This window comes from Streptomyces sp. NPDC001970, from assembly GCF_053594115.1.
Genome location: NZ_JBSFDW010000021.1, coordinates 113,257 through 156,307 on the forward strand (window position 1 = coordinate 113,257; position 43,051 = coordinate 156,307).

A 43,051-nucleotide genomic window follows, 5' to 3' on the forward strand; every position below is an offset into this window, starting at 1 on the left:
CCGGGGATCGCGGCGAGGAGGCGGTCGCGGACGTTGTCGTACTCGATCCCCACCGAGACCGCACCGACGATCCGGCCCCGGTCGTCGCGGAGCGGGACCTTGCCGCGGGCGGAGCGGCCGAGTGTGCCGTTGTCGATCTCCATGACGTGCCTGCCCGCGAGCGGCCGGCTGGGGTCGGTGGAGACGACCCTTCCGATCTGCCCGGGGTCGGTGTGCGACCAGCGCACGCCGTTGGTGTCCATGACCACGACGTACTCGGCGCCAGCGGTCCGGCGGATGCGCTCCGCCTCCCGCTGCACCGGGCCGCGGACGGACGGCTGCGAGCCGAGGAGGTCCTCGGCGACCCGTGGCGAGGCGGTCGTCTCGGCGATCGCCAGGGCACGCCGCATCGCCTGGTCGTCGAGCTGGTCGCTCAGCGGGGCCAGGAAAAGGCCGGTGGCCAGCACGGTGACGCCGGTGGCGATGGCCAGCTGCATCAGCAGGACCTGTGCGAAGACCCGCCGCGGCCAGCCGAACCACCGCCGTCTCGCGGGTGCGCCTGCGGGGCCGGTCGGTGCGGGGCTCATACATATGCACGGTAAAGGGCCGGGACACGCTTGGGGAAATCCCTTCGCATCACTCTCCGCAATTCACGCAAGCGGCTTGCGTGAATTGCAAGCGGGATGTCGTGTCTCGTATGAGGCCGTAGAAAGCCGCTGGTACGCGATGTGCCGGCCTCGCGGCCGCTGCGCTCACGCTTCACACGGGCCACGGAAGGTGGCCCGGAGCTGTGGACACCTTGGCATATCTCTGCAACTCTCCAACCTCAGACCGCAAATAGCTCAGTTTCTCCATGCATAAATGCATGTCGACCCAGGGATCGGGGACCGATGAGAAACCCATGCTCGAGATGGCGGGCACTGACCGCCATGATCGCCGCCAGTCTGATACTGCTCGGCCTGCCGCTGACGGGAGCCTCCGCGGCCGGGGGGCCCAATGTCGCCGCCGGGCGCCCCACGGCTGCCAGCAGCGCACACAGCGAGTACGGAGCCGCCCACATCACCGACGGAAACCCGGCCACCTACTGGCAGAGCGCCGGGACCGCCCTGCCGCAGTGGGTCCAGGCCGACCTGGGCACGGCCACCCGTATCGACCAGGTCGTGCTCCGCCTCCCCGCAGCGTGGGAGAGCCGCAGCCAGACCCTGTCGGTGCAGGGCAGCGCCGACGGCACCGCCTTCGCCACCCTCAAGACCTCGGCGGCGTTCACCTTCGCGCCGGGCGACGGGAACGCGGTGACCGTCACCTTCCCCGCCACCGAGACCCGGTACGTACGCATCCACATCACCGCCAACACCGGCTGGCAGGCCGCTCAGCTGTCCGAGCTCGAGGTGTACGCGGCCGGCACGTCCTCCGGGAATCTCGCCCTCGGCAAGACCCTCACCGCGGGCAGCCACGTCCAGACGTACGTCGCGGCCAACGCCAACGACGGCAACAAGGCGACCTACTGGGAGAGCGAGAACAACGCGCTGCCCCAGTGGATCAGGGCAGACCTCGGCGCCTCCGTCCGCATCGACCGTGCGGTGCTCAGGCTCCCCGACGGCTGGGGGACCAGGACCCAGACGCTGAAGCTCCAGAGCAGCGCGAACGGCACGGACTTCACCGACCTCACGGCCGCCCAGGGATACGAGTTCGGCGCGGCCGGCGGCCACTCGGTGACGATCTCCTTCGGCGCCGTCACCACCCGCTATCTGCGGGTCCTCTTCACCGCCAACACCGTGCAGCCCGCGGGGCAACTGTCCGAGCTGGAGCTCTACGGCCCGGCCGGCGGCGACACCGAGGCACCGGCCGCGCCCGGGAACCTCGCCTACACCGAACCCGCCACCGGTCAGATCAGGCTCACCTGGGACGCCGCCACCGACAACGTCGCTGTCACCGGCTACGACATCTACGCCGACAACGAACTGCGCACCAGCGTCGCCGGCAACGTGACCACGTACACGGACACCCAGCCGGCGAGCGCGACCGTCTCGTACTACGTACGCGCCAAGGACGCGGCCGGGAACCAGTCGACGAACAGCAACTCCGTGACCCGGACCGGTGACACCGGCGACACCCAGGCGCCCACCACGCCCGCGAACCTGACCTTCACCGAGCCGGCCGCCGGCCAGATCAGGCTGGCCTGGGGCGCCTCCACGGACAACGTCGGCGTCACCGGCTACGACATCTACGCCAACAACTCCCTGCGCGCGAGCGTGGCCGGCACGGTGACCACGTACACCGACAGCCAGCCCACGACCGCCACGGTGACCTACTACGTGCGCGCGAAGGACGCGGCCGGGAACCGGTCGGGCGACAGCAACTCCGTGACCCGCAACGGCAGCGGCGGCACCGGCTCCAACCTCGCCGTGGGGAAGCCGGTCACGGCCTCGGGTCACGTGCACACGTTCGTCGCCGAGAACGCCAACGACAACAGCGCCGGCACCTACTGGGAGGGCGCGCCCGGCAGCTATCCGAACACCCTCACCGTCAAGCTCGGCGCCAACGCCGACCTCAGCACCGTCAAGCTGCTGCTCAACCCCGACAGCGCCTGGGGCACCCGGACCCAGAACATCCAGGTCCTCGGCCGGGAGCAGAACGAGACCGGCTACAGCAGTCTGGTGCAGGCGAAGGACTACACCTTCGACCCGGCGAGCGGGAACACGGTGGCCATCGACGTCTCCGCGCGCGTCGCCGACGTCCAGCTGAAGGTCACCTCCAACACCGGAGCCCCCGCCGGACAGATCGCGGAGTTCCAGGTGATCGGCGTCCCGGCGCCGAACCCCGACCTCCAGGTCACCGCGCTGACCGCCGCACCCGCCGCACCGGTCGAGTCGGACCCGGTCACCCTGACCGCGACCGTGCGCAACGCCGGCCCGGCGCCCTCCGGGGCCACGGCCGTGGCCTTCCGGCTCGGTGGATCCAAGGTCGCCACGGCGTCGGTCGCCGCTCTCGCCGCCGGTGCGTCCACCACGGTAAGCGCCGGGATCGGGGCGCGAGACGCGGGCAGCTACCCGCTGAGCGCGGTGGTCGACGAGGCGAACACGGTCATCGAGCAGAACGAGACCAACAACTCCTTCGCCGCAGCTGCTCCGCTGGTCGTCAAGCCGGTCGACAGCTCCGACCTGGTCGCCGCCGCGGTGAACTGGTCCCCGAGCGCCCCGGCCGGCGGTGACACCGTCAGCTTCTCCGTCGCGGTCAGGAACCAGGGCACGGTGGCGTCCGCGGGCGGCAGCCACGGCATCACGCTGACCGTGACCAACGCGGCGGGCGCGACCGTGAAGACCCTGACAGGCGCCCACACGGGAACCATCGCCCCGGGAGCCACCGCGTCCCCGGTGAACCTCGGTACCTGGGCGGCCGCCGACGGCAAGTACACCGTCAAGGTCGTGATCGCGGACGACGCCAACGAACTGCCGGTGAAGCGCGCGAACAACACCAGCACCAAGCCGCTCTTCGTCGGGCGCGGGGCGAACATGCCCTACGACATGTACGAGGCGGAGGACGGTGTCGCGGGCGGCGGCGCCCGGGTCATCGGACCGAACCGGACCATCGGCGATCTCGCGGGCGAGGCGTCGGGACGCAGGGCCGTCACCCTCGACAACACCGGCAACTACGTCGAGTTCACGACCAGGGCCGCCACCAACACCCTGGTCACCCGCTTCTCCATCCCCGACGCGCCCGGCGGCGGGGGGATCACCTCCACCCTCAACATCTACGTCGACGGGACCTTCCGCAAGAGCATCGACCTCACCTCCAAGTACATGTGGCAGTACGGCGCCGAGGCGAGCCCGGGCAACTCGCCGGGCGCGGGGGCACCTCGCCACATCTACGACGAGGCGAACGTGATGCTGGGCGAGACCGTCCCCGCCGGCAGCAGGATCAGGCTGCAGAAGGACGCCGCGAACCCGCACATGTACGCGATCGACTTCATCAACCTGGAGCAGGTCACGGCTGCGCCGAACCCGGACCCGGCGGCGTACACCGTCCCGGCCGGAACCAGCCACCAGGACGTGCAGAACGCCCTGGACAAGGTACGGATGGACACGACGGGCACGCTCGTCGGCGTGTACCTGCCACCGGGCACGTACCAGACGTCCAACAAGTTCCAGGTGTACGGAAAGCCGGTCGAGGTCGTCGGTGCGGGCCCGTGGTTCAGCCGCTTCGCGACCCCGGCCGACCAGGAGAACACGGACGCCGGATTCGACGTCCAGGCGACCGCGAACGGCTCGTCGTTCTCCGGATTCGCCTTCTTCGGCAACTACACGGCACGCAACGACGGCCCGGGGAAGGTCTTCAACTGGAGCAAGGTCTCGGACATGACCGTCGACAACGTCTGGGTCGAGCACATGATGTGCCTCTACTGGGGCACGGACACGGACCGCATCACCATCAAGAACTCGCGGATCCGCGACATGTACGCCGACGGCCTCAACTTCACCAACGGCAGCAGCGACAACCTGGTCAGCAACGTCGAGGCCCGTACGACCGGGGACGACGCCTTCGCGCTCTTCCCGGCCGTGGACATCGTCAACGCGAACCAGACCGGCAACGTGTACGAGAACATCACCTCGCTGCTGACCTGGCGGGCGGCCGGTATCGCCGTCTACGGCGGCAGCGACAACACCGTGCGCAACGCCTACGTCGCGGACACGCTCACGTACTCCGGGCTCACCATCGCCACGCTGCAGTTCGGCTCCATCCCGGCGCTGGGCTTCGGCACCACCCCGTCGAGGTTCGAGAACATCACCCTGGAGCGGACCGGCGGCCACTTCTGGGGCAACCAGACCTTCCCGGCGCTGTGGATGTACTCGGCGGAGTACGACTTCCAGGGCATCCGGATCACCGGCCTGGACATCACCGATCCGACCTATTCCGGGATCATGTTCCAGACGAAGTACAACGGCAGCCAGCCGCTGAAGCCGATCAGGGACAGCATCCTGACCGACGTGTCCGTCAGCGGGGCGAGAAAGAGCGGTGACGCCTTCGACGCCAAGTCCGGCTTCGGGCTCTGGGTGAACGAGATGCCGGAGGCCGGCCAGGGACCCGCGGTCGGCGAGGTCACCTTCAGCGGGCTGAGCTTCGGCGACAACGCCCAGGACATCAGGAACACCACCTCCACCTTCAAGATCAACATCACCCCCTAGGGGGACGTCGTCGAGACTGGCGCAAGCCACTTGCGTGGCTTGCGCTAGTCTTGCGTCCATGACGCGACGACTTGCTCAGGTGGCAAAGAAGGTTGGAGTCAGCGAGGCCACGGTCAGCCGGGTCCTCAACGGCAAGCCGGGCGTCTCCGACGCCACCCGCCAGGCCGTGCTGACCGCCCTGGACGTGCTCGGCTACGAGCGGCCGACCCAGCTGCGCGGCGAGCGCGCCCGGCTCGTCGGACTGGTCCTGCCGGAGCTGCAGAACCCGATCTTCCCCGCGTTCGCCGAGGTCATCGGCGGCGCCCTGGCCCAGCAGGGCCTGACCCCGGTGCTCTGCACCCAGACCAAGGGCGGGGTCTCCGAGGCGGACTACGTCGACCTGCTGCTCCAGCAGCAGGTGTCCGGCGTCGTCTTCGCCGGCGGGCTCTTCGCGCAGGCGGACGCGCCCCACGACCACTACCGCAGGCTCGCCGAGCGCAAGATCCCGGTCGTCCTCATCAACGCGTCCATCGCGAACCTCGACTTCCCCTGCATCGCCTGCGACGACGCCGTCGCCGTCGAGCAGGCCTGGCGCCATCTCGTCTCGCTCGGGCACGAGCGGATCGGCCTGGTCCTCGGCCCGCCCGACCATGTGCCCTCGCGGCGCAAGCGTGCCGCGGCACAGGCCGCGGCCAGGGCCGCCGGGCGGGAGCTGCCCGACGAGTTCCTGGAGTGCTCCATGTTCTCCCTGGAGGGCGGGCAGGCGGCGGCCACGCGCCTGCTGGACCGCGGGGTCACCGGCATCATCTGTGCGAGCGACCCGCTCGCGCTGGGCGCCGTACGGGCCGCGCGCCGGCGCGGGCTCGCCGTCCCCGGTGAGGTCTCGGTCGTCGGATACGACGACTCCGCGTTCATGAACTGCACCGAACCGCCGCTGACCACCGTGCGCCAGCCGATCGAGGCGATGGGCCGGGCGGCGGTCGAGCTGCTCTGTGCGCAGATCCAGGGCGGTGCCGTGCCGCCCGACGAGCTGCTGTTCGAGCCGGAGCTGGTCGTGCGCGGCTCCACGGCACAGGCGCCTCGCTGATCTGCGCACCGCTGTCAACCCGCTGTCAAACATTTACGAAATCAGCGCGACATATTGCGGCCCACTGTTGCCGGTGGTTGAGTGTGCCACGCCCCCGCACGGCGCCCTGTCCCGCAGGGCGTCCGCCGAGGGGCTTCCACGCTCATGCCCGAAGGGGACCACCGATGAGAAGTGCTCGGTCGAGCAGTGCCCGGTTCCGTCACACGCGTCGTACTCGCCGCACCTCCGCGGCCGCCCTCCTCACCGCCCTCGCGCTGACCGCGCTCGCCGCCTGCGGCACCAGCAGCAGCGACAACGGCGGCGGGGACTCCGATGGCGGCGGCTCCTCCGATCCGTCGGCGCCCCTGGACCCCAAGGCCAAGGTGACGCTGACCATCGACTGCATGCCGCCGGCCGCCAAGGCCGCCGAGCTCAAGGAGTGGAACGAGGACGTCAGGACGTTCAACAAGACGTACCCGAACGTGAAGATCGAGGGGAAGTCCACCCCCGGGCAGTGCCTCGAGCCGCCCCGCTTCACCGCGATGCTCAAGGCGAAGTCCCAGCCCGACGTGTTCTACACCTACTTCACCGATCTGGAGCAGGTCCTCGACAACGACGGCGCGGCGGACATCACCGCCTACGTCACCGACAAGTCCGTCCCGGCCCGCGGCGACATCGACCCGAACGTGATGAGCTCGCTGACCAAGGACGGCAAGCTCTACGGCCTCCCGACCAGCAACTACACCATGGGGCTGCTGATCAACCGGAAGCTGTTCCAGCAGGCCGGCCTCGACCCCGACTCCCCGCCGCGCACCTGGGCCGAGGTCCGCACCGCCGCCAAGGCCATCGCCGGACTCGGCAAGGGCATCGCGGGCTTCGGCGAGTACAGCGCGGGCAACACCGGCGGCTGGCACTTCACCGCCACCACCTACGGCCTCGGCGGGGACGTCGTCGACGCGAGCGGCAGCAAGGCCGCGTTCAACAACGAGCTGGGCAGGCAGATCGTCCAGAACCTCCACGCCATGCGCTGGGAGGACGACAGCATGGGCCAGACCCAGCTGCTCAAGTGGGGCGACCTGCAGAAGCAGATCGCGACCGACAAGCTCGGGATGTTCCTCGCCGCGCCCGACGACATCACGTACATGGTCCAGCAGCTCGGCGCGAAGTACGAGAACTTCGGCATGGGACCGATTCCCGGCGAGAAGGCCACCCTCTTCGGCGGCAACAACTACATGGTCAAGAAGGGGAGTTCCCCGGACAAGATCAAAGCCGCGATCGCCTGGCTGAACTTCAAGAACCTCACCGTCGGCAAGGGCCAGTTCGACTGGTCCCGCACCAAGACGGACGGCCTGCCCGTCGGCCTCCCGCAGCCGAACTTCTGGCTGAACGCCAGCAAGACCGAGGACGACGCCCAGCGCACCCAGCACGCCACCATGCCGGTCGCCAACTTCAAGTCCTTCATGGACAACCCGGTCCAGGGCAAGGCCGAGCCGCCCAAGGCCCAGGAGATCTACAAGGTCCTCGACAACGTGATGTCCGGGGTCCTCACCAACAAGGACGCCGACGTCGACAAGCTCCTGTCGACGGCGGAGCAGCAGGTGAACCAGATCCTGGCGAACCAGTAGCCCATGTCCGCCCCCACACTCCCCGCCGGCGACCAGCGGGAGGCGCGCGTCCGCGGCGCCTCCCGCCCCGGCACGGCCCCGCCCCGCGACGCCCTCGTCCGGGCCCTGGGCCGCAACCTCTCCGCGCACGCCTTCCTGATCGGCGCCGTCCTCTGCTTCTCCTTCTTCTCCTGGTACCCGATGGTCAGGGGGTTCCTCCTGGCCTTCCAGAAGACGGAGGACGGGCGCACGACCTGGGTCGGCTGGGACAACCTCCGTACGGTCTTCGCCGACCCCGCCATCTGGCAGGCCTGGCGCGGCACGCTCCTCTTCACCGGCCTCGCCCTGGTCCTCGGCTTCGCCGTCCCCTTCGTGATCGCGATCGTGCTCAACGAATTCCGGCACGCCCAGGCCTACTTGCGGCTGCTGGTGTACCTGCCGGTCATGCTGCCGCCGGTCGCGTCCGTGCTGCTCTTCAAGTACCTGTACGACCCCGGGTACGGGCTGTTCAACACCATCCTGGACGCCCTGCACCTGCCGCAGCAGCAGTGGCTCCAGGACCCCGACACCGCGATGCTCTCCGTCGTCATCGCCGCCACCTGGATGAACATGGGCGGCGCGACCCTGATCTACCTCGCCGCGCTCCAGTCGATCCCGGGGGAGCTCTACGAGGCGGCGGAACTGGACGGCGCAGGTGTCCTGCGCAAGATCTGGCACGTCACCATCCCGCAGACCCGGCTGATCCTCTCTCTCCTGCTGCTGATGCAGATCGTCGCGACGGTCCAGGTCTTCACGGAGCCGTTCCTGCTGACGAACGGCGCCGGACCGGAGGGGGCCACGACGACCGTCGTCTATCTCATCTACCAGTACGCCTTCAACTTCAACAACTTCGGGGCCGCGGCAGCGCTCGGCCTGCTCCTGCTCGTACTGCTGGCCGGCTTCTCGGCGGCGTACGTACGCCTCAGCCGCACCGCCGACGACGCATGAACGGGGGAGCGCGACGCACATGACGGCCACCAGAACACTCATCTCGCCCGCGCAGCTGGCCAGGCCGCGCGCCCGGTACGTCTACTGGGCCGTCCTCGTCCTGGTCCTGCTCCTCTTCACGATCGTCTTCCTCGGACCGCTGTACTGGATGGTCACCGGCGGACTGAAGACCACTCAGGAGGCCGTGCAGTCGCCGCCGACCCTGATCCCCGGCTCGCTGCACCCGGAGACGTACAGCAGGGCCTGGGAGGTGATGGACCTCGCCCGGCTGCTGTTCAACACGGCGTACTACGCCTTCGGGGCGTTGGCCTTCCAGCTCGTGCTCGACGTCGCCGCCGCCTACTCGCTGTCCAAACTCCGCCCCGTGTTCGGCAAGGCGATCCTCGGGATGATGCTGGTCACCCTGATGATCCCGGCGACCGTCCTCGTCGTCCCGCAGTATCTGACGGTCCTGGACGTGCCGATCGTGGAACGCAACCTGCTCAACTCGCCCTGGGCGATCTGGCTGCCGTCCGTCACCAACGCCTTCAACATCTTCCTGCTGAAGCGCTTCTTCGACTCGATCCCGCAGGAGCTGCTCGACGCCGCCTCGATCGACGGGGCGTCGCGGCTGCGCACCCTGTGGTCGGTGGTGCTGCCCATCTCCCGGCCCATCCTGGGCGTCGTCTCCATCTTCGCTGTGGTCGGCGTCTGGAAGGACTTCCTCTGGCCGATGCTCACCCTGCCCGACCCGACGAAGCAGACGCTCAACGTGGGGATCTACTCCCTGGCCAGCGGAGTGCCGGAGAACGTCCTCATCGCGGCCCTGACCATCGCCTCCGTTCCCACGCTGCTGATCTTCCTGATCTTCCAGCGCAACATCATGAGCGGTCTCACGGCGGGCGGACTCAAAGGCTGACCAGGGCCGAAGCCCACTCTCACGCCCCGGCTTCAAGCCCCGCATCCACGAAAGGACTCCTGTGCCGGCATCGGACGCGGACTCGGACTGGTGGCGCTCCGCCGCCATCTATCAGGTGTACGTACGCAGCTTCGCCGACGGGGACGGAGACGGCACGGGCGACCTCGCCGGCGTACGGGCGAAGCTGCCGTACCTCGCCGAACTGGGCGTCGACGCGCTCTGGTTCACCCCCTGGTACCTCTCCCCGCTCGCGGACGGCGGCTACGACGTCGCCGACTACCGCACCATCGACCCGGCCTTCGGCACCCTCGCCGAGGCCGAGAAGCTCATCGCCGAGGCACGCCAGCTGGGTATCGGAACGATCGTCGACATCGTCCCCAACCACGTCTCCGACCAGCACGTCTGGTTCCGGGCCGCATGCGCGGCACGACCCGGCAGTCCCGAGCGCGGCCTCTTCCACTTCCGCCGGGGCCGGGGGGCGGACGGGGAACAGCCGCCCAACGACTGGGAGTCCGAGTTCGGCGGCCCCGCCTGGACCCGGCTGCCCGACGGCGAGTGGTACCTGCACCTCTTCGCGCCCGAGCAGCCCGATCTGAACTGGGCGCATCCGGCGGTGCGGCGCGAGCACGAGGAGATCCTGCGCTTCTGGTTCGAGCGCGGCGTCGCGGGCGTACGCATCGACTCGGCGGCGCTGCTCGCCAAGGACCCGTACCTGCCCGACTTCGTGGCGGACACCGACCGGCACCCGTACATCGACCGGGACGAGCTGCACGACGTCTACCGCTCCTGGCGTGCGATCGCCGACGAGTACGGCGGGATCTTCGTCGGTGAGGTCTGGCTGCCGGACTCCGAGCGCTTCGCCCGCTATCTGCGCCCCGACGAGCTGCACACCGCGTTCAACCTGAGCTTCCTCGCCTGCCCCTGGGACGCGCAGCAGCTGCGCCGCACGATCGACGAGACCCTCGCCGAGCACGCACCCGTCGGCGCCCCGGCGACCTGGGTCCTGTGCAACCACGACGTGACGCGCACGGTCACGCGGTACGGACGCGATGACAGCGGCTTCGACTTCGCGACCAAGGCCTTCGGCACGCCTACGGACCTCGCGCTCGGCACCCGGCGCGCCCGGGCGGCGGCCCTGCTGTCGCTGGCGCTGCCCGGGTCCGTCTACGTCTACCAGGGCGAGGAGCTCGGCCTCCCGGAGGCGGAGATTCCACGGGACCGCATCCAGGACCCGATGCACTTCCGCTCCGGCGGCACCGACCCGGGGCGCGACGGCTGCCGGGTGCCGCTGCCGTGGACCGGCGAACCTCCGGCCGTCGAGCCCTGGCTGCCGCAGCCGCGTGACTGGTTCTCGTACGCCGCCGACCGCCAGGCCGCCGACCCCGGCTCGATGCTCAGCCTCTACCGCGGGGCCCTGCGGCTGCGGCGCACCGAACCGGGCTTCGGGGACGGGCCGATGACCTGGCTGCCGCAGTCCGGGCCCGGAGTACTGGCCTTCGCCCGGCCGGGCGGCCTGGTGTGCGTGGTGAACCTGGGAGAGCGGCCGGCCGGTCTGCCGGCGCACGAGGCCGTGCTGCTCACCAGTGGGCCCCTGGACGAGTCCGGGCGGCTGCCGCGGGACACCGCGGCCTGGCTGAGGTCGCCGCATATCCTGGGGCGGGACATGTCGTCGTAGCCCGGTGAGGTACCGCGTTGAGCACGCAGCAGATCCCCGTCCTCGTCCTCGCGGGCTTCCTGGGATCGGGCAAGACGACCCTGCTCAACCATCTGCTGCGGGCGAGCCGGGGGACCAGGATCGGCGCGATCGTCAACGACTTCGGGTCGATCGAGATCGACGCCATGACCGTGGCCGGGCAGCTCGGCGACTCCACGGTGTCCCTCGGCAACGGCTGTCTGTGCTGCGCCGTCGACGCGACCGAACTGGACGTCTTCCTGGAGAAGCTCACCGGGCCCGCCGCCCGGCTCGATGTGATCGTCATCGAGGCGAGCGGCCTCGCCGAGCCGCAGGAGCTCATCCGTATGATCCTGGCCAGCGGGAACGAGCGCATCGTGTACGGCGGTCTCGTCGAGGTCGTCGACGCGGCCGAGTTCGATGCGACCCTGGAGCGGCACCCCGAGCTCGACCGGCATCTCCGCATCGCCGACCTGATCGTGCTGAACAAGGCGGACCGGGTCGACGACGCGGCCGGGCAACTGCTGTGCGGCCGGATCGCGGGCCTCGCCGACGGGGCCGCCGTGATCCCTGCGACGTACGGGCGCGTCGATCCCGAGCTGCTCTTCGAGTGCCGCCCGCGGGGCGAGCGTGTGGGCCAGCTGTCGTTCGAGGACCTCTACGAGGACGAGCACGGGTACGGCGACCACCGGCACGGCGAGCACGACGGCCATCTGCACGCCGCCTACGAGACCGTCTCGTTCACCTCCGCCGAGCCGCTCCACCCGCGCAGACTGCTGGACTTCCTCGACTCCCGGCCGGAAGGCCTCTACCGCATCAAGGGATTTGTCGACTTCGGCGAGGCCGACTCCCGCAACCGGTACAGCGTCCACTCCGTCGGCCGGTTCCTGCGCTTCTACCCGGAGCCCTGGCCGGCCGGCGTGGAGCGGCAGACCCAACTGGTCCTCATCGGTGCCGGCATCGACACCGGAGCCCTGCTCGAAGACCTCGGCACCGCCAGGGTCACCGGCACGCAGGACGCGCCCGAGGAGCACACCATGTGGGGCGTACTGCGGTATGTGCCGGCGTCTGAGCAGCCCGCCGAGCAGGAACCGGACGACTTCATGCCGTGACCCGTGGCCGCGCGGTACCGCACTGCGCACGAGGCGGAGCCGGCGATCGTTCACGCGGGTGCGCCGAGCACGCCGGCGTACCACTCGCGGCAGGGGTTCTCGGCGACACGGAGCCCGAGGGCAGCTCCTGGCGGAACCTCCCCCGGAACCGGCGAAGCGCGCCCGCCGTCCGGCGGGCGCGCTTGCGTGGTCGACGGACGTGTCGCGGCTAGGAGGCAGGACCCGCCAGCGACGCGACCGGCTTCGTCAGCGGCGTGCCCGAGCCGTCACGCCTCGGGTCGAGCTCCGGCAGCTCCGACGGCGTGCCGTTCATCTGCGCCGCACGTGCCGGGGCCGCGCCCGCCCAGGCCAGAATCAGCGTGTCCTCGCCCTTGAGGAAGCGCTGGCAGCGCACGCCACCGGTCGCCCGGCCCTTGCGCGGGTACTGGTCGAACGGTGTCAGCTTCGCCGTCGTCACCGAGTCGTCCAGCGTGCCGGTGGAGCCCGCGACGGTGAAGACCACCGCATCCGCCGCCGGGTCCACCGCGGTGAACGAGATCACCTCGGCGCCCTCGGTGAGCTTGATGCCCGCCATACCACCCGCCGGCCGGCCCTGCGGCCTGACCTGCGAGGCCTGGAAGCGCAGCAACTGGGCGTCGGAGGTGATGAAGACCAGGTCCTCGTCGCCCGTGCGCAGCTCGGTGCCGCCCACGATCCGGTCGCCCTCCTTGAGGGCGATGACCTCCAGCTCGTCCTTGTTCGCCGGGTAGTCCGGCACGACCCGCTTCACCACGCCCTGGAGCGTGCCCAGCGCGAGGCCGGGCGAGGCCTCGTCGAGCGTCGTCAGACAGATCACCGTCTCGTCCGTCTCCAGGGACAGGAACTCGGAGACCTGCGCCCCGCCCGACAGATTCGGCGCCGTGGCCGTCTCCGGCAGCTGCGGGAGGTCGATCACCGTGAGCCGCAGCAGCCGCCCGGCCGAGGTCACGACCCCCACGTCGCCGCGCGCCGTCGCAGGCACGGCGGACACGATCACATCGTGCTTCGCGCGCCTGCCGCCGTCCTCCGGCAGCGGCTCACCGGTGACCGTCCGCGCCAGCAGCCCCGTCGAGGACAGCAGCACCCGGCACGGGTCGTCCGCGACCTGCAGCGACTCGGCGGCAACGGGCGTGCCCGCGGACTCCAGCAGCACCGTGCGCCGCTCGGTGCCGAACTTCTTGGCCACCGCGGCCAGTTCGGACGAGACGAGCTTGCGCAGCTCCGCGTCCGACTCCAGGATCCGGGTGAGCTCCGCGATCTCCGCGGTCAGCCTGTCGCGCTCGCTCTCCAGCTCGATCCGGTCGAACCTGGTGAGCCGGCGCAGCGGGGTGTCCAGGATGTACTGCGTCTGGATCTCGCTGAGCGAGAAGTGCGCGATGAGGCGCTCCTTCGCCTGCGCCGAGTTGTCGCTGGAGCGGATGAGGCGGATGACCTCGTCGATGTCGAGGAGCGCCACGAGCAGGCCCTCGACGAGATGCAGCCGGTCGCTCTTCTTGCGGCGCCGGAACTCGCTGCGGCGGCGGACGACGTCGAAGCGGTGGTCGAGGTAGACCTCGAGCAGCTCCTTGAGGCCCAGCGTCAGCGGCTGGCCGTCGACCAGCGCCACATTGTTGATGCCGAAGGACTCCTCCATCGGCGTCAGCTTGTACAGCTGCTCCAGGACGGCCTCGGGGATGAAGCCGTTCTTGATCTCGATGACCAGGCGCAGTCCGTGCTCACGGTCCGTAAGGTCCTTGACGTCAGCGATGCCCTGGAGCTTCTTCTGGCCGACGAGGTCCTTGATCTTCGCGATCACCTTCTCCGGGCCGACGGTGAAGGGCAGCTCGGTGACGACGAGGCCCTTGCGGCGCGCCGTCACGTCGTCCACGGTCACCGTGGCGCGGATCTTGAAGGTGCCGCGGCCCGTCTCGTACGCGTCCTTGATCCCGGACAGACCCACGATCCGGCCACCGGTCGGCAGGTCGGGACCCGGCACATACCGCATCAGGGTCTCGAGATCGGCGCCCGGGTGCCGGATCAGATGGCGGGCGGCGGCGATGACCTCGCCCAGATTGTGCGGCGGCATGTTCGTCGCCATGCCGACCGCGATGCCGGACGCGCCGTTGACCAGCAGATTCGGGAAGGCCGCCGGCAGGGCGACCGGCTCCTGCTCCTGCCCGTCGTAGTTCGGCGCGAAGTCGACGGTGTCCTCGTCGATCGACTCGGTCATCAGGCTCGTCGCGTCGGCCATCCGGCACTCGGTGTAACGCATCGCGGCCGGGGGGTCGTCATTGCCCAGCGAGCCGAAGTTGCCGTGGCCGTCGACCAGCGGCAGACGCATCGAGAAGGGCTGCGCCATACGCACCAGCGCGTCGTAGATCGACGCGTCGCCGTGCGGGTGGAGCTTGCCCATGACCTCGCCGATGACGCGGGCGCACTTCACGTAGCCGCGGTCGGGGCGCAGGCCCATCTCGTTCATCTGATACACGATCCGGCGGTGCACGGGCTTCATTCCGTCCCGGGCGTCCGGCAGGGCCCGGGAGTAGATCACCGAGTACGCGTACTCGAGGAAGGAGCCCTGCATCTCGTCGACGACGTCGATGTCGAGGATCCTCTCCTCGAAGTCGTCGGGCGGCGGCGTCTTCGTGCTGCGGCGGGCCATCGCTGCTGCGGCTCCTTCACCAACATGAACCATGAACGTGATCTGACGCCGACCATTGTGGACCGTCCCACCGACAACGCGGACCTCGACCCGGAACACCGGGTGGAAGCTGCGGGAACTTCGCCAGGTCCCGACGCGCTTGCATACAGTGGCAGGACATCCAGCAACGCGATCGAAGGGACCACATGCCCATGGGTCACACGGCCACAGCCCAGGCCGGCTCCGGCGGCCTGACAGCAACCGAGCACCGCCTGGCCAACGGTCTGCGCGTGGTGCTCTCCGAGGACCACCTGACCCCGGTCGCCGCGGTCTGCCTCTGGTACGACGTCGGCTCGCGCCACGAGGTCAAGGGGCGTACGGGTCTGGCTCACCTTTTCGAGCACCTGATGTTCCAGGGCTCCGCGCAGGTGCCGGGCAACGGACACTTCGAGCTGGTCCAGGGAGCCGGCGGCTCGCTCAACGGCACCACCAGCTTCGAGCGCACCAACTACTTCGAGACCATGCCCACCCACCAGCTGGAGCTCGCGCTCTGGCTGGAGGCCGACCGCATGGGCTCGCTGCTCGCCGCGCTCGACGAGGAGTCCATGGAGAACCAGCGGGACGTCGTCAAGAACGAGCGCCGCCAGCGCTACGACAACGTTCCGTACGGCACGGCCTTCGAGAAGCTGACCGCCCTCGCCTACCCGGACGGACACCCCTACCACCACACCCCGATCGGCTCGATGGCCGACCTGGACGCCGCGACGCTGGAGGACGCTCGGAGCTTCTTCCGGACGTACTACGCGCCGAACAACGCGGTGCTCTCGGTCGTCGGCGACATCGACCCGGAGCAGACCCTCGCCTGGATCGAGAAGTATTTCGGCTCCATCCCGATGCACGACGGCAAGCAGCCGCCGCGCGACGGCGCCCTGCCCGACATCATCGGCGAGCAGCTGCGCGAGGTCGTGGAGGAGGAGGTTCCGGCCCGCGCCCTGATGGCCGCCTACCGCCTGCCGCAGGACGGCACGCGCGAGTGCGACGCGGCCGACCTGGCGCTCACCGTCCTCGGCGGCGGCGAGTCGTCCCGGCTGCACAACCGTCTGGTGCGACACGACCGCACGGCCGTCGCCGCGGGCTTCGGCCTGCTGCGGCTCGCCGGGGCGCCCTCGCTCGGCTGGCTGGACGTGAAGACGTCCGGCGGGGTCGAGGTGCCCGACATCGAGGCCGCCGTCGACGACGAGCTGGAGCGGTTCGCCGCCGAGGGCCCGACGCCCGAGGAGATGGAGCGCGCCCAGGCACAGCTGGAGCGCGAGTGGCTGGACCGGCTCGGTACGGTCGCGGGCCGCGCCGACGAACTCTGCCGGTACGCCGTGCTGTTCGGCGACCCCCAGCTGGCGCTCAGCGCCGTCTCGCGGGTCCTCGACATCACTGCCGAGGAGGTCAGGGCCGTCGCCCAGGCCCGGCTGCGCCCGGACAACCGGGCGGTTCTGGTGTACGAGCCCCTCCAGGCCGCCGAGGGAACCGAGGACAACGACGACGAGGAGGGGGCGGACCAGTGACCGACGCTGCCGTGACCATGGAATTCCACCCGCAGCCGCAGGCGGGCGAGGCCAGGCCGTGGGCCTTCCCCGCCCCCGAGCGCGGTGTGCTCGACAACGGGCTGACCGTCCTGCGCTGCCACCGCCCCGGCCAGCAGGTCGTGGCCGTCGAGATCTTCCTCGTCGCCCCGCTGGACGCCGAGCCCGAGGGCCTCGACGGTGTTGCCACGATCATGGCCAGGGCGCTCTCCGAGGGCACCGACAAGCACACGGCGGAGGAGTTCGCCGCGGAGCTGGAGCGCTGCGGCGCCACCCTGGACTCGCACGCGGACCACCCCGGCGTCCGCGTCTCCCTCGAGGTGCCGGTCTCCCGCCTCCTCAAGGCGCTCGGCCTGCTCGCCGAGGCCCTGCGCGCGCCGCTCTTCGCCGACAGCGAGGTCGAGCGGCTCGTGCGGAACCGGCTGGACGAGATCCCGCACGAGACCGCCAACCCGGCCCGCCGCGCCGCCAAGGAGCTGTCCAAGCAGCTCTTCCCGGCGTCCTCCCGGATGTCCCGGCCCCGCCAGGGCAGCGAGGAGACCGTGGAGCGCATCGACTCCGCGGCCGTGCGGGCCTTCTACGAGGCCCATGTCCGGCCCGCGTCCGCCACCGCCGTGATCGTCGGCGACCTCACCGGTGTCGATGTGGACGCCGTGCTCGCCGACACCCTCGGCGCCTGGACCGGTGGCGCGGCCGAGAGCCGTCCCATGCCGCCGATCACCGCCGACGACAGGGGACGCGTCGTCATCGTCGACCGCCCCGGCGCGGTGCAGACGCAGCTGCTCATCGGCCGCATCGGCCCGGACCGCCACGACCGCGTCTGGCCGGCCCAGGTCCTCGGCACGTACTGCCTGGGCGGCACCCTCACCTCCCGTCTCGACCGCGTCCTGCGCGAGGAGAAGGGGTACACGTACGGCGTGCGGGCCTTCGCCCAGGTCCTGCGCTCCTCCGCCGACGGCACGGGCGCGGCCACGCTCGCCATCAGCGGCTCCGTCGACACCCCGCACACCGGCCCGGCGCTGGACGACCTCTGGAAGGTGCTGCGCACCCTCGCCGCGGAGGGCCTCACCGACGCCGAGCGCGACGTCGCCGTGCAGAACCTGGTGGGTGTGGCTCCGCTCAAGTACGAGACCGCTGCGTCGGTCGCGGGCACGCTCGCCGACCAGGTCGAGCAGCATCTGCCGGACGACTACCAGGCGCAGCTGTACACGCGCCTGGCCGGGACCGGCACCGTCGAGGCGACGGCCGCGGTCGTCAACGCCTTCCCGGTGGACCGGCTCGTCACCGTCCTCGTGGGCGACGCGGCCGAGATCGAGGAGCCGGTCAGGGCGCTGGGCATCGGTGAAGTGACTGTTGTCACGGGCTGATTGACCGCCGGTCGGCTCCGGCGCACCCGGAGGGCCCCGTTGGCATCGTGTCAACGGGGCCCTCCCGTATGTCCGTTTTATTGGAGAGGCTGCCTGTCTGGCCTGTGGCATGCACAACAAATCTCCGTGTCCGTTTGGTGATTGAAAGATGTCCGGCTTAGCGTCTTCTGCGCTGTCCGCCGGTTGCACCAGCCGCACCAGCGGCATCGGACAGCCATCGCCGAGTCCCCGTCGGGCGCGAGCCTGGGGAGCCGGGGACCCACATGTCCCCTGGGGTGAATCGGACGCCTTCGCACTCGTGCGGAGGGGCCCGTAGGAGACCTTCCTGCTCCGAACCCGTCAGCTAACCCGGTAGGCGAGAAGGAAGGAAAGGATCAGCCACTACATGGCGTTCACCCGTGCCACCGGGAAGCATCGTGGTCCGAGCCGGCTGACGCGCAAGCGCGCGGGCATCGCCGGAGCCGCGGCCCTCGCCACCACCGGCGTCATCGGAAGCCTCGCCTCCCCGGCGCTCGCCGCCGACACGGAAAGCCCGTCGTTCGAGGACACCGGCCTCACCCAGGCCGTCGCCGCCGACACCACCCTCGCCGAGCAGATCGACGCCCAGGCCGCGGCCCAGCAGTACGAGGCCGACCTGGCCGCCGCCCGCGCGAAGGCCGAGGCCGAGGCGAAGCGCAAGGCCGAGGCCCGCGTCAAGGCGGCCCGCGAGGCCAAGGAGCGCGCCGCCCGCGAGGCGGAGCGCAAGCGTCTGATGTCCTACACGCTCCCGGTCGCCGGCTCCTACGTCAGCACGGTCTACCAGGCGGGCGGCTCGGTCTGGTCCTCCGGCAGCCACACCGGCGTCGACTTCCACGCCCCGTCCGGCACTCCTGTCGTCGCCGTCGGCATGGGCACGGTCGTGGAGGCCGGCTGGGGCGGTGCCTACGGCAACAACGTCGTGATCAAGATGAAGGACGGCACGTACACCCAGTACGGTCACCTGTCGTCCATCGGCGTCTCGGTCGGCCAGACCGTCACCCCGGGCCAGCGGATCGGCCTGTCCGGGGCCACCGGCAACTCGTCCGGCCCGCACCTTCACTTCGAGGCCCGCACGAGCCCCGACTACGGCTCGGACATCGACCCGGTCGCGTATCTGCGCGGCCACGGCGTGAGCCTCTGACGTCCACTTCCGCATCCGTGGGCCCCGGCCCGGTCATGGAGACCGGCCGGGGCTTTCGGCGTATTCAGGCCAAAAGATATCCACGGATTCCGGCAGGCCATCGGAAATTCCGGCCGGCTGCAATAGAGTCACCGAACAGACATCGTTCGACTGGGTTTCGCGCGGATTAAAGGCGGAGGTTCGGTATGCGCATTCCTGCGCGCTCGGTATGCACGGCGATCCGCGACGACATCGTCTCCGGTGTCTTCGAGCGCGGCGGCCGGCTCACCGAGGAGCAGCTGGCACGCCGCTACGGCGTCTCACGCGTCCCGGTGCGCGAAGCGCTGCGGACCCTGGAGTCCGAGGGGTTCGTCGTCACCCGCAGACATGCGGGAGCGTGCGTCGCCGAGCCCACCGAGCAGGAGGCCGCCGACCTGCTGGAGATCCGGATGCTGCTGGAGCCGCTGGGCGCCGCGCGGGCCGCGCAGCGGCGCACGGAAGCCCACCTCAAAGTGCTGCGCGGCCTGGTCAGGCTCGGCCAGGAGCGGGCGCGCCGGGGCCAGGGGGAGGATTTGCGCTCGCTCGGCGGCTGGTTCCACGAGACCCTCGCGCAGGCCTCCGGCAGCCCCGGACTCATCGCGCTCCTCACCCAGCTCCGGCACAAGATCGCCTGGATGTACGCCGTCGAGCAGCCTGCTCAGCCGGTGGAGTCCTGGTCCGAGCACGGTGCGATCGTGGACGCGGTGTCGCGCGGCGACGCGGAGCGGGCGCGGGCGCTCACCGCGATGCACGCCGAGCGGATGGCGGGGGCGCACAGGTTGCGCATCACGACGCGCGGGACGGTGAGGGCTTCGCAACATGCCGTAAACACGGCGAGCGTCCGCAATTAACAAAAGCGCCGTATACAAAGAGGGGCTATTTGAAAGCGGCAGAGCCGCAGACCGGAATTCCCGGTTGCTGCGGCTCCGCCGTTTCCATTTATTTGTCATTACCTGCCGGGGTGCGGGTGCGAGGTCCGTACCCGGGGCGGGGCAGGGGTCAGACCGTCTCGGGGAGCTCCTCGAGACCCTCGGCGACCAGCTTCGCCAGACGGTCGAGGGCGGCGTCCGCGCCGTCCGCGTCCGAGGCGAGGACGATCTCCTGGCCGCCCTCCGCGCCGAGGCCGAGCACCGCGAGCATCGAGGCGGCGTTGACGGGGGTGCCGTCGGCCTTGGCGATCGTCACCGGGACGCCGGAGGCCGTGGCGGCACGGACGAAGATGGAAGCGGGGCGGGCGTGGAGGCCCTCGGCCCAGCCGACATTGACGCGGCGCTCAGCCATGGTGATGCCCTTCAAGTCCTCAGCGGTTGTCTAGACCAGTCTCTCATGTGTGGTGCAGTGCTCGGCAACGGCCGTCGGCCGGCGTCCGGGACACTCGCGGGTGCCCTCAGACTGCACCCGCCTTCCGGGCTTCGCGACCGGTGCCCGAGCCGTAGTCTTTCCCCATGCAGACCCCGTCGGATCACGCGTACCCCGACCACTGGGAAGCCGACGTGGTGCTGCGTGACGGTGGCACCGCGCGCATCAGGCCCATCACCACCGAGGACGCCGAGCGGCTCGTCAGCTTCTACGAGCAGGTCTCGGACGAGTCCAAGTACTACCGCTTCTTCGCGCCGTACCCCCGGCTCTCCGCGAAGGACGTGCACCGATTCACGCACCACGACTACGTGGACCGGGTCGGCCTCGCCGCGACGGTGGGCGGCGAGTTCATCGCGACCGTCCGCTTCGACCGGATCGACGCCAACGGGATGCCGGCGTCCAAGCCCGCCGACGAGGCGGAGGTCGCCTTCCTGGTGCAGGACGCACACCAGGGGAGGGGCGTCGCCTCCGCGCTCCTCGAGCACATCGCAGCGGTCGCGCGGGAGCGGGGGATCAGGCGGTTCGCGGCGGAGGTGCTGCCCGCGAACAACAAGATGATCAAGGTCTTCACGGACGCCGGATACACACAGAAGCGCAGCTTCGAGGAAGGCTCCGTCCATCTGACGCTGGACCTGGAGCCGACCGCCGAGTCGCTCGCCGTGCAGCGCGCCCGTGAACAGCGCGCCGAGGCGCGGTCCGTGCAGCGGCTGCTCGCGCCCAGGGCGGTGGCGGTGATCGGGACGGGTCGGGCGCCGGGCGGGGTGGGCCGTACCGTCCTGCGCAATCTCCTCGAATCCGGCTACACCGGGCGTACGTACGCGGTGAACCGGAACCTCGCACCGGACGTGCACGAGCTGGACGGCGTCCCCGCGTACCGCTCGGTCGCGGAGATCGTCGCGGAGACCCGGGAGCCCGTCGATCTCGCCGTCGTCGCCGTACCGGCCGAAAGGGTGCCGGAGGCCGTCGCCGACTGCGGCGAGCACGGGGTGCAGGGTCTGGTCGTGCTGGCCGCGGGGTACGCCGAGAGCGGGGCGGAGGGGCGGGAGCGGCAGCGCGAACTGGTGCGCCAGGCACGTTCGTACGGGATGCGGATCATCGGGCCGAACGCCTTCGGGATCCTCAACACGTCGGAGGCGGTACGGCTCAACGCGTCGCTCGCGCCCGAGTCGCCGGCGCGCGGCCGGATCGGACTGTTCACCCAGTCGGGCGCGATCGGCATAGCGCTGCTGTCGGGGCTGCACCGAAGGGGCGCCGGGCTGTCCTCCTTCATCTCGGCGGGGAACCGGGCGGACGTGTCCGGGAACGACTTCCTGCAGTACTGGTACGAGGACCAGGACACCGACGTCGTCCTGCTGTACCTCGAATCGATCGGCAACCCGCGGAAGTTCACGCGCCTCGCGCGGCGCACCGCGGCGGTCAAGCCCGTCGTGGTCGTCAAGGGCGCCCGGCACAGCGGGAGCGCGCCGCCCGGACACGCGGTGCCGACGACGCGGGTGCCGCACGCGACCGTGTCCGAGCTGCTCGCGCAGGCGGGCGTCATCCGCGTCGACACGGTCACGGAGCTCGTCGACGCGGGCCTGCTGCTCGCGGGACAGCCGCTGCCGGCGGGGCCGCGCGTCGCCATCCTCGGCAACTCCGAGTCCCTAGGCCTCCTCACCTACGACGCCTGCCTGACGGAGGGGCTGCGCCCGCTCCCGCCGCGCGACCTGACGACGGCGGCGACGCCGGACGACTTCCGGGCGGCGCTGGGGGAGGCCCTGCGGGACGACGCGTGCGACGCGGTCGTCGTCAACGCGATCCCCTGGGTGGGCGACGGCGGGGTCACCGAGTCCGGCGACGGTGAGGTCCTCGCGACGGCCCTCCGCGCGGCAGCGGCCACGGGACCGGCCAAGCCGGTCCTCGTCGTCCACGTCGAACTCGGCGGCCTGGCGGACGCCCTCGCCGCGGCGGCCGGCTCCGGCCCGCCGCGCCGCGCCTCCGCGGCCGACCCGGTTGTGCCGACTCGGGATCAGGGATCAGGCCCTCGGCCTCCCGTCGACGGCGCGCCCTCGCCATCGCCCTCAGGCGGGCTGCGCCCGGCCCACGGCCCGAACTCGGCGGCCCCGGGCGGCCCCGGAGGCCGCGGTGCTGCCGCCGGCCATGCGGCGTCCGGCCTTCCGGGCAGTGCCGCGTCTCCGGGCTCCGGCGGGGTGCACAGCGGTGACCGTGGTGCCGAGGCCGGGGGAGGAGGCCGGCCGGCCGCGCACGGTCCGGCGCAGGCCGGGGCCGGGGGGCCGGACGTCCCGTCGGGGCGTCCCGTGTCCGCGACGCGGATCCCCGCGTTCCCCGCCGCCGAGCGGGCCGTGCGGGCGCTCGGCGAGGTCGTGCGGTACGCGCAGTGGCGGCGGGAGGCCGCCGAGCCCGGGAAGGTGCCGGAGTACGAGGACATCGACGAGGGCGGGGCCGCCGCGCTGGTGGGCCGGCTGCTCGGCGACATGCCGCCGGAGCACGGGGTCACCCTGCGCGAGCAGGACGCGCAGGAGCTGCTCGGGCGGTATGGGATCCCCGTGCTGCCCACCCTGCCCGCTCCCTCCCCCGACGCCGCCGCCCACGCCGCCGAGGGCCTCGGGTACCCCGTGGCCCTCAAGACCACCGCCCCGCACCTGCGCCACCGCGCCGACCTCGGCGGCGTACGTCTCGACCTCGCCGACGAGCAGCAAGTGCGCCAGGCGTACGCCGAGTTGACCGACATCTTCGGCAAGCCCGAAGAGGTCAGGCCCGTCGTCCAGGCCATGGTCCCCCGCGGCGTGGACACCGTCGTGCGCGCCGCCATCGACCCCGCCGTCGGCGCCGTGCTGTCCTTCGGACTCGCCGGCCCCGCCACGGAGCTGCTCGGCGACATGGCCCACCGCCTCGTCCCGGCCACCGACCGCGACGCGGCCGAGCTCATCCGGTCCATCCGGACCGCCCCGCTGCTCTTCGGCTGGCGCGGCGCCGCCCCCGTCGACACCGCCGCCCTCCAGGAGCTGCTCCTCCGCGTGTCCCGACTGGTCGACGACCACCCGGAAGTGGTCGACATCGGCCTCGAACCGGTCGTCGTCGCCGAGCACGGCCTCTCCGTGCTCGGCGCCACCGTCCGGCTCGCCCCTGCCCCGCCCCGCACCGACCTGGGACCCCGCACGCTCCCCAGTTACTGAGCGCACTCCCGGGTCCCGCAGCCCCGTAGGATGGAGCGCATGGCGAAGACCGGTACGACGACCCAGGGGCTGCGCACGGCGATCGAGCGCAGCGGCTACTACCCGGCTCTCGTGGCCGAAGCGGTGGAGGCCGCTGTCGGTGGTGAGCAGATCGCGTCGTACCTGGTCCATCAGGAGACCACGTTCGACGCGAACGAGGTCCGCCGCCATGTCACCGTCCTCGTCCTGACCGCCGCCCGCTTCATCGTCAGCCACACCGACGAGCAGGCCGCAGACAGCAGCTCCCCGACGCCGTACGCCACGACCTCGACCGAGTCCGTCAAGCTCGGCCGGATCTCCTCCGTCGTCGTCAGCCGCGTCGTCGCCAACCCCGAGTCGTACACCCCGGGCACCCTCCCCCGCGAGGTCGTCCTCACCATCGGCTGGGGCGCCGTCTCCCGTATCGACCTGGAGCCCGCCGCCTGCGGCGACCCCAACTGCGACGCGGACCACGGCTACACGGGGAACTCCACCGCGGACGACCTCAGCCTGCGCGTCAGCGAGGCCGGCGACGGCCCCGAGGCGGTCCGGCAGACGCTCGCTTTCGCGCAGGCGCTGTCCGAGGCCACGGCCGCCACGGCCGCCATCCGCTGATGGCCCAGCCCCAGCTGGCCTCCGCCTGGCCCGAGGAACCCGTCCCGCTCGCACTCGGCACCGCGCCCGTCCCGGCGTACGGCACCGCCTCGCTCGCCGATCTGCTGCCGACGCTCGCCGCGGGCCAGGGCGTGCCCGGACTGGGCTCCTCGATCACGCAGCTCGAGCCCGCCGACCGGAACTGCGTCTTCCTCATCGACGGCCTCGGCTGGGAGCAGCTCAAGGCCCACCCCGAGGACGCCCCCTTTTTGAACTCGCTGCTCGCCTCCTCCTGCGGCGGCACCGGCGTACCGATCACCGCCGGCTTCCCCGCCACCACCGCGACCTCGCTCGCCTCCTTCGGCACCGGCCTGCCGCCCGGCGCGCACGGCCTCCCGGGCTACACCGCCCGCAACCCGGACACCGGCGAGCTGATGAACCAGCTGCGCTGGAAGCCGTGGACCTCGCCGCGCGTCTGGCAGCCCTACCCGACGGTCTTCCAGCTGGCCGACGAGGCCGGGGTGCACACCGCGCAGGTTTCCTCGCCGACCTTCCGGGACACTCCGCTCACCAAGATCGCACTCAGTGGCGGAACGTTTCACGGCCGGCTCTCGGGCGAGGAACGGATGGACTTCGCCGCCCGGCAGCTCGCCGCCGCCGACCGGTCCCTCGTCTACACGTACTACAGCGAGGTCGACGGCAAGGGCCACCGTTTCGGCGTCGACTCCGACGCCTGGCGCGGCCAGCTGATGTACGCCGACCGCCTCGCCCAGCGCCTCGCCGAACAGCTTCCGCCCCGCACCGCGCTGTACGTCACCGCGGACCACGGCATGATCGACATCCCCTTCGACGAGGAGTCGCGGATCGACTTCGACGAGGACTGGGAGCTGCGCGCCGGTGTCGCCCTCCTCGGCGGCGAGGGCCGGGCCCGGCATGTGTACGCCGTCCCGGGCGCCGAGAGCGATGTGCTCGCCGTCTGGCGCGAGGTGCTCGGCGACCGGTTCTGGGTGGCGAGCAGGGACGAGGCGATCGCGGCGGGCTGGTTCGGCCCGCAGGTCGACGAGCGCGTGTACCGGCGCATCGGCGACGTCGTCGCCGCTGCGAGCGACGATGTCGTGATCACCGCATCCGTCAACGAGCCGAACGAGTCCGCGATGGTCGGCATGCACGGCTCCATGACCCCGGCCGAGCAGTTCGTCCCGCTCGTCGAAGTCCGCTCGTAGGCCCTGCCGCACCTCACCCTCGCCCCTCGACCACACAACGGAAAGGCCGTCACATCCTCATGTCCGAGCTGGTGTTCTTCTCCGGAACGATGGACTGCGGAAAGAGCACCTTGGCGCTCCAGATCGAGCACAACCGTTCGGCCCGTGGCCTGCAAGGTGTGATCTTCACCCGTGACGACCGGGCGGGCGAGGGCAAGCTCTCGTCGAGGCTGGGGCTCGTCACCGAAGCCGTCGAGATCACGGAGGGTATGGATGTGTACGCGTACCTCGTCGACCACATGACCCGCGGGGGCAAGGCGGACTACCTGATCGTGGACGAGGCGCAGTTCCTGGCCCCCGGGCAGATAGACCAGCTCGCCCGGATCGTGGACGACCTGGGGCTGGACGTCTTCGCCTTCGGCATCACCACCGACTTCCGCACGAAGCTCTTCCCCGGCTCGCAACGGCTGATCGAGTTGGCGGATCGCATCGAGACCCTGCAGGTCGAGGCCATGTGCTGGTGCGGCGCCCGCGCCACCCACAACGCCCGGACGGTGGGCGGTGAGATGGTCGTGGAGGGTGAACAGGTCGTTGTCGGCGACGTGAACCGGCCGGCGGAGGAGGTCGGCTACGAGGTGCTGTGCCGACGCCACCACCGACGCCGTATGACGAGCGCGTCGGCCCGCGCGGGCGTGCTGTCCCCGGACGTCCTGCCGGTGACGCCCGCCTGAGCGCTCCTGACGCACCCGGATCGGCCGCGGTCATCCGGTCACGGCCGGTGGTCGGACCGCCGTCGCTGCTCCCGCCCCGCGCTACCGGCGTGGGGTGCTCCGCACGATCGTGAAGACCGCGCCCTCCGGATCCGCCACCGTCGCAATCCGCCCGCTCGTGCCCTCGCGCGGCTCGTGCAGCACGTGCCCGCCGAGGTCCACCACCAGTGCGGCCGTCTCGTCGGCGTCCTCGACCTCGAAGTACGTCATCCAGTGCGAGCCCCTGTCGCGGGGCAGGGTGTTGCCGACCCCGTGCAGGGACGCCACCGGGCGGCCCTCCAGGTGCAAGGTCAGATAGTCGAAGTCGGCGGAGACCACCGGCTCCACGTCGTAACCGAAGACGGACTGGTAGAACTTGCTGACCGACGAGGTCTCCCGCGTCACCAGCTCGTGCCAGACCGGGGTGCCGTGCGTGCCGAACAGGGCGATGCCGGCGTGCGCCGCCGCCTGCCACACCCCGAAGACCGCGCCCTCCGGGTCCGCGGCGATCGCCAGCCGGCCCGCGTCCGCCGCGTCCAGCGGCCCGACGCCGACCGTGCCGCCGCACATCCTGATCTGTTCGGCGGTCTCGTCCGCGTCGTCGGTGGCCATGTACGTCGTCCAGGCGATCGGCAGATGACGGTCGGGCGGGAGCTGACCGATGCCCGCGACCTCCTTGCCGTCGATCAGCGCGCGGACGTAGGGGCCGAGCTGCTGCGGGCCGGGGACGAAGTCCCAGCCGAACAGCGCCCGGTAGAAGTCCTGTGTCGCGGCAAGTCCGTGCACCATCAGGCTCACCCAGCAGGGCGTGCCGAGTCTGCGCCGAGTCGCCTCGGTCATCGTCACTCTCTCCTCGGACGATCGTCGTGGCCGTGCGGCGGGGGGACCGGATGCGGGCCGTCGTACGTCGGCGACCCTGTGCCCGTGCAGATGCTTGCACCTACGGACGTGCCCCGCGCCCCGGCCGCGCCGCAATTCCGGGGATCCCACATGGAGAGGATGCCCGTTTCGGCTTCGCCCATCCGTTCCGCCGTCGTTTCGGGCACGCCGTGCCCTGCGCGAGGATGGCTCCTATGACCCCCATCATCACCGCAACAGAACTCGCGAGCGAGTCGGCCGCGCCGCGGCCGCCGGTGCTCCTCGACGTCCGCTGGCAGCTGGGCGGCCCGCCGGGACGCCCCGCGTACGAGGCCGGGCATCTGCCCGGTGCCGTGTACGTCGACCTCGACAGCGAACTGGCAGGTCCGCCGGGAGCGGGCGGCCGGCATCCGCTGCCCGACGTGGCGGCCTTCGGCGCGGTGATGCGGCGCGCGGGAGTGTCGGGCTCCACGCCGGTCGTGGTGTACGACGGCGGCCAGGGCTGGGCGGCGGCGCGGGCGTGGTGGCTGCTGCGGTGGACGGGCCACGAGGACGTACGGGTCCTGGACGGAGGCCTCGCGGCCTGGGACGGCCCGCTGACCACGGAGATCCCCGCTCCGGAGCCGGGCGACTTCGCTCCGGCACCGGGTGCCCTGCCCCTGCTCGACGCGGACGGCGCGGCGGCCCTGGCCCGCTCCGGGGTGCTGCTGGACGCCCGGGCAGCCGAGCGCTACCGCGGCGATGTCGAGCCCATCGACCGGGTCGGCGGCCACATCCCGGGCGCGGTCTCGGCGCCGACGACGGAGAACGTCACCCCGGGAGCCACCACGTTCCTCCCTGCGGGTGACCTGATCGCCCGCTACAAGCGCCTGGGCGCGTCGGAGGCCCCCGAGGTCGGTGTCTACTGCGGCTCGGGTGTCTCCGGTGCCCACGAGGTCCTGGCACTGGAGATCGCGGGCATCCGGGCCGCGCTGTACGCAGGCTCCTGGTCGGAATGGTCCGCCGACCCCACCCGCCCGGTCGCCACGGGCCCGGACCCTGACCCGCGGTAGGTCGGGCGGGGTCACCCCGTGCCGGGTCTGACCCGCGGTAGGTCGGGCGGGGTCACCCTGTGCCGGGTCTGACCCGCGGTAGGTCGGGCGGGGTCACCCTGTGCCGGGTCTGACCCGCGGTAGGTCGGGCGGGGTCACCCCGTGCCGGGTCTGACCCGCGGTAGGTCGGGCGGGGTCACCCCGTGCCGGGTCTGGCGCCGGGGGGTCTGTCGGGGTCACCCCGTGCCCGGTCTGGCGCCGGGGGGTCTGTCGGGGTTGACCCGTGCCGGGTCGGTTGCCGTCCGGGGCCGCCCCGGGGCTCGTGTTCCGGACTGCGGTCCTCACCGCGCTTCGCGCGGGTTGCGGGTGCTTCGACGTCCGGAGCACCAACCCTGCGCGTCCCCGGGGAGGGCCTGCGCGTCCCCGGGGAAGGGCAGCGGCTGGTCGCTCGCCCCGGCGGTCGGTGGACAGTCGTTCCTCCCCGAGCTGCGCTCGGTTCGCCTGCCCGAAGGGCTGTCCGGGAGGGTGGGCACGAACGACCCGCCGTCCCGCACCCGGGTGTCAATCCGGGGCGGTGCGGCGGCTAGTCCTGCTTCTTCCGGCGCGTGCCGAACACGATCTCGTCCCAGCTCGGCACCGCCGCCCGGCGGCCCGGGCGGACGCCGTCCGCCTCGGCCTGGCGGTCGGTCGTGCCGGTGAGCCGGTCGCGGTGGCCGCTGACGGACCGGGGCATGAGCACGTCCGCGTACGCGGAGCCCGCACCGGCCGAGGCCGCGGGCGCCGGCGGTTCCTCGGCGTCGGGCTCCTGGGCCGCGGGGTCGGTCGCGGACGGGTCGACCGTGGCGGGGCGGTCCGGGACCACCATGTCGCCGCGGAAGCTCGGAACCGCTTCGAGGAGGCTGGTCAGGGAGTCGCGCTCGCGCTCGCCCTCGTCCGGCTCGGGCGCCGGGATCGGCGTCGGCCGCTCCAGGGCGCGGTCGAGCCCACGGTCGAGCGGCCGGTCCCGCGGCAGCCGGGCGATGCGCGGCACGAACGGGAAGCTCGGCTCCTGTGCGATCGCGATGGCGTCGTCGGTCTCACCGATCAGCGCACGTGCCTCGTCGTCGACGGCCTGGACGAGCCGCCGCGGCGGGTCGTAGGTCCAGCTCGCCGAGTGCGGCTCACCCGCGACCCGGTAGACCAGCAGCACCTCCCAGGTGCCGTCGTCGCGGCGCCAGGAGTCCCACTGCGCGGTGTCCTTCTCGGCGCCGCGCAGCAGCAGCCGCTCCTGCACCGCCTCGCCGAGCTGCGGTCCCGCGTTCTCCCCGGGGCGCCGCACGGGAGTCTTGCGCGCCCGCTCCGCCATGAACGCGCGCTCAGCGAGCACGGGGCCCTCGAAGCGCCGCACCCGGTCGACCGGGATACCGGCGAGCTGGGCGACCTCCTCGGCGGAGGCGCCTGCTCGTATACGCGCCTGGATGTCGCGGGGGCGGAGGTGGCTCTCCACCTCGATCTCGATCTGGCCGAGGCGGGCACGGTCGTTGCGCACCGCAGCGCGCAGTCGCTCGTCAATCGGAAGCGTGTACTCCGTGTTGTCCGCAGCCTTCAGCACCAGTCGTGTGCCGTCGTTGGAGACGGCCACGACACGCAGTTCGGGCATGGGGACCTCCCGGGTGGTGCCTGCCGACGTCACGTGCGTCGCTGCTTCCGCTAGTCGAGTGTGGCCTGCCCGGGTGCAGCCTGCCACAACCTTGCCGAGTTGCCCGGCGTGTCGGGCAAGGGCCCTGGATCGCCGTTATGGCACGGTTACCTATTTGCAACGCAGCGTGACGAGGTTCGTCACTCTGTGCAGCAGGCGCCCGTGCGGTGCCGCGGCGCCGCCGGTTCGAGTGCCGCTTTCGGCCCCCTCCCGTAAGCCCGGACGCCCGCGAGGGAGACCGGTCCCAGGGCTCGCCACAGTACTCCATTCGGGCCACGGGGGTGGACCGGCGCGCCGCCGAACTTGTCTCGGGCGGCGGGAGTTGGGTCCGTGTACCCCGAATCCAGGGTGGCAGGCTTCACAGAATCGCCTGAACCGGAACTAATCGCTTCGCCTATATGTCCCTTCCTGGTGCACGGTGGGACAGATGGGTGACAGAGGCTGGAGAGGGACCGGAAGAGGCACGGAGACGAGCGGACGACGGCACAACAGAAGGAGCAACGGCTCGATCTGAGCGTCCCCCAGGTCGCGGGTAGCGCACTCGCAGCGGTCGCGGCCGCGTGTGCTCGCCTCCCAGCTCGGCGCGTACGGAACCATCGTCGTCGCCGGCGTGGTCAGCGTCGCCGCGACGTGCGGGAGCCCGGTCCTCCAGCACCTGTTCCGGCGTACCGGCGAACAGCTCCGCGACGCCGCCACGTCCCGCGCACCGATGCATGAGCCTCACGAGGCATCTCCCGTAGGGGAGTTCGGCGAGGCGACGACGTACGGCACCCGTGTACGGGCCGGAAACGGTCCGTGCCGGCGGCAGTTGTCGTCTTCGCGGTGGCGATGCTCGGCATCTCCGCGTACGAACTCGCCTCGGGCAAGGACCTGAGCGGCGGCACGGGCACGACGGTCGGCTCGGTCGTGCGCGGCGGTGGTGAGCGCGGCGGCGAGAACTCCGCGCCGAGGCCGACCCCCTCGGACGGGACGCCGGACGCCCCGCAGCAGAGCCGGAACACGAACCGGGGCCAGGAGCAGGAGCAGGAGCGGAACGGTGGGCAGGGCTCGGCGCCGGACAGTGACTCCCGCGATGCGAGCCCCCGGCGCAACCCGGGAGCGCGAGGGCACGGAGACGGGCGGCGGCCAGGGCGACGGGAAAGCGGGTGGGAGCCCGCCCCCGGCGCCTCGACCCCGTCCGCCGGGGACCCGCAGTCCGCGACGCCCAGCACCCCGCCGACCCCTTCCGTCTCCGCGGAAACGGGCGCGTCCTAGGCGCCCAGCACCCGCCGCAGATAGTCGTTCCCGAACACCCGATCGGGATCCAGTCGGTCCCGCAGTGCCGTGAACTCGCCGAAGCGCGGATACACGCCCTCGAAGTACTCCGCGTCGCGCGTGTGGATCTTGCCCCAGTGCGGCCGGCCGCCGTGCGCGGTCATGATCCGCTCGACCGCGGTGAAGTAGGAGCGGTACGGAGTGCCCTTGTACATGTGCACCGCGATGTACGCGCTCTCGCGGCCCGCGGCCGTCGACAGCGTGATGTCGTCCGCCGGGGCGGTCCGCACCTCGACCGGGAAGCTGATCCGCAGCGGTGAGCGGTCGATCATGGCCTTCACCTCGCGCAGGGCCTCGACCGCCACTGCCCTCGGAAGGGCGTATTCCATCTCGACGAAGCGCACCCGGCGGGGACTTGTGAAGACCTTGTAGGGAATGTCCGTGTACGTACGGGCGGACAGGGCCCGGCTTGCCAGCCTCGCGATGGACGGGATGGTCGCGGGCACCGCCCGGCCGAGCGAATTGACCACCTGGAACAGCCCGTTGGAGAGCAGCTCGTCCTCGATCCAGCCGCTGACGGCGCCGGGCGGGGCGGCGGGGCCTGCGCTGCGGTTGTTGCGCTTGGTGTTGCAGTTGCCCGTGTGAGGGAACCAGTAGAACTCGAAGTGTTCGTTCTCCGCGTGCAGCTCGTCGAACTCGGCCGTCACCCGGTCGAAGGACATCGGCTCCTCGCGGGCCGTGAGCAGGAAGAGCGGCTCCACGGCGAAAGTGATCGCGCTGACGACCCCCAGTGCGCCGAGGCCGATGCGTGCGGCCGCGAAGACCTCCGGATTCTCCTTCTCGGAGCAGCGCAGCACCGAGCCGTCCGCCGTGATCAGCTCAAGGCCCCTGATCCGGGCGGCGATCGAGGCCGAGTCCCGGCCGGTGCCGTGCGTCCCGGTGCTGGTCGCGCCGGCGACCGTCTGTTCCATGATGTCGCCCATGTTCGTGAGCGAGAGATCCTCACGGGCGAGCGCGGCGTTGAGCCGCTTCAGGGGCGTACCGGCCTCGACGGTCACCGCCATCGCCGTACGGTCGATCTCACGGATGCCGGTGAGCAGATCGGGCCGTATCAGTACGCCGTCGGTCGCCGCGATCGACGTGAACGAGTGGCCCGCACCGACCGTCTTGACCCGCAGGCCGTCCTCGGCGGCCCGGCGCACCGCCGCGGCCAGCTCGTCGGCCGTGGCGGGGGAGACCTCCCGTACCGGGCGGGCCGCCACCGTCCCGGCCCAGTTACGCCACGCGTTCCCCGTCATGGTCCTGGATGTGCCCGTCATCCCGCCCCTCCCGCGTCGGCACCGGCCTGCGCAGCCGGCGGTACCCCAGGAACGCGACCACGACCGCGAGCGCTCCCGCCACCGCGGGCACCGCGTACGCAGCACCGGCCCCGTACTCGTCCACCACCCATCCCGAGGCCGACAAGCCGAGTGACACACCGACCGCGAGCCCGGTACCCGTCCAGGTCATGCCCTCGGTCAGCTTGGTGCGTGGTACGTGCGCTTCGACGAGGGCCATCGTCGTCACCATCGTCGGCGCGATGGCCAGGCCCGCGACAAAGAGCGCCACGGCCAGGACCACTAGATTCCCGGCCAGTTGGAGGGGGATCATACTCACGGCCATCGCACAGACACCCAGTACCCACCTGCGGGCCGGGTCACCCTTGAGATGGAGCAGGCCGAAGACCGCTCCGGCCAGGCAGGAGCCCAGGGCGTACACCGCCAGCACCAGGCTCGACGCCGCCTTGTTGCCCTGCTCCTCGGCGAAGGCCACCGTCACCACGTCCACCGAGCCGAAGATCGCGCCCGTGGCGACGAACGTGGCGACGAGCACCTGCAGACCGGGGGAGCGGAGCGCGGAACCCTTGCTCGCCTGCGTGCGCGGGTGCGGTACCGGCTCGGTGGCGCGCTGCGCCGTCAGCCACACGACGCCGATCACGAGGAACACGGTGGCGAGCAGCGGGCCGGCCTCCGGGAACCAGACCGTGGACAGTCCGATGGAGACGATCGGGCCGACGATGAAGCACACCTCGTCGATGATCGACTCGAACGCGTACGCCGTGTGCAGTTCGCGCGTCGAGCCCTGGTGGATCTCGGCCCAGCGGGCCCGGGTCATCGCTCCGACGGCCGGAATGCAGCCGGCGCATGCGGTGAAGGCGAAGAGGGTCCAGTTGGGCGCGCCCTGCTGCGCGCAGACGAGGAGTCCCGCGACCGCCGCGACCGACACCAGCAGGGCGGGGCGGAGCACCCGGCGCTGACCGTGCCGGTCGACCAAGCGGGACACCTGGGGCCCGAGCACCGCCGCCGAGAGCGCGAGCGTCGCGGAGAGCCAGCCCGCGAGGCTGTAGCGCCCCGTCAGCTGGGAAACCATGACGACGATGCCGACGCCCATCATGGACAGCGGCATACGGCCGAGGAGGCCTGCGGCGGAGAACGCCACGGTGCCGGGGGCGGCGAAGATCGCGCGGTAAGGACTGGGCAAGGGGGCGCTCCGTAAGGAATGTCAGTGGCCGGTACAGCTTACGGGTTAGGTAAGCCTTACTTCCATGCGGTTTCCCGCCTGTCGGAGGCGGGTGGGAGGATCGGCACCATGGCCGAACAGTTCGATCCCGCTCCCCGCGACCCAGCTCCCTACGACGCTCTGCTGCTGCTGTCCTTCGGCGGTCCCGAGGGCCCGGACGACGTGGTCCCGTTCCTGGAGAACGTGACGCGTGGCCGCGGCATCCCCAAGGAGCGGCTCAAGGAAGTCGGTCGGCACTACTTCCTGTTCGGCGGCGTCAGCCCGATCAACGGCCAGAACCGCGAGCTGCTCGACGCGCTCCGCAAGGACTTCGCGGGCGCCGGCCTCGACCTGCCGGTCTACTGGGGCAACCGGAACTGGGCGCCGTATCTGACCGACACGCTGCGGGAGATGGTCCTGGACGGGCGCCGGCACGTGGCGGTGCTCGCGACCAGTGCGTACGCCTCGTACTCGGGCTGCCGGCAGTACCGGGAGAATCTGGCGGACGCGCTCGCGACGCTGGAGGCGGAAGGGCTGCCGCTGCCGCGCGTCGACAAGCTGCGGCACTACTTCAACCACCCCGGGTTCATCGGCCCCATGGTGGACGGCGTGCTCGCCTCGCTGGCGGACCTGCCCGAGGACGTACGGGCCGGGGCGCACCTGGCCTTCACCACCCACTCCATCCCCGAGTCCGCCGCGGACGCCTCCGGGCCGGTGTGGGAGCACGGCGAGGGCGGGGCGTACGTGAAGCAGCACCGCGACGTCGCACGGGTGATCGCCGATGCCGTGCGGGACGAGACGGGGATCGAGCACCCCTGGCGGCTCGTGTACCAGTCGCGCAGCGGGGCGCCGCACATTCCGTGGCTGGAGCCGGACATCTGCGACCACGTGGAGGAGCTGGACGGGGCCGGGGTGCCGGCGGTCGTGATGGTGCCGATCGGTTTCGTCTCGGACCACATGGAGGTCCTGTACGACCTGGACACGGAGGCCACGGCGAAGGCCGCCGAGCTGGGACTGCCGGTGCGGCGCTCGGCGACGGTCGGCGCGGACCCGCGGTTCGCGGCGGCGATCCGGGACCTGGTGCTGGAGCGGGCGGCGACCGTGCGCGGGGCCGTCGTGGAGCGGTGCGCGCTCGGGGCACTCGGCCCCTCGCACCATCTGTGCCCGATCGGCTGCTGCCCGGCCCGCAGCGAACGGCCCGCGGCTGCGGGCGCCGACAGTCCGTACGCGTAAGGAGCGCCGTGACCGACCGACTGCTGGACGAACTCCTCTCCCTGGCCCTGGAGGCGGGGCGCAGGGCCGGAGAGCTGCTGCGCGACGGGCGGCCCGACGACCTTGCCGTGGCCGCGACCAAGTCGAGCCCCATCGACGTGGTCACCGAGATGGACATCGCGGCCGAGAAACTGATCACCGGTTTCCTGGCCGGACACCGGCCCGACGACGGCTTCCTCGGTGAGGAAGGCGCCTCCACGGAGGGGACCAGCGGCATCCGCTGGGTCATCGATCCGCTGGACGGCACCGTCAACTACCTGTACGGACTGCCGACCTGGGCGGTGTCCATCGCGGCCGAGCGGGACGGCGAGACGGTCGTCGGTGTCGTCGAGGCGCCGATGCGGGGTGAGACGTTCCGCGCCGTGCTCGGCGGCGGCGCCCACTGCGGAGACCGGCGGCTGCGCTGCAGGCCCGCGCCCCCGCTGGACCAGGCGCTGGTCTCGACCGGCTTCAACTACGTCCAGTCCGTCCGCAGCCACCAGGCCGACGTCGCCCAGCGGCTGATCCCCCGCCTCCGCGACATCCGCCGCAGCGGCTCGGCGGCCGTCGACCTGTGCGACGTCGCCGCGGGCCGTCTCGACGGCTACTACGAGCGCGGCCTCAATCCCTGGGACCTCGCGGCCGGCGACCTCATCGCCCGCGAGGCGGGCGCCCTCACCGGCTCCCGCCCGGGCGAGCCGCCGTCCGGAGATCTGGCGATCGCCGCGTCGCCCGGCGTCTTCGAACCGCTGCAGCGCATCCTCGACGACCTGGGCGCCTGGCACGACTGACGCCGTGCCCGCGGCGGGGCCACTCCCCGCCCCGCCCCTTCCCGAACCGAGGCGTTCGCCCCGGACCCCCGGCTCTGTCCCCCGGCACCGCCCGGTGTGCCCGGGTGTCCGCCCTCAATTGCCGGACGGGCTCCGAAGGAGCCCCCTGAAACGGTGTCCATGGGCAGGGCACCGATGCGGTGCCCATGGGCGGGGCGGGGGCTGCATCGATGTACGGCTTCGCCGCGTGGGCCCGCCGCAGGCGCGAGGCGCCGCATGCGCGAGGGCCCGACGCCGGGACAAGCCGGCGTCGGGCCCTCGCGTACGTGTCAGACGCTCGCGGCGCCGACTTCCACGCCGTGCTCGGCGGCGAGGCGGTGCAGGTCGTCCAGCTCGGCCTGCTCGACCTCCGCCAGGAAGTCGTCGCCCGTTTCGCGAGCCCGCGTGAGGTCGGTCTCCGCGGCCCTGATGCGCTGCAGGAGTCCTGCGGTGAATGCGTCCATGGTTGCGCCCCCTCGTCGTGGGTCGGTGGCACGGGGGTGTGCCTACGGCGGGTTGATCACGCTCCCTCCCTGGGGGACAGAGAGCGGGGTGTGGCAAGCCACATGCATGGCGTGATCGTGGGTGTGCAGTCGTCCTCCCCAGGGTCAACCGCGGAGAAACCTCAACTCCACCGGGAATCCGTTGCATTCCCGGTGCCCCTGGGGGTGCTGCTCCGCCTTACATCCGGTTTACGCGCGTAAGGGGCAGGATGGAGGCACACATCAGTGCCAGCCATCACTACCACCTGCCCTGATTCACGGGATCGGGCAGGCCCAGAGGAAGGACCAGCCACGTGCGCGTACTCGTCGTCGAGGACGAGCAGCTGCTCGCCGATGCGGTGGCCACCGGACTGCGCCGGGAGGCCATGGCCGTCGACGTCGTGTACGACGGCGCCGCTGCCCTGGAGCGCATCGGGGTGAACGACTACGACGTGGTCGTCCTCGACCGTGACCTGCCGCTCGTCCACGGCGACGACGTCTGCCGCAAGATCGTCGAGTTGGGCATGCCCACCCGCGTTCTGATGCTCACCGCGTCCGGTGACGTCAGTGACCGCGTCGAGGGCCTGGAGCTCGGTGCCGACGACTACCTTCCGAAGCCGTTCGCGTTCACCGAACTCATCGCCCGCGTGCGCGCCCTCGGGCGCCGTACGACCGTCCCGCTGCCGCCCGTCCTGGAGCGCGCCGGCATCAAGCTGGACCCGAACCGCCGCGAGGTCTTCCGCGACGGCAAGGAGATCCAGCTCGCCCCCAAGGAGTTCGCCGTGCTGGAGGTGCTCATGCGCAGCGAGGGCGCGGTGGTCTCGGCCGAGCAGCTGCTCGAGAAGGCGTGGGACGAGAACACCGACCCGTTCACCAACGTCGTCCGGGTCACCGTCATGACCCTGCGCCGCAAGCTCGGCGAGCCGCCCGTGATCGTCACGGTCCCCGGCTCCGGCTACCGGATCTGACCCGTGGCCACCGCACCCGCGCCCCCCACGGCGCCCCCGAAACCCACCTGGGACCCCAGAGAGCCCGCCGGCCCGCTGCTGCGCCCGACCATCCGGATACGGCTCACGCTGCTGTACGGCGGAATGTTCCTGATCGCGGGCATCCTGCTGCTCTCGATCATCTATCTGCTGACCGCCCAGGCACTGCACGCCGGCAACGAGATGCCGTTCAAGCTGCTGCCCGACAGCAAGGTCGAGCTGACCAGCAACGCCTGCCCGGCATTGAAGTTCGGGCTGACCGCCGACCAGGCCAACGCAGCTCTCAAGGTCTGCTTCGCCGAGCAGCGCCAGCACGCCCTGGACGACCTCCTCACCCGCTCTCTCTTCGCCCTCGTCGGCCTCAGTGTCATCGCCTTCGCCTTCGGCTACGCCATGGCAGGCCGGGTCCTCTCCCCGCTCGGCAAGATCACCCGCACCGCGCGCCGTGTGGTCGGCTCCGACCTCACCCGGCGGATCGAGCTGGACGGCCCGGACGACGAGCTGAAGGAGCTCGCCGACACCTTCGACGAGATGCTGGAGCGGCTCGAGCGGGCCTTCACGGCGCAGCAGCGGTTCGTGGCCAACGCCTCGCACGAGCTGCGCACTCCGCTGGCGATCAACCGCACCCTGCTGGAGGTCCACCTCTCGGATCCTTCGGCCCCGGACGAGCTGCGTCAGCTCGGCAAGACGCTGCTGGCCACCAACGAGCGCAGCGAGCAGCTCGTGGAGGGCCTGCTGCTGCTCGCCCGCAGCGACAACCAGATCGTCGAGCGCAAGCCCGTCGACCTGGCCGAGGTCGCCACGCGGGCCGTCGACCAGGCCCGCAGTGAGGCCGAGGCGAAGGGCGTGGAGTTCCGCGGCCGGCGCGCACCCGTCATCGTGCAGGGCAACGGGGTCCTGCTGGAGCGGATCGCCCTGAACCTCGTGCAGAACGCCGTGCGCTACAACGTGCCGGAGGGCGGCTGGGTGGAGGTCACCACCGAGCTCGTGCACGGCCAGGCGGTGCTGGTGGTGTCCAACACGGGCCCGGTCGTCCCGGCGTACGAGATCGACAATCTGTTCGAGCCCTTCCGGCGGCTGCGCCAGGCGCGGACGGGCAGTGACAAGGGCGTCGGTCTCGGCCTGTCGATCGCGCGCTCAGTTGCGCGCGCCCACGGGGGCCGTATCATCGCGGAGCCGCGCGAGGGCGGCGGGCTCGTGATGCGTGTGACTCTGCCGGTCTGACGTGCCGGTCCCAATGCCGCCCCCACCGCTGCCGGCCGATCGTCGGCCGGTGACGGGCGGCAAAGGCCGAAGATTTTTTCTGTTCGCTTTACGCGGAATTTTCGGGACTCGTACCCGCAAAGTCCGTGTGTGATCGATCACAAGGGCGAATTTTCGGCCATCTACTCTCCGTGATCAAGAATCTGTCGGAAAGCCGGTAAAAGTCCGGGTTTCCAGGGGTCCGGATCACGGGAAGTACACGGGGTGGCGCCCGTGAAGTGCGACATTCGGACCGTGTACGGTCCCGATCGCCATCCAACCCGATCACTCTTGAGGGGTCCGGTTGGGTGTCGATTGAGTAACAGACCTTGATGTGAGGCAAAATCTCCGCCTCGGGTCGGGCACAAGTCCGGCCTCTTACGCGTTACGTGCGCTGGAGACACCGCAGACACCCAGAGGGGGAGAGGTACATGGCAACGGATTACGACACCCCACGCAAGACCGATGACGACCTCAACGAGGACAGCATCGAAGAGCTCAAGGCTCGTCGGAACGACAAGACGACGTCGACCGTCGACGTCGACGAGTTCGAGGCCGCCGAAGGTCTGGAGCTGCCCGGAGCCGACCTCTCGAACGAGGAGCTGGCCGTCCGGGTACTGCCCAAGCAGGCCGACGAGTTCACCTGCATGAGCTGCTTCCTCGTGCACCACCGGAGCCAGCTGGCCCGTGAGAAGAACGGTCAGCCGATCTGCCGCGACTGCGACTGAGGTCCGCCGTGGCAGGCGGGACACCGCCCAGGAAACCCGGGAAGCTGCGCCGGTGGCGGAAGGGTTCCCTGGAGCCGGAAGCGCCCCAGGGCGCTCCCGGCCCGCTGGAGGGTGCCTGGGCGCCCGAGGGGTCCGGTGACGGGCACACCGGCCACCTGCCCCTTCCCGGTGACGCACGTGACGACGAGCGGGGCCTCCCGGCCTCGCTCGAGGCGGGCGCGCACGAAGGGCCCCCGGCCAGAGGCCGGCGCCTGGACGCGGTGAGGGCCGGAGTGCGCAGGAGCGGCCAGGCCGCCAGGGCCACGCTCGGCTTCGTCGCCGACCGTCTCATCGAGGTCACACCGCGCATTCCCGTGCGCGACCTCGCGACCCTGCGCGAGCAGTTCCCGGGCCTCGGCCCCGAGCAGCTCGCCGACAAGCTGATCGCGGGCGCGGCCAACGGCACGTCCGCCGTGGGCGCCGGCATCGGCGCGGCCGCCATGATGCCCGTTCCGCCCGCGCTGCCGGCCGAGCTGGCCACCGAGATCGTGGGCGTCGCCGCGATCGAGCTGAAACTCATCGCCGAGCTGCACGAGGTCTACGGGCAGCGGCCGCCCGGCAATCTCAAGGAGCGCGCCGCCGCGTATCTGAACTCCTGGTCGGAGGAGCGCGGCATCGACGTGACCAAGCCGATGACGATCAACGCCGCACTCGGCGGCCAGATGAAGCGCGAGCTGCGTCAGCAGATCATGAAGCGCATGGTCCGCAATCTGCCGAACCTGATGCCGTTCATGGTCGGCGCCGCCGTCGGAGCCGTGATGAACCGGCGGGACACCAGAAAGCTCGCCGAGCGCATCAGGAAGGACCTGCGGGCCCGCCAGGTCCCCTGGGACGCGCTGCCGGAGCTGCCCCGGCTGGAGAGGCTGGAGAAGGGGGAGTTGCCCGAGGAGCTTCCGCCCGAGCTGCGCAGACAGCTGGAGGGCTGACCACGCGCCCGCGGCGCCTGCCGCGCGGCGTCAGCCCGCCCGTACGGCGTCGAGCGCCGCCACCAGTGCCCGCGGATCCCGGGTCGAGACGTACACGTACGGTGTCGGGTCCTCCGGATCCGTGACCGTCACCCGTACCGCCGTCGGCACATAGCTGCGCAGCAGCATGTACGCGCGCGGATCCGCCTTGTACGAGCGCCAGGCCCGCGCCTCCTGCGCGTCCAGCACCTCGGCGTCGCCGAGCGCCGACACCGGGATGCGGGCATCGCCGGCGACAAGCGAGCCGGCCACCACCCGGATCCGGGCGGAGCCGTACGAACTCACCGCGGCCGCCGCGAGCGCGCCCGCGACGATCAGCCCGCCCAGCATCGGCACCGCGCCCAGCGGAAGCAGCACGAGACCGCCGGAGAGCGCCACCAGGGCGGTGATCACCCACCAGGAACGGGGGGCGGTGAGACGTTCGTCGTAGCCCGGCCCGGAGGACGGGCCGGCCGGGGAGCCGGATGGCGTGGCGGGAGGCTGCATGAATCCAAGCTTGGCACGGCGCGACCTGCGGCTGACCGCGCGGGTAAGGTCTGCGCCTGTGAGTACTGCACTGACCCCTCCGGCCGACGCCGTACCGCCGGTACGGCACCCCGACGCGCCCGCCCCGGGCGTGCTCCTCGGCGCGCACTACGAGCACTGCTTCGGCTGCGGCGGAGGACAGGCCCACGGGCTGCACCTGGAGGCGCGGGCCGGTGAAGGCGTGAGCCTCACCGCCGAGTTCACCGTCACCCCGGCCCACCAGGGCGCGCCGGGCCTCGCCCACGGCGGCGTACTGGCCACGGCGCTCGACGAGACGCTCGGCTCGCTGAACTGGCTGCTGCGGGTCGTCGCCGTGACCGGGCGGCTGGAGACCGACTTCGTCAGGCCCGTGCCCGTGGACACGGTCCTGCACCTGGAGGCCGAGGTCACCGCTGTCAGCGGCCGCAAGATCTACTCAACGGCCACCGGCCGGATCGGCGGTCCCGAGGGACCCGTCGCCGTCCGCGCCGAAGCCCTCTTCGTCGAGGTCAAGGTCGACCACTTCATCGAGAACGGCCGCCCGGCGGAGATCCAGGCCGCCATGGCGGATCCCGACCAGGTCAGGCGCGCCCGCGCCTTCGAGGTGAACCCCTGATGCGCAACCCTGTCGACGTACTGATCCGGCGTGTGGACCCGGAAGTACCGATTCCGTCATACGGACACCCGGGCGATGCCGGTGTCGATCTGGTGACCACCGTGGCCGCCGAGCTCGCACCCGGAGAGCGCACGGTGCTGCCCACGGGAGTGTCCATCGCCCTCCCCGACGGGTATGCGGCCTTCGTGCATCCGCGCTCGGGGCTGGCGGCCCGCTGTGGTCTCGCCCTCGTGAATGCCCCAGGGACGGTGGATGCCGGGTACCGTGGGGAGATCAAGGTGATCGTGGTCAATCTGGACCCGCGCGAGAGCGTGCGGTTCGAGCGGTTCGACCGGATTGCTCAACTGGTCGTCCAGCAGGTCGAGAAGGTGCGCTTCCACGAGGTGGCGGAGCTTCCCGGCTCGGCGCGGGCCGAGGGGGGCTTCGGGTCCACCGGCGGTCATGCCGCCGTGGGCGGGTCGGCCGTGGGCAGCGCACAGGGTGGGAATCGATACGCTTCGGTCGTATCCGACCGGGAAGGACAGTGACGTGTTCGGACGTCGCAAGAAGAGCGGAACCGCCGAGAAGGTGGCGGGCGAGGCCGAGCAGGTCGTCGACGAGCTCGACACGGAGGACGCGGCGGCTTCGCAGGACGCGCCGCGCCGGATGAACCTCCCGCCGGCGCCCCGGCCCGACGGCCCGTGGGACGTCTCCGAGGTCTCCAGGCCTGGCGAGGGCCGGGTGGACCTGGGCGGTCTCTTCGTGCCCGGGGTCGAGGGCATGGAGCTGCGCGTGGAGGTCGCGGGCGACGCGATCGTCGCTGCGACGGTCGTGCTGCGGGACAGCGCGGTCCAGCTGCAGGCGTTCGCCGCCCCCAAGAAGGAGGGCATCTGGGGCGAGGTCCGCGAGGAGATCGCCTCCGGCATCACCCAGCAGGGCGGCGTCATCGACGAGGTCGAGGGCCCGCTGGGCTGGGAGCTGCGGGCCCAGGTCCCGGTCCAGCTTCCGGACGGCACGGGAGGCGTGCAGCTCGTGCGCTTCGTCGGGGTCGACGGACCGCGCTGGTTCCTGCGCGGGGTGATCTCCGGGCAGGGCGCGGTGCAGCCGCAGGCGGCCGGTCTGCTGGAGCAGATCTTCCGGGACACGGTCGTGGTGCGCGGCGAAGGCCCCATGGCGCCTCGCGATCCGATCGTCCTCAAGCTGCCGAACGACGCCCAGATGGTGCCCGAGGGCGTCCAGCAGGAGGAGCAGGAGGGCTCCCGCTTCTCCGGCGGGATGGGACAGCTGCAGCGCGGCCCGGAGATCACCGAGGTGCGCTGAGGAACGTCGCGGCGGGCCGCACTCCGTTTCCGGGGTGCGGCCCGTCGGCGTTTCACCAGGGCATTGCCCGGATGCGTGCCGCTGCACATACTGGCGCCGGACCTGTTCACGACGTGGGGGGAACGCATGGCTGAGCGCTCGGGCGGACGGTCGACGCTCTCGGCGGGTGCGGCCGCCGTGGAGGAGCCCGGCCGTGGGCCGATGGTCCGTGTGGAGAACCTGCATCGCTCGTACGGCAGCGGTGCCGCCGCCGTGCATGCCCTGCGGGGGGTGTCCTTCGAGATTCCGCGCGGTGAGCTCGTCGCGCTCAAGGGCCGCTCGGGCTCCGGCAAGACCACGCTGCTCAACCTGGTCGGCGGCCTCGACAGCCCGGACGGGGGCCGCATCGTCGTCGACGGCACGGAGATCTCCGCGCTCGGCGAGGACGGCCTCCT

General features: G+C 71.2%; 35 protein-coding genes, 1 pseudogene and 1 riboswitch (1 of these 37 cut by a window edge). Of the genes and pseudogenes, 27 read left to right on the forward strand and 9 right to left on the reverse strand.

Annotation, left to right across the window (positions count from 1 at the left end; genetic code table 11):
* Positions 1–566, reverse strand: partial view of a sensor histidine kinase gene (locus ACWCP0_RS24530; RefSeq protein WP_451080942.1) — the start only. 1,111 nt of this gene lie to the left of the window's left edge; the window shows 566 of its 1,677 coding nt (coding positions 1–566); it begins with the start codon at positions 564–566; its stop codon lies beyond the left edge, outside the window.
* Between the two features lie 303 nt (positions 567–869).
* On the opposite strand from ACWCP0_RS24530, the gene ACWCP0_RS24535 reads away from it, so the two are divergent.
* From ACWCP0_RS24535 to ACWCP0_RS24565, 7 genes are all read left to right on the forward strand, one after another.
* Positions 870–5,162: a discoidin domain-containing protein gene (locus tag ACWCP0_RS24535; RefSeq protein WP_451080943.1), complete on the forward strand. Its 4,293-nt coding sequence runs from the start codon at positions 870–872 to the stop codon at positions 5,160–5,162.
* Positions 5,163–5,220: 58 nt separating this feature from the next.
* Positions 5,221–6,228: a LacI family DNA-binding transcriptional regulator gene (locus ACWCP0_RS24540; RefSeq protein WP_451080944.1), complete on the forward strand. Its 1,008-nt coding sequence runs from the start codon at positions 5,221–5,223 to the stop codon at positions 6,226–6,228.
* 164 nt (positions 6,229–6,392) lie between these two features.
* Positions 6,393–7,832 carry an extracellular solute-binding protein gene (locus tag ACWCP0_RS24545; RefSeq protein WP_451080945.1) on the forward strand — a complete coding sequence of 480 codons (1,440 nt, stop codon included), beginning with the start codon at positions 6,393–6,395 and terminating at the stop codon, positions 7,830–7,832.
* Between the two features lie 3 nt (positions 7,833–7,835).
* A complete protein-coding gene (locus ACWCP0_RS24550) occupies positions 7,836–8,798 on the forward strand; it encodes a carbohydrate ABC transporter permease (RefSeq protein ID WP_451080946.1) in 963 nt (320 codons plus the stop codon).
* Positions 8,799–8,817: 19 nt separating this feature from the next.
* Positions 8,818–9,696 carry a carbohydrate ABC transporter permease gene (locus tag ACWCP0_RS24555; RefSeq protein WP_451080947.1) on the forward strand — a complete coding sequence of 293 codons (879 nt, stop codon included), beginning with the start codon at positions 8,818–8,820 and terminating at the stop codon, positions 9,694–9,696.
* 61 nt (positions 9,697–9,757) lie between these two features.
* Positions 9,758–11,371, forward strand: coding sequence for a glycoside hydrolase family 13 protein (locus ACWCP0_RS24560; RefSeq protein WP_451080948.1), 1,614 nt, complete (start codon positions 9,758–9,760; stop codon positions 11,369–11,371).
* 17 nt (positions 11,372–11,388) lie between these two features.
* Positions 11,389–12,480, forward strand: coding sequence for a CobW family GTP-binding protein (locus ACWCP0_RS24565; RefSeq protein ID WP_451080949.1), 1,092 nt, complete (start codon positions 11,389–11,391; stop codon positions 12,478–12,480).
* 208 nt (positions 12,481–12,688) lie between these two features.
* Here the strand turns inward: ACWCP0_RS24565 and ACWCP0_RS24570 are convergent, their stop codons facing one another.
* Complete coding sequence (locus ACWCP0_RS24570; RefSeq protein ID WP_451080950.1) at positions 12,689–15,139, reverse strand: DNA gyrase/topoisomerase IV subunit A; 2,451 nt, start codon at positions 15,137–15,139, stop codon at positions 12,689–12,691.
* A gap of 191 nt (positions 15,140–15,330) precedes the next feature.
* Here ACWCP0_RS24570 and ACWCP0_RS24575 point away from each other — a divergent pair, with 191 nt between their 5' ends.
* From ACWCP0_RS24575 to ACWCP0_RS24590, 4 genes are all read left to right on the forward strand, one after another.
* Entirely contained in the window at positions 15,331–16,677 is a 1,347-nt protein-coding gene (locus ACWCP0_RS24575; RefSeq protein ID WP_451080951.1) for a M16 family metallopeptidase, read from the forward strand.
* Positions 16,674–18,062, forward strand: coding sequence for a M16 family metallopeptidase (locus ACWCP0_RS24580; protein ID WP_451080952.1), 1,389 nt, complete (start codon positions 16,674–16,676; stop codon positions 18,060–18,062). The genes ACWCP0_RS24575 and ACWCP0_RS24580 overlap by 4 nt, the downstream gene beginning before the upstream one ends.
* Before the next feature lie 208 nt (positions 18,063–18,270).
* Positions 18,271–18,434, forward strand: a riboswitch (cyclic di-AMP (ydaO/yuaA leader).
* Between the two features lie 13 nt (positions 18,435–18,447).
* Positions 18,448–19,221 (forward strand): M23 family metallopeptidase, encoded by a 774-nt coding sequence (locus ACWCP0_RS24585; RefSeq protein ID WP_451080953.1) that lies wholly within the window; start codon positions 18,448–18,450, stop codon positions 19,219–19,221.
* A gap of 185 nt (positions 19,222–19,406) precedes the next feature.
* The gene (locus tag ACWCP0_RS24590) at positions 19,407–20,090 is read left to right on the forward strand and encodes a GntR family transcriptional regulator (protein WP_451080954.1); all 684 of its coding nucleotides are present in this window, start codon (positions 19,407–19,409) and stop codon (positions 20,088–20,090) included.
* 148 nt (positions 20,091–20,238) lie between these two features.
* On the opposite strand, the gene ACWCP0_RS24595 is transcribed toward ACWCP0_RS24590, so the two are convergent.
* Entirely contained in the window at positions 20,239–20,520 is a 282-nt protein-coding gene (locus ACWCP0_RS24595) for an HPr family phosphocarrier protein (RefSeq protein ID WP_451080955.1), read from the reverse strand.
* 164 nt (positions 20,521–20,684) lie between these two features.
* On the opposite strand from ACWCP0_RS24595, the gene ACWCP0_RS24600 reads away from it, so the two are divergent.
* The 4 genes from ACWCP0_RS24600 to ACWCP0_RS24615 are packed head-to-tail and all read left to right on the forward strand — an operon-like array spanning position 20,685 to position 26,319.
* Positions 20,685–23,774, forward strand: a complete 3,090-nt coding sequence (locus ACWCP0_RS24600) for a bifunctional acetate--CoA ligase family protein/GNAT family N-acetyltransferase (RefSeq protein WP_451080956.1) — start codon at positions 20,685–20,687, stop codon at positions 23,772–23,774.
* Positions 23,775–23,813: 39 nt separating this feature from the next.
* On the forward strand, positions 23,814–24,407 hold the full coding sequence (locus ACWCP0_RS24605; protein WP_451080957.1) for a DUF5998 family protein: 594 nt from the start codon (positions 23,814–23,816) through the stop codon (positions 24,405–24,407).
* Positions 24,407–25,609: an alkaline phosphatase family protein gene (locus ACWCP0_RS24610; protein WP_451080958.1), complete on the forward strand. Its 1,203-nt coding sequence runs from the start codon at positions 24,407–24,409 to the stop codon at positions 25,607–25,609. The genes ACWCP0_RS24605 and ACWCP0_RS24610 overlap by 1 nt, the downstream gene beginning before the upstream one ends.
* A 59-nt stretch (positions 25,610–25,668) precedes the next feature.
* Entirely contained in the window at positions 25,669–26,319 is a 651-nt protein-coding gene (locus ACWCP0_RS24615) for a thymidine kinase (RefSeq protein WP_451080959.1), read from the forward strand.
* Positions 26,320–26,400: 81 nt separating this feature from the next.
* On the opposite strand, the gene ACWCP0_RS24620 is transcribed toward ACWCP0_RS24615, so the two are convergent.
* Positions 26,401–27,177 (reverse strand): VOC family protein, encoded by a 777-nt coding sequence (locus ACWCP0_RS24620; protein ID WP_451080960.1) that lies wholly within the window; start codon positions 27,175–27,177, stop codon positions 26,401–26,403.
* Positions 27,178–27,410: 233 nt separating this feature from the next.
* Here ACWCP0_RS24620 and ACWCP0_RS24625 point away from each other — a divergent pair, with 233 nt between their 5' ends.
* On the forward strand, positions 27,411–28,247 hold the full coding sequence (locus tag ACWCP0_RS24625) for a sulfurtransferase (protein ID WP_451080961.1): 837 nt from the start codon (positions 27,411–27,413) through the stop codon (positions 28,245–28,247).
* 562 nt (positions 28,248–28,809) lie between these two features.
* On the opposite strand, the gene sepH is transcribed toward ACWCP0_RS24625, so the two are convergent.
* On the reverse strand, positions 28,810–29,865 hold the full coding sequence (gene sepH, locus ACWCP0_RS24630) for a septation protein SepH (protein ID WP_451080962.1): 1,056 nt from the start codon (positions 29,863–29,865) through the stop codon (positions 28,810–28,812).
* Between the two features lie 549 nt (positions 29,866–30,414).
* On the opposite strand from sepH, the pseudogene ACWCP0_RS24635 reads away from it, so the two are divergent.
* Positions 30,415–30,825: pseudogene (locus tag ACWCP0_RS24635) on the forward strand (hypothetical protein); the annotation flags it as partial.
* Positions 30,826–31,154: 329 nt separating this feature from the next.
* On the opposite strand, the gene ACWCP0_RS24640 reads toward ACWCP0_RS24635, so the two are convergent.
* Positions 31,155–32,477 carry a D-arabinono-1,4-lactone oxidase gene (locus tag ACWCP0_RS24640; protein ID WP_451080963.1) on the reverse strand — a complete coding sequence of 441 codons (1,323 nt, stop codon included), beginning with the start codon at positions 32,475–32,477 and terminating at the stop codon, positions 31,155–31,157.
* Positions 32,434–33,678, reverse strand: a complete 1,245-nt coding sequence (locus tag ACWCP0_RS24645) for an MFS transporter (protein ID WP_451080964.1) — start codon at positions 33,676–33,678, stop codon at positions 32,434–32,436. Before ACWCP0_RS24645 ends, ACWCP0_RS24640 begins: the two co-directional genes overlap by 44 nt.
* Positions 33,679–33,786: 108 nt before the next feature.
* Here ACWCP0_RS24645 and ACWCP0_RS24650 point away from each other — a divergent pair, with 108 nt between their 5' ends.
* Together ACWCP0_RS24650 and ACWCP0_RS24655 are read left to right on the forward strand one after the other, a co-directional pair.
* Positions 33,787–34,929 (forward strand): ferrochelatase, encoded by a 1,143-nt coding sequence (locus tag ACWCP0_RS24650; RefSeq protein ID WP_451080965.1) that lies wholly within the window; start codon positions 33,787–33,789, stop codon positions 34,927–34,929.
* A gap of 8 nt (positions 34,930–34,937) precedes the next feature.
* The gene (locus tag ACWCP0_RS24655) at positions 34,938–35,738 is read left to right on the forward strand and encodes an inositol monophosphatase family protein (protein WP_451080966.1); all 801 of its coding nucleotides are present in this window, start codon (positions 34,938–34,940) and stop codon (positions 35,736–35,738) included.
* Between the two features lie 308 nt (positions 35,739–36,046).
* On the opposite strand, the gene ACWCP0_RS24660 is transcribed toward ACWCP0_RS24655, so the two are convergent.
* Complete coding sequence (locus ACWCP0_RS24660) at positions 36,047–36,220, reverse strand: hypothetical protein (RefSeq protein WP_451080967.1); 174 nt, start codon at positions 36,218–36,220, stop codon at positions 36,047–36,049.
* A gap of 332 nt (positions 36,221–36,552) precedes the next feature.
* Here ACWCP0_RS24660 and ACWCP0_RS24665 point away from each other — a divergent pair, with 332 nt between their 5' ends.
* The 4 genes from ACWCP0_RS24665 (at position 36,553) to ACWCP0_RS24680 (ending at position 40,159) form a co-directional block, all read left to right on the forward strand.
* A complete protein-coding gene (locus tag ACWCP0_RS24665; RefSeq protein ID WP_451080968.1) occupies positions 36,553–37,206 on the forward strand; it encodes a response regulator transcription factor in 654 nt (217 codons plus the stop codon).
* Between the two features lie 3 nt (positions 37,207–37,209).
* Positions 37,210–38,448, forward strand: coding sequence for a sensor histidine kinase (locus ACWCP0_RS24670; protein ID WP_451080969.1), 1,239 nt, complete (start codon positions 37,210–37,212; stop codon positions 38,446–38,448).
* Between the two features lie 449 nt (positions 38,449–38,897).
* Positions 38,898–39,194, forward strand: coding sequence for a DUF4193 domain-containing protein (locus tag ACWCP0_RS24675; protein ID WP_166632484.1), 297 nt, complete (start codon positions 38,898–38,900; stop codon positions 39,192–39,194).
* A gap of 8 nt (positions 39,195–39,202) precedes the next feature.
* Positions 39,203–40,159: a hypothetical protein gene (locus tag ACWCP0_RS24680; RefSeq protein WP_451080970.1), complete on the forward strand. Its 957-nt coding sequence runs from the start codon at positions 39,203–39,205 to the stop codon at positions 40,157–40,159.
* A 30-nt stretch (positions 40,160–40,189) separates the two neighbouring features.
* Here the strand turns inward: ACWCP0_RS24680 and ACWCP0_RS24685 are convergent, their stop codons facing one another.
* On the reverse strand, positions 40,190–40,684 hold the full coding sequence (locus ACWCP0_RS24685; RefSeq protein ID WP_451080971.1) for a DUF3093 domain-containing protein: 495 nt from the start codon (positions 40,682–40,684) through the stop codon (positions 40,190–40,192).
* Between the two features lie 58 nt (positions 40,685–40,742).
* On the opposite strand from ACWCP0_RS24685, the gene ACWCP0_RS24690 reads away from it, so the two are divergent.
* The 4 genes from ACWCP0_RS24690 to ACWCP0_RS24705 form a co-directional block, all read left to right on the forward strand.
* Positions 40,743–41,318 (forward strand): PaaI family thioesterase, encoded by a 576-nt coding sequence (locus ACWCP0_RS24690; protein WP_451080972.1) that lies wholly within the window; start codon positions 40,743–40,745, stop codon positions 41,316–41,318.
* The gene (dut, locus tag ACWCP0_RS24695; protein ID WP_351236505.1) at positions 41,318–41,845 is read left to right on the forward strand and encodes a dUTP diphosphatase; all 528 of its coding nucleotides are present in this window, start codon (positions 41,318–41,320) and stop codon (positions 41,843–41,845) included. Before ACWCP0_RS24690 ends, dut begins: the two co-directional genes overlap by 1 nt.
* Before the next feature lies 1 nt (position 41,846).
* Entirely contained in the window at positions 41,847–42,617 is a 771-nt protein-coding gene (locus tag ACWCP0_RS24700) for a DUF3710 domain-containing protein (protein WP_451080973.1), read from the forward strand.
* A gap of 126 nt (positions 42,618–42,743) precedes the next feature.
* Positions 42,744–43,051: ATP-binding cassette domain-containing protein (locus ACWCP0_RS24705; RefSeq protein ID WP_451080974.1), on the forward strand; the 308-nt coding region annotated here is incomplete at its 3' end.

Coding starts and splice junctions, on each gene's coding strand:
- ACWCP0_RS24625 (WP_451080961.1), top strand. CDS start 27,411: ATGACCCCCATCATCACCGCAACAGAACTCGCGAGCGAGTCGGCCGCG.
- ACWCP0_RS24550 (WP_451080946.1), top strand. CDS start 7,836: ATGTCCGCCCCCACACTCCCCGCCGGCGACCAGCGGGAGGCGCGCGTC.
- ACWCP0_RS24590 (WP_451080954.1), top strand. CDS start 19,407: ATGCGCATTCCTGCGCGCTCGGTATGCACGGCGATCCGCGACGACATC.
- ACWCP0_RS24595 (WP_451080955.1), bottom strand. CDS start 20,520: ATGGCTGAGCGCCGCGTCAATGTCGGCTGGGCCGAGGGCCTCCACGCC.
- ACWCP0_RS24545 (WP_451080945.1), top strand. CDS start 6,393: ATGAGAAGTGCTCGGTCGAGCAGTGCCCGGTTCCGTCACACGCGTCGT.
- ACWCP0_RS24685 (WP_451080971.1), bottom strand. CDS start 40,684: ATGCAGCCTCCCGCCACGCCATCCGGCTCCCCGGCCGGCCCGTCCTCC.
- ACWCP0_RS24675 (WP_166632484.1), top strand. CDS start 38,898: ATGGCAACGGATTACGACACCCCACGCAAGACCGATGACGACCTCAAC.
- ACWCP0_RS24600 (WP_451080956.1), top strand. CDS start 20,685: ATGCAGACCCCGTCGGATCACGCGTACCCCGACCACTGGGAAGCCGAC.
- ACWCP0_RS24640 (WP_451080963.1), bottom strand. CDS start 32,477: ATGACGGGCACATCCAGGACCATGACGGGGAACGCGTGGCGTAACTGG.
- ACWCP0_RS24540 (WP_451080944.1), top strand. CDS start 5,221: ATGACGCGACGACTTGCTCAGGTGGCAAAGAAGGTTGGAGTCAGCGAG.
- dut (WP_351236505.1), top strand. CDS start 41,318: ATGCGCAACCCTGTCGACGTACTGATCCGGCGTGTGGACCCGGAAGTA.
- sepH (WP_451080962.1), bottom strand. CDS start 29,865: ATGCCCGAACTGCGTGTCGTGGCCGTCTCCAACGACGGCACACGACTG.
- ACWCP0_RS24555 (WP_451080947.1), top strand. CDS start 8,818: ATGACGGCCACCAGAACACTCATCTCGCCCGCGCAGCTGGCCAGGCCG.
- ACWCP0_RS24575 (WP_451080951.1), top strand. CDS start 15,331: ATGGGTCACACGGCCACAGCCCAGGCCGGCTCCGGCGGCCTGACAGCA.
- ACWCP0_RS24610 (WP_451080958.1), top strand. CDS start 24,407: ATGGCCCAGCCCCAGCTGGCCTCCGCCTGGCCCGAGGAACCCGTCCCG.
- ACWCP0_RS24570 (WP_451080950.1), bottom strand. CDS start 15,139: ATGGCCCGCCGCAGCACGAAGACGCCGCCGCCCGACGACTTCGAGGAG.
- ACWCP0_RS24615 (WP_451080959.1), top strand. CDS start 25,669: ATGTCCGAGCTGGTGTTCTTCTCCGGAACGATGGACTGCGGAAAGAGC.
- ACWCP0_RS24660 (WP_451080967.1), bottom strand. CDS start 36,220: ATGGACGCATTCACCGCAGGACTCCTGCAGCGCATCAGGGCCGCGGAG.
- ACWCP0_RS24650 (WP_451080965.1), top strand. CDS start 33,787: ATGGCCGAACAGTTCGATCCCGCTCCCCGCGACCCAGCTCCCTACGAC.
- ACWCP0_RS24535 (WP_451080943.1), top strand. CDS start 870: ATGAGAAACCCATGCTCGAGATGGCGGGCACTGACCGCCATGATCGCC.
- ACWCP0_RS24585 (WP_451080953.1), top strand. CDS start 18,448: ATGGCGTTCACCCGTGCCACCGGGAAGCATCGTGGTCCGAGCCGGCTG.
- ACWCP0_RS24605 (WP_451080957.1), top strand. CDS start 23,814: ATGGCGAAGACCGGTACGACGACCCAGGGGCTGCGCACGGCGATCGAG.
- ACWCP0_RS24620 (WP_451080960.1), bottom strand. CDS start 27,177: ATGACCGAGGCGACTCGGCGCAGACTCGGCACGCCCTGCTGGGTGAGC.